The organism is Streptomyces sp. DSM 15324, assembly GCF_001514285.1.
GTDB lineage: Bacteria > Actinomycetota > Actinomycetes > Streptomycetales > Streptomycetaceae > Streptomyces.
The window spans coordinates 57,672-102,176 of record NZ_KQ949042.1 but is presented as its reverse complement, the minus strand read 5'-3'; the positions used below and the strand labels follow the sequence as shown (position 1 = coordinate 102,176).

Annotated in this window: 38 protein-coding genes and 3 pseudogenes (1 of these 41 cut by a window edge); 36 read left to right on the top strand and 5 right to left on the bottom strand. The window is 71.8% G+C overall.

Features of this window, described 5'->3' with window-relative positions; genetic code table 11:
• From AQJ58_RS39250 to AQJ58_RS39215, 9 genes and pseudogenes are all read left to right on the top strand, one after another.
• Positions 1–6,133 (top strand): annotated as a pseudogene (locus AQJ58_RS39250) (type I polyketide synthase); the annotation flags it as partial.
• A gap of 36 nt (positions 6,134–6,169) precedes the next feature.
• The gene (locus AQJ58_RS46100; RefSeq protein ID WP_420712210.1) at positions 6,170–7,447 is read left to right on the top strand and encodes a thioesterase domain-containing protein; all 1,278 of its coding nucleotides are present in this window, start codon (positions 6,170–6,172) and stop codon (positions 7,445–7,447) included.
• 56 nt (positions 7,448–7,503) lie between these two features.
• Positions 7,504–8,703, top strand: a complete 1,200-nt coding sequence (locus AQJ58_RS39245; RefSeq protein ID WP_067259310.1) for a macrolide family glycosyltransferase — start codon at positions 7,504–7,506, stop codon at positions 8,701–8,703.
• 1 nt (position 8,704) lies between these two features.
• The gene (locus AQJ58_RS39240; RefSeq protein ID WP_067259308.1) at positions 8,705–9,694 is read left to right on the top strand and encodes an NAD-dependent epimerase/dehydratase family protein; all 990 of its coding nucleotides are present in this window, start codon (positions 8,705–8,707) and stop codon (positions 9,692–9,694) included.
• A gap of 8 nt (positions 9,695–9,702) precedes the next feature.
• Positions 9,703–10,926, top strand: a complete 1,224-nt coding sequence (locus AQJ58_RS39235) for a glycosyltransferase (RefSeq protein WP_234360456.1) — start codon at positions 9,703–9,705, stop codon at positions 10,924–10,926.
• Between the two features lie 42 nt (positions 10,927–10,968).
• Positions 10,969–12,093, top strand: a complete 1,125-nt coding sequence (locus AQJ58_RS39230) for a DegT/DnrJ/EryC1/StrS family aminotransferase (RefSeq protein WP_067259305.1) — start codon at positions 10,969–10,971, stop codon at positions 12,091–12,093.
• Between the two features lie 26 nt (positions 12,094–12,119).
• Positions 12,120–13,184: a glucose-1-phosphate thymidylyltransferase gene (locus tag AQJ58_RS39225; protein WP_067259303.1), complete on the top strand. Its 1,065-nt coding sequence runs from the start codon at positions 12,120–12,122 to the stop codon at positions 13,182–13,184.
• A complete protein-coding gene (gene rfbB, locus AQJ58_RS39220; RefSeq protein ID WP_067259300.1) occupies positions 13,181–14,164 on the top strand; it encodes a dTDP-glucose 4,6-dehydratase in 984 nt (327 codons plus the stop codon). Before AQJ58_RS39225 ends, rfbB begins: the two co-directional genes overlap by 4 nt.
• On the top strand, positions 14,161–15,621 hold the full coding sequence (locus AQJ58_RS39215; protein WP_234360455.1) for an NDP-hexose 2,3-dehydratase family protein: 1,461 nt from the start codon (positions 14,161–14,163) through the stop codon (positions 15,619–15,621). The genes rfbB and AQJ58_RS39215 overlap by 4 nt, the downstream gene beginning before the upstream one ends.
• A gap of 31 nt (positions 15,622–15,652) precedes the next feature.
• On the opposite strand, the gene AQJ58_RS39210 is transcribed toward AQJ58_RS39215, so the two are convergent.
• The gene (locus tag AQJ58_RS39210; RefSeq protein WP_067259331.1) at positions 15,653–16,282 is read right to left on the bottom strand and encodes an acyltransferase; all 630 of its coding nucleotides are present in this window, start codon (positions 16,280–16,282) and stop codon (positions 15,653–15,655) included.
• Between the two features lie 214 nt (positions 16,283–16,496).
• On the opposite strand from AQJ58_RS39210, the gene AQJ58_RS39205 reads away from it, so the two are divergent.
• From AQJ58_RS39205 to AQJ58_RS39090, 24 genes are all read left to right on the top strand, one after another.
• Positions 16,497–17,498 (top strand): 3-oxoacyl-ACP synthase III family protein, encoded by a 1,002-nt coding sequence (locus AQJ58_RS39205; RefSeq protein ID WP_234360454.1) that lies wholly within the window; start codon positions 16,497–16,499, stop codon positions 17,496–17,498.
• Entirely contained in the window at positions 17,486–18,256 is a 771-nt protein-coding gene (locus AQJ58_RS39200; RefSeq protein WP_067259297.1) for a thioesterase II family protein, read from the top strand. Before AQJ58_RS39205 ends, AQJ58_RS39200 begins: the two co-directional genes overlap by 13 nt.
• A 47-nt stretch (positions 18,257–18,303) precedes the next feature.
• Complete coding sequence (locus AQJ58_RS39195; protein WP_067259296.1) at positions 18,304–18,582, top strand: acyl carrier protein; 279 nt, start codon at positions 18,304–18,306, stop codon at positions 18,580–18,582.
• A complete protein-coding gene (locus tag AQJ58_RS39190; RefSeq protein WP_067259294.1) occupies positions 18,579–19,673 on the top strand; it encodes an acyl carrier protein in 1,095 nt (364 codons plus the stop codon). Before AQJ58_RS39195 ends, AQJ58_RS39190 begins: the two co-directional genes overlap by 4 nt.
• A 31-nt stretch (positions 19,674–19,704) precedes the next feature.
• The gene (locus AQJ58_RS39185) at positions 19,705–19,959 is read left to right on the top strand and encodes an acyl carrier protein (RefSeq protein WP_067259292.1); all 255 of its coding nucleotides are present in this window, start codon (positions 19,705–19,707) and stop codon (positions 19,957–19,959) included.
• Entirely contained in the window at positions 19,956–21,149 is a 1,194-nt protein-coding gene (locus tag AQJ58_RS39180) for an acyl-CoA dehydrogenase family protein (protein WP_067259291.1), read from the top strand. The genes AQJ58_RS39185 and AQJ58_RS39180 overlap by 4 nt, the downstream gene beginning before the upstream one ends.
• A complete protein-coding gene (locus AQJ58_RS39175) occupies positions 21,142–22,227 on the top strand; it encodes an acyl-CoA dehydrogenase family protein (RefSeq protein WP_079079506.1) in 1,086 nt (361 codons plus the stop codon). Before AQJ58_RS39180 ends, AQJ58_RS39175 begins: the two co-directional genes overlap by 8 nt.
• On the top strand, positions 22,224–22,922 hold the full coding sequence (locus tag AQJ58_RS39170) for a 4'-phosphopantetheinyl transferase family protein (RefSeq protein ID WP_079079505.1): 699 nt from the start codon (positions 22,224–22,226) through the stop codon (positions 22,920–22,922). The genes AQJ58_RS39175 and AQJ58_RS39170 overlap by 4 nt, the downstream gene beginning before the upstream one ends.
• On the top strand, positions 22,915–23,832 hold the full coding sequence (locus AQJ58_RS43660; protein ID WP_067259289.1) for a hypothetical protein: 918 nt from the start codon (positions 22,915–22,917) through the stop codon (positions 23,830–23,832). Before AQJ58_RS39170 ends, AQJ58_RS43660 begins: the two co-directional genes overlap by 8 nt.
• Positions 23,829–25,370 carry an amino acid adenylation domain-containing protein gene (locus AQJ58_RS39160; RefSeq protein ID WP_067259287.1) on the top strand — a complete coding sequence of 514 codons (1,542 nt, stop codon included), beginning with the start codon at positions 23,829–23,831 and terminating at the stop codon, positions 25,368–25,370. Before AQJ58_RS43660 ends, AQJ58_RS39160 begins: the two co-directional genes overlap by 4 nt.
• Positions 25,371–25,387: 17 nt before the next feature.
• The gene (locus tag AQJ58_RS39155) at positions 25,388–26,881 is read left to right on the top strand and encodes an AMP-binding protein (RefSeq protein WP_234360453.1); all 1,494 of its coding nucleotides are present in this window, start codon (positions 25,388–25,390) and stop codon (positions 26,879–26,881) included.
• Positions 26,878–28,149, top strand: a complete 1,272-nt coding sequence (locus AQJ58_RS39150; RefSeq protein WP_067259286.1) for a type III PLP-dependent enzyme domain-containing protein — start codon at positions 26,878–26,880, stop codon at positions 28,147–28,149. The genes AQJ58_RS39155 and AQJ58_RS39150 overlap by 4 nt, the downstream gene beginning before the upstream one ends.
• Positions 28,136–28,615, top strand: a complete 480-nt coding sequence (locus AQJ58_RS45215; protein WP_067259284.1) for a cobalamin B12-binding domain-containing protein — start codon at positions 28,136–28,138, stop codon at positions 28,613–28,615. The genes AQJ58_RS39150 and AQJ58_RS45215 overlap by 14 nt, the downstream gene beginning before the upstream one ends.
• Positions 28,612–29,895, top strand: coding sequence for a methylaspartate mutase (locus tag AQJ58_RS39140; RefSeq protein WP_067259282.1), 1,284 nt, complete (start codon positions 28,612–28,614; stop codon positions 29,893–29,895). Before AQJ58_RS45215 ends, AQJ58_RS39140 begins: the two co-directional genes overlap by 4 nt.
• 310 nt (positions 29,896–30,205) lie before the next feature.
• The gene (locus tag AQJ58_RS39135; protein WP_067259280.1) at positions 30,206–30,619 is read left to right on the top strand and encodes a Cg1360 family ATP-synthase-associated protein; all 414 of its coding nucleotides are present in this window, start codon (positions 30,206–30,208) and stop codon (positions 30,617–30,619) included.
• 204 nt (positions 30,620–30,823) lie between these two features.
• Positions 30,824–31,651 (top strand): F0F1 ATP synthase subunit A, encoded by an 828-nt coding sequence (gene atpB, locus AQJ58_RS39130; protein WP_067259279.1) that lies wholly within the window; start codon positions 30,824–30,826, stop codon positions 31,649–31,651.
• 83 nt (positions 31,652–31,734) lie between these two features.
• Complete coding sequence (gene atpE / locus AQJ58_RS39125; protein ID WP_067259277.1) at positions 31,735–31,980, top strand: ATP synthase F0 subunit C; 246 nt, start codon at positions 31,735–31,737, stop codon at positions 31,978–31,980.
• A 43-nt stretch (positions 31,981–32,023) separates the two neighbouring features.
• Positions 32,024–32,572 carry a F0F1 ATP synthase subunit B gene (locus AQJ58_RS39120; protein ID WP_107122269.1) on the top strand — a complete coding sequence of 183 codons (549 nt, stop codon included), beginning with the start codon at positions 32,024–32,026 and terminating at the stop codon, positions 32,570–32,572.
• The gene (locus AQJ58_RS39115; protein ID WP_067259274.1) at positions 32,569–33,384 is read left to right on the top strand and encodes a F0F1 ATP synthase subunit delta; all 816 of its coding nucleotides are present in this window, start codon (positions 32,569–32,571) and stop codon (positions 33,382–33,384) included. Before AQJ58_RS39120 ends, AQJ58_RS39115 begins: the two co-directional genes overlap by 4 nt.
• Before the next feature lie 146 nt (positions 33,385–33,530).
• A complete protein-coding gene (gene atpA, locus AQJ58_RS39110) occupies positions 33,531–35,120 on the top strand; it encodes a F0F1 ATP synthase subunit alpha (protein WP_067259272.1) in 1,590 nt (529 codons plus the stop codon).
• Between the two features lie 21 nt (positions 35,121–35,141).
• A complete protein-coding gene (locus AQJ58_RS39105) occupies positions 35,142–36,083 on the top strand; it encodes a F0F1 ATP synthase subunit gamma (RefSeq protein WP_067259270.1) in 942 nt (313 codons plus the stop codon).
• A complete protein-coding gene (gene atpD / locus AQJ58_RS39100; protein WP_067259268.1) occupies positions 36,083–37,519 on the top strand; it encodes a F0F1 ATP synthase subunit beta in 1,437 nt (478 codons plus the stop codon). The genes AQJ58_RS39105 and atpD overlap by 1 nt, the downstream gene beginning before the upstream one ends.
• 118 nt (positions 37,520–37,637) lie before the next feature.
• The gene (locus tag AQJ58_RS39095; protein ID WP_067259266.1) at positions 37,638–38,012 is read left to right on the top strand and encodes a F0F1 ATP synthase subunit epsilon; all 375 of its coding nucleotides are present in this window, start codon (positions 37,638–37,640) and stop codon (positions 38,010–38,012) included.
• A gap of 144 nt (positions 38,013–38,156) precedes the next feature.
• On the top strand, positions 38,157–38,603 hold the full coding sequence (locus AQJ58_RS39090) for a DUF2550 domain-containing protein (protein ID WP_067259265.1): 447 nt from the start codon (positions 38,157–38,159) through the stop codon (positions 38,601–38,603).
• Positions 38,604–38,625: 22 nt separating this feature from the next.
• Here the strand turns inward: AQJ58_RS39090 and AQJ58_RS39085 are convergent, their stop codons facing one another.
• The 3 genes and pseudogenes from AQJ58_RS39085 to AQJ58_RS39075 form a co-directional block, all read right to left on the bottom strand.
• Positions 38,626–40,446, bottom strand: coding sequence for a glycoside hydrolase family 18 chitinase (locus AQJ58_RS39085; protein WP_067259263.1), 1,821 nt, complete (start codon positions 40,444–40,446; stop codon positions 38,626–38,628).
• A gap of 117 nt (positions 40,447–40,563) precedes the next feature.
• Positions 40,564–41,225: pseudogene (locus AQJ58_RS39080) on the bottom strand (response regulator).
• Positions 41,222–41,699: pseudogene (locus tag AQJ58_RS39075) on the bottom strand (sensor histidine kinase); the annotation flags it as partial. The pseudogenes AQJ58_RS39080 and AQJ58_RS39075, both read right to left, overlap by 4 nt.
• Before the next feature lie 61 nt (positions 41,700–41,760).
• Here AQJ58_RS39075 and AQJ58_RS39070 point away from each other — a divergent pair.
• On the top strand, positions 41,761–42,030 hold the full coding sequence (locus AQJ58_RS39070) for a type II toxin-antitoxin system RelE family toxin (protein ID WP_067259261.1): 270 nt from the start codon (positions 41,761–41,763) through the stop codon (positions 42,028–42,030).
• Between the two features lie 6 nt (positions 42,031–42,036).
• Here the strand turns inward: AQJ58_RS39070 and AQJ58_RS39065 are convergent, their stop codons facing one another.
• Positions 42,037–42,609 (bottom strand): cob(I)yrinic acid a,c-diamide adenosyltransferase, encoded by a 573-nt coding sequence (locus AQJ58_RS39065; protein ID WP_067259260.1) that lies wholly within the window; start codon positions 42,607–42,609, stop codon positions 42,037–42,039.
• Positions 42,610–43,043: 434 nt separating this feature from the next.
• Here AQJ58_RS39065 and AQJ58_RS39060 point away from each other — a divergent pair, with 434 nt between their 5' ends.
• Positions 43,044–43,367 (top strand): STAS domain-containing protein, encoded by a 324-nt coding sequence (locus AQJ58_RS39060; protein WP_067259258.1) that lies wholly within the window; start codon positions 43,044–43,046, stop codon positions 43,365–43,367.
• Between the two features lie 250 nt (positions 43,368–43,617).
• On the top strand, positions 43,618–44,505 hold the 5' portion of the coding sequence (locus AQJ58_RS39055; RefSeq protein ID WP_067259256.1) for an ATP-binding protein. The gene runs 1,626 nt beyond the window's last position; 888 of the gene's 2,514 nt are visible here — the first part of the coding sequence; its start codon is at positions 43,618–43,620; the stop codon falls past the right edge of the window.

The window sequence follows — 44,505 nt, the reverse complement described above, 5'->3', positions numbered from 1 at the left end:
CGACGTGGACTGGAAGGCGGTGTTCACCGGCACCGGCGCCACCCGCGTCGACCTGCCGACCTACGCCTTCCAACGCCACCGCTACTGGCTGGAGGACGGCCCCGACGCAGGCCGCGGCGACCTGAGTGCCGTAGGCCTGGTCATGGCCGAACACCCTTTGCTTGGCGCGGAGTTGGAGGTCGCAGGGGAGGGCAGCCTTCTCTGGACTGCTCGCCTTTCGCAGCAGGGGCAGCCCTGGCTGAGGTACCACCGTGTCGGTGAGGCCGCGGTGCTTCCGACGGCGGCCCTGGTCGATCTGCTGACCCACGTCGGTGAGCAGATACAGGCGCCGGTGATCAGGGAACTGACCGTGTCCGCGCCGATCGTCGTACCCGAAGCCGGAGGCACGCTCCTCCAGCTCACCCTTGCGGCGCCGGACGCCGAGGGACGCCGTTCGCTGGGCGTCCACGCGCGCGCCGATGCGAGCGCCACTGGCCAGGACGGCTGGCGTGAGCACGCCGTCGGCACGCTGGCCCCCTGGGACGAGGCCACCGCACTGCCGGAGTCCGACCTCAGCTCCTGGCCCCCGATGGGCGCCGTAGAGGTGGCCGGGCCAGTGCGCGACGGCGTGGGGGCGGTCTGGGAGGCCCAGGGAAGGCTGTACGCGGAGGTCCACCTCCCGGAGAGCGCGGAGGACGACGCGGACGCCGACCGGTACGGGGTACACCCCACCGTGCTGGACGCGGCTCTGCAACTCGCCGGTCGCCTCGACGGCGTCACCTCCGCCGCACAGCTCCTCGCCCACTCGGTCCGCGGGGTGCGCGCTCACGCGACCGGCGCCCGGTCCCTGCGCGTGTGTCTGACACGGGCGGGTACGAACACCGTGGAGGTGAGCGCCGCCGACGACGACGGGGCGGCCGTGCTGGCCGTCGAGGCGGTGACGCTGCGGCCGCTCGCGGCCGACGAACTGCCGGTCCCTGTGGCCCCCGTCGGGCGGGACTCGCTGTTCGAGGTGGAGTGGGTCCCGGCGCAGGGCCGCCCGCTGGACGCTCCGGTGGAGTGGAGCCCGTACGAAGCCGTGGCCGGTCTGCCGAGCGGCCGGGCGCTGCCGCCGGTCGTCGTCCACGAGCCGGGCAGCGGTGATCCGCGGCGCCCGCTGCCCGAGCGGGTGCACGCCGTCACGCAGCGCCTGCTGGAGGTGCTCCAGGGCTGGCTGGCCGACCCGCGGACGCTGGACTCCCGGCTGGTCGTGGTGACCCGGTCGGAGTCGGCAGGGACGGACGCCGAGCTGGTGGCCGAGCCGGTGCGCGGACTCATGCGCTCCGCCCAGTCGGAGAACCCGGGCCGGTTCGCCCTGCTCGAAGCCGAGGCGACGGGGACGGGGACGGGGACGGGGACGGCGACGGGGACGGGGACGGGGACAGGCACCGTGCCTCTCGACACCGAGACGCTCCGCGCAGGCCTCGCCGCCTCCGACGAGCCGTGGGTCGCGGTCCGTGACGGCCGCGCCCACGTCGCCCGTCTCAAGCCCGTCGAACTCGCCGCCCCGGCATCCACCGCCCCGGCATCCACCGGCTCTCTCTCTGACGGCGTGGTCCTCGTCACCGGTGCGACCGGCGGCCTGGGCCGGCTGGTTGCCCGCCACCTCGCCGAAGCCCACGGCGTACGGGAACTGGTGCTGGTCTCCCGCTCCGGGCGCGACCCGCGCTGGACGGACTGGCTCGGAGAACTGGCCGCGCTCGGCCTGAACGTGCGGATGGTGGCCGCCGATGCCGCCGACCGCGAGGCCATGACCGAGCTGGTGGGCTCGATCGGCGACCGGCTGACCGCGGTCGTGCACACGGCCGGCGTCGTCGCGGACGGCCTCGTGAGCACACTCACCCCGGACGACCTGCACGCCGTACTGCGTCCGAAGGTCGACGCGGCCTGGCACCTGCACGAGCTGACCGCCGAGCTGCCGTTGCGCGCCTTTGTGCTCTTCTCCTCGGCGGCGTCCCCCTTCGGCGGCGCCGGACAGGGCAACTACGTCGCCGCCAACGCCTTCCTCGACGCCCTGGCCGCCCATCGACACGCTCGCGGCCTGCCCGCCGTCTCCCTGGCCTGGGGCCTGTGGGGGCCGGAACTCGGCGGCATGGGCGGTGACCTCGGCGAGGTCGACCTGGCCCGCATCGCCCGCGAGGGCATCCTGCCGCTCTCCGCCGAGCAGGGCCTCGCGCTGTTCGACGCGGCCCTGACCGCCGGACGGCCCGCGCTCGTGCCGGTACGACTGGACCGCGCGGCCCTGCGCGCGAGCAGCCACCTCCCCGCCGTCCTGCGCGCGCTGGCGCCGCGCACGACCCGCCGCGCAGTCACCCGACAGCCCACGGCGACCGCCCAGGACGGCACGGCCCTGCCCCGGCGGCTGGCCGGCGTCGCCCCGGCCGACCGGCACAAGGCGATGCTCGACCTGGTGCGCGAGACCGCCGCCCAGGTGCTGGGCCACGCCTCCGCCGATGTCATAGGCGCCGGGCGCCCCTTCAAAGAGACCGGCTTCGACTCGTTGACCGGCGTGGAACTGCGCAACCGGCTCGCCGCCGAGACCGGACTGACCCTCCCGGCCACCCTGGTCTTCGACTACGCCACGCCCACCGCGCTCGCCCGGTACCTGCTGGCCGAACTCCTCGGTGCGGCAGACCAGGCACCCGAGGCGGACCCGGCTCCCGCCGCCGCCCCCGCCGCCGGTGACGACCCCATCGCCGTCGTCGGCATGGGCTGCCGCTTCCCCGGAGGGGCGGACTCCCCCGAGGGACTGTGGCGGCTGCTGGCCTCCGGAGGCGAGGCGATCGTGGAGTTCCCGGCCGACCGCGGCTGGGACATCGACAGCCTCTACGACCCCGACCCGCACCACATCGGCACGACCTACGTGCGCACCGGCTCCTTCCTGGAGAGCGCCGCCGACTTCGACCCCACCTTCTTCGGCATCGCCCCTCGCGAGGCCGTCGCCATGGATCCGCAGCAGCGGCTGCTGCTGGAGACGTCCTGGGAGGCCATCGAACGCGCCGGCATCGACCCCACCAGCCTGCGCGGCAGCAGGACCGGCGTCTTCGCGGGCACCAACGGCCAGGACTACAGCACACTGATGCAGCGTTCGCCCAAGGAGTCCGAGGGCTACCTGGCCACGGGCATCGCGGCCAGCGTCGTCTCCGGCCGGCTGTCCTACACCCTCGGCCTCGAAGGCCCCGCTCTGTCCGTGGACACCGCGTGCTCGTCGTCACTGGTGGCGCTGCATCTGGCGGTGCAGGCCCTGCGGGCGGGCGAGTGCACCCTGGCCCTGGCCGGCGGCGTGAGCGTCATGACGAGCCCCGGCCTCTTGGTGGAGTTCAGCCGGCAGCGGGGCCTGTCCGCGGACGGCCGCTGCCGGTCGTTCTCCGACGACGCCGACGGCACGGGCTGGGGCGAGGGTGCGGGCATGCTGCTGCTGGAGCGGCTGTCGGACGCCCGGCGCAACGGCCACAAGGTGCTGGCGGTCGTGAGCGGTTCGGCCGTCAACCAGGACGGCGCGAGCAACGGTCTTACGGCACCCAACGGCCCTTCCCAGCAGCGGGTGATCCGGGCGGCGCTGGCGAACGCAGGGCTGTCGGCCGGTGATGTGGACGCGGTCGAGGCGCACGGGACGGGGACGACGCTCGGGGATCCGATCGAGGCGCAGGCGCTGATCGCGACGTACGGGCGGGACCGGGAGCGGCCGCTGTGGCTGGGGTCGTTGAAGTCGAACATCGGGCACACCCAGGCGGCTGCGGGTGTCGCGGGTGTGATCAAGATGGTCGAGGCGATGCGGCGCGGTGTGCTGCCTCGGACGCTGCACGTCACCGAGCCGACGCGTGAGGTGGACTGGTCGGCGGGGGCGGTGGAGCTGCTGACGGAGGCGCGGGAGTGGCCGCAGGCGGGGGAGCGTCCGCGTCGGGCGGGTGTCTCGTCCTTCGGCGTCAGCGGGACCAACGCGCATGTGATTGTGGAGCAGGCGCCGGAGATCGAGCGGTCGGCTGTGGTGGAGCCGGTGGCGGTGCCGTGGCTGCTGTCGGCGCGTAGTGCGGGGGCGCTGCGGGAGCAGGCCGGGAGGCTGCTCGCTCGCCTGGGGGAGGAGCCGGAGTTCTCTCCGGTGAATGTCAGTTTCACGCTGGCGGGCCGGGCGCGGTTCGAGCACCGCGCGGTTGTGGTCGGCCGTGACCGCAGTGGACTCCTCGCGGGGCTGTCTGCCGTGAACGTCTCGTCGGGTTCTGGTGGCCGGGTGGTGTTCGTGTTCCCGGGTCAGGGTGCGCAGTGGGCCGGGATGGGTGTGGAGTTGCTGGACTCCGCTCCGGTGTTCGCCGAGCGGTTCGCCGAGTGCGCCCAGGCGTTGGCTGAGTTCGTGGACTGGGACGTGGAGGCGGTCCTTCGCGGTGCCTCGGGTGCGCCGTCGCTGGAGCGCGTCGACGTGGTGCAGCCCTTGTCCTGGGCGGTGATGGTGTCGTTGGCTGCGCTGTGGCGTTCCTATGGCGTCGAACCCGCCGCGGTGGTGGGGCATTCGCAGGGTGAGATCGCTGCCGCGTGCGTCGCTGGTGGGCTGACCCTGCGCGATGGTGCCCGGGTGGTGGCCTTGCGGTCGAAGGCGATCGCGGCCGGGCTGGCCGGTGACGGCGGCATGCTCTCCCTGGCGCTCAGCGCGGAGCAGGCTGCCGGGCGGATCGCCGCCTGGGACGGTCGTATCGAGATCGCGGCGCTCAACGGCCCGGCCTCGGTCGTCGTCGCGGGTGAGCCCGCAGCCCTGGACGAGCTGATCGCCGCCTGCGAGGCCGAGGGCGTGCGTGCTCGTCGTATCCCGGTGGATTACGCCTCCCACACGTCCCACGTGGAGCGGATCGAGGAGGAGCTGGCCCGGGTCCTGGCCGAGGTCCGCCCGCGGACCTCCACGGTGCCGTTCTTCTCCACGGTCGAGGCCGACTGGCTCGACACCCAGGCCCTGGATGGCGGGTACTGGTATCGCAACCTGCGCCGGACGGTCCGCTTCGAGGAGGCCGTACGCGCCCTCGCCGAACAGGACCATACGGTGTTCGTGGAGGTGTCGGCGCACCCGGTCCTCGCCATGGGTATCCAGGACACCGCCGACGAGGCGGTCGTCACCGGCAGTCTGCGCCGCGACGACGGTGGCCTGGACCGTTTCCTGGCCTCCCTGGGTGAGCTGTGGGTCCACGGCATCGACGTCGACTGGACGCAGGCCTTCACCGGCACCGGGGCGCACCACGTCGACCTGCCCACCTACGCCTTCCAGCACCGCCACTACTGGCTGACCATCGACCCCTCGACTGCGGGTGACGTCGGAGCCGTCGGGCTGCTGCCGGCCGGGCATCCGCTGCTCGGGGCGGCGGTCGAACTGCCGGAGGCAGAGGGGATCGTGCTGACCGGTCGACTGTCGGCGCAGGCCCATTCCTGGCTCGCGGGCGAGGGCGAGGGCGAGGTCGAGGGCGCGGGCGTGCTGCTGCCCGCGACGGCGTACGTGGAGCTGGCCGTTCACGCGGGGGACCAGGTCGGCTGTGACACGGTGGCGGAGCTGACGCTGCGGGAGCCGCTGGTGCTGCCCGCACGGCGCGCCGTGCAGCTGCGGGTGCGGGTGACCGAGGCCGACGCGGAGGGACGGCGGGTTGTCGGCGTCCACTCGCGCGCCGAGGACGCCCTCCCGGGCACGCCGTGGGCCTGCCACGCCACCGGGCTGCTGGCGGGGGCCGGTGCGCCGGTGTCGCAGTGGGAGCCGGCCGCCTGGCCTCCGGCGGGTGCGGCCCGGGTGGAGACGGACCGGGTGGACGCCCTGTGGCGGGGCGCCGACGGCGAGGTGTTCGCCGAGGTGAGCCTGCCCGAGGGGCAGCGGGCGGAAGCGGCCCGCTACGGCCTGCATCCGGCACTGCTCGACGCCGCCCTGGAGGCCGCGCGGTGCGCGGCGGACGGCGGCGGGGACACGGACCGGACGCTGGTGCCCACGGCCTGGCGGGACGTCGTCCTGCACGCGGTGGGGGCGGAGCGGCTGCGGGTGCGGATCGGTGGCCGGCGGCCGGAGGGCGTGTCCGTAGAGCTGGCCGACCCGAGCGGCGCGCCGGTCGCGTCGGTACGGCTGGTGACGTTGACCGCGCTGGATCCGGCGGAGTTCGACCGGACGAACGAGCCGGACGGCTCAGCCCCGGTGCGTACCGTGATCCGGCGTCCTGTTCCGGCTCGCCGCACCGCGTCCACCGGCGACGCGGGCGAGCCGGGGCTCGCGGCCCGGCTGGCCGGGCTGGCGGAGGCCGAGCAGCTGCGGGTGCTCACCGAGCTGGTGCACGCCGAGACGGCCGCGGTCCTCGGGCTGCCCGGGCCGGACGCGGTGGAGGCGCAGCGCGGCTTCTTCGAGCTGGGTTTCAACTCGCTGATGGCGATGGAGCTGCGTAACCGGCTCAACGCGGCCACCGGGCTGCGGCTGCCGGCGTCACTCCTCTTCGAGCACACCCGGCTTGCCGCCGTGGCCGCTCATCTGCGCGGGGAGCTGACGCGTGCGTCGGCCGCGGGCGGGCAGGCGCCGGGCGGGATCGAGGCGATGTTCCGGCAGTCGTTCGCCGAGGGGCGGCATGTCGCCGGCAACGAGCTGATCATGGCGGCCTCCCGGCTGCGGGACGCCTTCGACGTCGCGTCGGCCGCGGGCCACGCGCCGGAGCCGGTGCCGCTGGCCACCGGCGGGGAACGGCCTCGGCTGTTCTGCCTGCCGGCCGTGGTGGCGACCGCCGGGCCCCAGCAGTACGCCCGTTTCGCCGAGCGCTTCCGCGGCCGACGGGACGTCACCGTGCTGCCCCAGCCGGGCTATCTGCCCGGCGAGCGGATCCCCGCCGACATGGCGGCGCTGGCCGAACTGCACGCGCAGACGCTGCGCCGCATCGCCGGTGAGGAGCCGTTCGTGCTGGTGGGGCACTCCGCGGGCGGGCAGATCGCGCACGCCGTGACCGCGCATCTGGAGACCCTCGGCATCCGGCCCGCGGCCCTGGTGCTGCTGGACGTGCCGTGGCCCGAGGACGACGCGGAGAACGCGGAGGTCGGCGCGGCGATGCTCGGCGTGGCCTTCGACCGGGAGCGGAAGCTGGGCGGCGGCATCATGAACGACGTCCGGCTGACCGCCATGGGCGGCTACCACCGTCTCCTTGCCGACTGGCGCCCGGAGCCCGTCAAGACGCCGACGCTGCTGGTCCGCGCCACCGAAGCGATGCCGTCGGCGTCCGGAGCGGTGGAGGACGACCCGGTGATGCTGCGCGTCGACTGGAAGCTCGGCCACACCGCGCGGGACGTGCCCGGGAACCACTTCAGCATCGTCGAGGACCACGCCCGGGACACCGCCGGCGTCGTCGAGGAATGGCTCACCGGCATCACCGACATCACCGACATCACCGGCATCACTGGCATCACCGGCATCACCGCGGACGGCGCGACGGGCTGAGCGCCCGTCGAGCGTCCGTAGCGAGTGAAGCAGACACCCAACGAAAGACAGGACTTGTGACCAAGCACATCGCCGTTCTCGGAGCCCCGTACCACGGGCATGTGAACCACACCCTGCCCGTCGTCGCCGATCTCGTCGGCCGCGGACACCGGGTCACCTACGTCACCACCGAGCACTTCGCGCCCTCCGTGTCGGCGGCAGGCGCCCGCGTGGTGACGTACGCGTCCGTGTGGCCCGCCGACCGCAGTGTGCCGCCTGAGATGTCGGCGGACGAGATGGCGGAGGGGCCGCTCACGATGCTCCGGGAGAACGTGGCGGTGACGGCAGCCGCCGAGCGGGAACTCGCCGTGGACCGGCCGGACGTGGTGGTCTACGACACCCTCATGAACTTCTCCGGCCGGGTGCTGGCGGAGAAATGGGAGAGGCCGGCCGCGCAGCTGATTCCGATGCTCGCCTCCAATGAGCACTTCTCGGTGCTCGCGGCGCTGGCGCAGGAATTCCCCGCGATGGACCCGCAGCATCCGGCGCTGCTCGAATTCGGTGTGAAGCTGGCCGAGTTCCGCATCGGCCACGGTCTGTCCGTGCCGGGGCCCGGTGACATCCTGGGTGTGCCGGAGGAGCTCAACGTCGTGTTCGTGGCCAAGGAGTTCCAGCCCGCCGCGGACACCTTCGACGAGCGGTACGTCTTCGTCGGCCCCGCGGCGACCGCGGGCGGCGGCGAGGCCGCCTCGTGGCAGCCGCCGCAGGGTGCCGGGCCTGTGCTGCTGATCGCCCTCGGCACACTGTTCAACGAGCGGCCCGACTTCTACCGGGCCTGCCTGAAGGCCTTCGCCGACCTGCCCTTCCACGTGGTGATGGCGACCGGCGCGCATGTCGACCCCGCCGGCCTGGGCGCCGTACCGGACAGCTGGGAGGTGCACCGGCAGGTGCCGCAGCGTGCGGTGCTGGAACACGCCACGGTCTTCGTCACGCACGCGGGCATCCGCTCCACGATGGAGTCGCTCGCGGCCGGCGTCCCGCTGGTGGCCGTGCCGCAGTCGGTGGAGCTGGACTTCACCGCGCGACGCATCGCCGAGCTGGGCCTCGGCGTGCGCGTCGCACGCCAGGAGGCCTCGCCCGAGGCGCTGCGCGAGGCGGTGCTGACGGCGGCCGAGGACGCCGGCGTCCGGCAGCGGGTGACCGCCATGGCCGGGCAGGCCGGCGGCGGAGCGGCCGCGGCGGCGGACGCGATCGAGGCGTATGCGGAGCGGGCCTGAGATGGCGGCGGGACACTGGGCCGGCCGCACGGTCCTGGTCACCGGGGGACTGGGGTTCATCGGCTCCCACTTCGTGGAGGAGCTGCTGGGCCTGGGCGCGCGGGTGCTGTGCCTGTACCGCCGGGACCACCCGGAGGTACGGGCCGAGCTGCCCGTCACCGAGGCGCTGACGGCCCTGCGGGTCGACGTCCTGGACGAGCGGGCGCTGCGGGCGGCCGCGGACACGGTCCCGGGAATCGACATGGTCGTCAACTGCGCCACCCTGGACGGGAACATGCAGTTCCTGCTCCAGGAGCCGGGCCGCATGCTGGACGAGAACATGCGCATCGTCTCCCACGTGCTCAACCTCGCCCGGGACCGGGCCGTGCCCGACGTGGTGCTGATCAGTTCGGCCGAGATCTACGCGTACGACGAGACGCGGCCGGCGCGCGAGGAGGACGACCACCGGCGGCACATGGAGTTCTCGCCGAACGGCTACCGCATGTCGAAGATGTTCACCGAGGTGCTCGCGGACCTCTACCGCACGCAGTTCGGCATGAACATCTACACGCCGCGCCCCACCAACGTGTACGGGCCGCGCGACGACTTCGCCACGACGACGAACCACGTCATCCCCAACATGCTGATGCGGCTCGCCGCCGGACAGGACGTCGAGGTCTGGGGCGACGGAAGCCAGCTGCGGACCTTCATCCACGTGCACGACCTGGTGCGCGCGGTGCTGTGCATGGCGCGTTCCGGGGAGTATCCGGCGCTCAACATCGGGACGCCGGAGGCGGTCTCCATCCGGGATCTGGCGTTCCTCGTCGCCCAGGCCGCCGGCCAGGACCAGGACCGGATCCGATTCGCCCCGGACAAGCCCGTCGGGGCGGCCCGGCGGGCGCTCGATCTCGAGAGATTCCACAAGGTCGTCGATTTCACGCCGCGCCCGCTGAAGGACGGCCTGCGGGACACCGCGCGGTGGTACCGGAAAAACGTGCTGGAGGTCCAGTGAAGGTTTCGTTGCAGACATTCGGAACGCGCGGCGACGTTCATCCGTTCCTGGCGCTGGGCATCGGCCTGCGCCGGCGCGGACACGAGGTCAGCGTCGCCACGTCGATCGACTTCAAGGCAATGGTCGAGCTGGCCGGCCTGGAGTTCCGCGAGATACCCGGAAAGGCGGCCGACCACTTCGCCGACCCCGACGTCATCCGGTCGATCCGCAAGAGCGCCTCGTCGCTGCGCACCGCGCTGGTCATGAAGCGGCCCACCACGGAGGAGTTCGCCCACTCCGTGGAGCGGATGCAGGAGGCCGCCGAGGGCGCCGACTTCGCGCTCACCTCGATGATCTGCCGCGGCTACGGGTTCGCGGGCGCGACCGCGCCCTGGGGCACCGTCAACTGGTGGCCGATGACCCCGACCCGGGAGTTCCGCGCGTACAAGACCCCCGACCTGCCGCTCGGGGCCGCCTACACCCGGTTCACCCACGCCATGTCCGCCCAGTTGGAGTGGGCCGTGCACCGTCCGGCAGTCAACAAGGTCCGCACCCGTCAGGGGCTGCCGCCGCTGAAGAAGTCGCCCATGGGCACGCTCGCCGTCGAGCACCCCGTCCTCTACCCCTACAGCCCCGCCTTCCTGCCGCCCCCGGCCGACTGGCCGGCCCGCGCCCACGTCACGGGCTACTGGGTCTGGGAACGCCCCGACCAGGAGCCGCCGGCGGAGCTGTCGGACTTCCTCGACAGCGGCTCCCGGCCGCTGGTGCTCGCCCTGGGCAGCGCCTGGCCGGTGTACGGCGAGCAGACCTTCCACGCCGTGCGGGACGCGGTACGTCACGCCGGGCGGCGCCTGGTCGTGGTGGGCGGGCCCGAGGGCACCGCCTCCGACGACGTGTTCCGGGTCCAGGAAGTGGACTACGGCTGGCTCTTCCCGAGGGCGGCCGCGGTGATCCACGGGGCGGCCTTCGGCACCACCGCCGACACACTGCGCGCCGGCGTGCCGCACGTGACCGTGCCGTGCTGGGCCGACGGCCCGTACTGGGCGGCCCGGCTGGCCGAGATCGGCGTCGCGCCGGCCCCGGTGCCGTTCCAGCGGATGACCGGCGAGCGGCTGCGGCAGGCCGTGGCGGCGGTCCTGGACGACCCCCGGCCCGCCGAACGGGCCGCCCTCCTCGGCGGGCGGGTCCGCGCCGAGCGGGGCGTGGACACGGCCTGCGACCTCATCGAGACCGCGGTGGCCGCGGCCGCCTGACCCTCACCCCCCACCTCTCAAGGCTTTTGGAGGCACATCGTCATGAGCACGTATGTTTGGGACTACCTTCCGGAGTACAAGGACGAGCGCGCCGACATCCTCGACGCCGTGGAGAAGGTCTTCTCCTCGGGAAGCCTGATGCTCGGCGACAGCGTCAGCGGCTTCGAGGCCGACTTCGCCGCCTATCACGGCATGCGTCACTGCACGGGCGTCGACAACGGCACCAACGCCGTCAAGCTCGCCCTCGAAGCGGTCGGCATCGGGCCCGGCGACGAGGTGATCACCGTGTCCAACACGGCCGCCCCCACCGTCGTGGCCATCGCCGGCGCCGGCGCCACACCCGTCTTCGTGGACATCCGTGCCGAGGACTTCCTGATGGACACCGACCAGGTCGCCGCCGCGATCACCCCGCGCACCAAGGCCCTGCTGCCGGTGCACCTGTACGGGCAGTGCGTGGACATGGCACCCCTGGAGTCCCTCGCCGCCGAGCACGGTCTTGCCCTGGTCGAGGACTGCGCGCAGGCCCATGGCGCCCGCCACCACGGCCGGCTCGCCGGCACGATGGGCGACGCGGCCGCGTTCAGCTTCTACCCGACCAAGGTCCTGGGCGCCTACGGAGACGGCGGCGCGGTCCTCACCGACGACGCCGGCACCGACGCCGCCCTGCGGCGCCTGCGCTACTACGGCATGGAGAAGGTCTACTACGTCGTCCAGACCCCCGGTCACAACAGCCGCCTGGACGAGGTGCAGGCCGAGATCCTGCGCCGGAAGCTGACCCGCCTCGACGCCTACATCGCCGGCCGCCGTGCCGTCGCCCGCCGCTACGAGGAGGGCCTGGCCGACCTCACCGGCCCCGGCGGCCTGCTGCTGCCCGGTACCAACCCCGGCAACGAGCACGTGTACTACGTGTATGTCGTCCGCCACCCACAGCGCGACCTGATCATCGAGCGCCTGAAGAGCGAGTACGACATCTCCCTGAACATCAGCTACCCGTGGCCGGTGCACACCATGACCGGCTTCGAGCACCTCGGCTACCGCAAGGGCGCCCTGCCGGTCACCGAGGCGCTGGCCGACGAGATCTTCTCGCTGCCCATGTACCCCTCCCTGCCCGTGGACCTCCAGAACACCGTGATCGGTGCCCTGCGCGACGTCCTCAAGACGCTGTGAGCCCACGCCTCGAGAAGGAGTCCCCGGTGAAAGCACTGGTGTTGTCCGGCGGCATGGGGCTGCGGCTGCGGCCGTTCAGCCACTCGATGCCCAAGCAGCTGATGCCGCTCGCCAACAAGCCCGTCCTGCTGCACGTCATCGAGCAGCTGCGCGGCCTGGGCGTGACCGAGATCGGTGTCGTGGTCGGCGAGCGGGCGGAGAAGTTCAGCCAGTACCTCGGCGACGGCGCTGAGTTCGGCGTACGGCTGACGTACATCCCGCAGGACGCCCCGCGCGGTCTCGCGCACTGTGTCGCCATCTCCCGCGAGTTCCTCGGCGACGACGACTTCGTCATGTATCTCGGGGACAATCTGCTCCCCGAGGGCGTGAACGACATCGCCGCCGAGTTCCGCGCCCGGCGCCCCGCGGCCCAGCTCGTGGTGCACAAGGTGGCCGACCCCCGCGCCTTCGGCGTCGCCGAGGTCGACGCCACCGGGCGGGTGCTGCGCCTGGTGGAGAAGCCCGAGCGGCCGGTCAGTGACCTCGCGGTGGTCGGCGTGTACTTCTTCACCGCGGCCATCCACGAGGCCGTGGCGGCCGTGGAGAGCAGCGCCCGCGGCGAGCTGGAGATCACCGACGCCGTCCAGTGGCTGGTCACCCGGGGCGTGGAGGTGCGGGCCAGTGCCTACCGCGGCTACTGGAAGGACGCCGGGCAGATCGACGACGTCCTGGCGTGCAACCGTGAACTCCTGGACCGGCTCAAGCCGTCCGTCGACGGCGAGGTCGACGCGCACAGCGAGCTGATCGGGGCCGTCGTGGTGGAGGAGGGCGCCCGGGTCGTCCGCTCCCGGATCACCGGGCCGGCGGTCGTCGGCGCCGGCGCGGTCGTGGAGGGCAGCTCGATCGGCCCGCACACATCCATCGGGGAGGGCTGCCGGCTGCTCGGCGTGCAGGTCAGCGACACCATCGTGCTGGAACGGGCCAGCATGCGCGGCGTCACGTCGGTGCGCGGCTCCATCATCGGCCGCGAGGCCAGCGTCAGCGCCGTCGACGCGGACGGCTCCCACCGGCTGATCGTCGGCGACCACGCGCGCGTGGAAGTGGCCGCATGAGGCTGCTGGTGACCGGCGGTGCCGGGTTCATCGGGTCCGCCTACGTCCGCACGCTCCTGGCGGGCGGCTACGCCGGCTACGAGGACGCGTCGGTGACCGTCCTGGACAAGCTGACCTACGCCGGCAACCGGGCCAACCTCCCCGAGCGGCACGACCGGCTGGACTTCGTGCAGGGCGACGTCTGCGACACCGACCTGCTGCGGCACCTGCTGCCCGGCCACGACGCGGTGGTGCACTTCGCCGCCGAGTCCCACGTGGACCGCTCCATAGCCGACCCCTCCGTGTTCGTACGCACCAACGTCGTCGGCACCCAGACCCTGCTGGAGGCTTGTCTGCACACCGGCGTCGAACGGGTCGTGCACATCTCCACCGACGAGGTCTACGGCTCCCTCGCGTCCGGCGCGTGGACGGAGGACTGGCCGCTGGCCCCCAACTCGCCCTACGCGGCGTCCAAGGCGGGCAGCGACCTGCTGGCCCGTGCCTACGCACGCACCCACGGCCTCGACGTGTCCGTCACCCGCTGCTCCAACAACTACGGCACCCACCAGCACTCCGAGAAGCTGATCCCGCTGTTCGTCACCCGCCTGCTGCGCGGGGAGACCGTCCCGCTGTACGGCGACGGCTCCCACGTGCGCGAGTGGCTGCATGTGAGCGACCACTGCGCGGCCGTCCAGCTGGTCCTCACCCGCGGCCGGGCCGGCGAGGTCTACCACGTCGGCGGCGGCACCGAGCGCACCAACCGGCAGATCACCGACCTGCTGCTGCGGCTGTGCGGGGCCTCGCCCGACCGGGTGCGGCACGTCACCGACCGCAAGGGCCACGACCTGCGCTACGCGCTGGACGACACCAAGATCCGCGAGGAGCTGGGCTACGCCCCGCGCGTGCCCTTCGAGGAGGGCCTGGCCGAGGTGGTCGACTGGTACCGCGCGAACCCGGACTGGTGGCAGACGTCCGCCGCCGACCGCAGGGTGGCCGCGTGAGCGCCCCGGTGCGTCCGGCGGAGCTGGGCCGCTGCGAGGACCCCGGCCTGCCCGCCCGGCTCGCGCGGTCGGCGCGGGAGCGGGACGGGACGGTGCTGCCGACGGAGCAGGCCGACTCCTGGCTGGAGGAGCGCCGGCGGGCCCACCCCTTCCGGGTGGAGCGGGTGCCCTTCGCCGAGGCGGACGGATGGAGCTTCGAAGAGGCCACCGGCAACCTCGTTCACCGCAGCGGGCGGTTCTTCACCGTCGAGGGACTGCGGGTGAGCACGGAGACCGGCCGGTGGAGCCAGCCCATCATCAGGCAGCCCGAGATCGGCATCCTCGGCATCCTCATGCGGGACTTCGGCGGGGTGCCGCACTTCCTGATGCAGGCCAAGATGGAGCCCGGAAACCCGAACCTGCTCCAGCTGTCGCCGACCGTCCAGGCCACCCGCAGCAACTTCACCGGCGTGCACAAGGGCGCGCCCGTGCGCTACCTGGAGTACTTCGCCGGTCCGCTGCGCGGGCGGGTGGTGGTGGACGTCCTGCAGTCCGAGCACGGCAGCTGGTTCTACCGCAAGCGCAACCGCAACATGGTGGTCGAGGTGGACGTCGGCGCCGAGGTGCCTCTCGCGGACGACTTCCGCTGGCTGACACTGGGTCAGATACACGAGTTGCTCGCCCGGGACAACGTGGTCAACATGGACGCGCGGACGGTGCTGTCCTGCCTGGCCCCCTTCCTCTGGCCGTCGGCACCGGGGGACGAGGCACTCACCCCGACCGCCGAGCTGCTGGGCTGGCTGACCGGGCAGCGCGCCACGCGCGACATCGAGGCGAGCCGGATTCCGCTGCGGGAGACGGAGGCCGGGGGGTGGCTGCGCGGGCCGGACGGGATCGCCCGCCTGGACGGCCGGTACTTCAGCGTCGTCGCGGTGTCCGTGCGGGCCGGCAGCCGTGAGGTGAGCAGCTGGCACCAGCCGCTGTTCGCGCCGCGCGGACCGGGCGTGGTCGCCCTGGTGCTGCGGGAGTTCGGCGGCGTTCCGCACGTGCTGCTGCGGGCCCGTGCCGAGCCCGGCTTCCACGGCGTGGTGGAGCTGGGCCCCACCGTGCAGTGCGTGCCGGACAACTACGGCCCGGCCGACCGGCCGCCGCTGCTGGACTGGGTGCTGTCGGCCGACCCGGGGCGGGTGCGGTACGACACCGTGCACTCGGAGGAGGGCGGACGGTTCCTGGACGCGGTGGCCCACTACATGATCGTGGAGGCCGACACGACGCTGCCCGCCGAACTCCCCCCGGACTTCGCCTGGTTCAGCGTGCCGCAGCTGAGCGGTCTGCTGCGGCACGAGCACTATGTCAGCGTGCAGGCCCGCACCCTGCTGGCCTGCCTGCACGCCCTGCCCCGGACCCGGGCGCCGATGCGCCCGTCACCCCCGCTCCGGCGTCCGTCGCAGCCGCTGCGCTCGCAGTGGGCGTCGTAGCGGGGTGGCCGTCGCATGGCGTGGTGCGTCGTCAGTCGCCGGGGAGGCCCTCGTGGAGTGCTTCCTCCCCCTCGGGGACCAGGGTGTCGCTGTCGAGCTCGGTGTACCGCTCACCGGTGCTGGGGCAGCGGAAGCGGCCGTCCCCCTCGTCCTCCAGGGGCACACCGGCCCGCCCGACCCACTTCACGCGGCGGGCCGGCACCCCGGCCACCAGCGCGAAGTCGGGCACGTCCCGGGTGACGACGGCGCCGGCGGCGACCAGCGCCCAGCGCCCGACCGTCACCGGCGCCACGCACACCGCACGGGCGCCGATCGAGGCGCCGTGCCGGAGGGTCACCCCGACCGGGGTCCAGTCCTGCGGCCCCTTCGGGACGTCGGCGGGGGTCACGGCACGGGGGTGCGGGTCGTTGGTGAGCACGGCGGAGGGACCGATGAACACGCCCTCCTCCACCACGGCGGGCTCGTAGACCAGGGCGTGGTTCTGCACCTTGCAGTTGTCCCCGACCGTGACGCCGGGCCCGATGTACACGCCCCGCCCGATGCTGCAGTCGCGGCCCACGACCGCGTCCTCCCGTATATGAGCCGTGCCCCAGACGGACGTGCCGTCGCCCACGGTCGCCTTTTCGTCGACCTCGGCACCGGGCGCAATGCGAGCTTTCATCATTCCTCCGTGGGTGAAAAAAACCGTGCAGATATATGAGCACCGTACTGCCAAAATTCGGGTGTGATGCACATCACGTATGTGAGGGGCGTTGTTCAGCCGACCCGGCTTGACATGGCGATTGCCACTGTAATTGGCTAGTGATCAGTAAGGGTGAGGGCGTGAAGGGATTTCCGCGATGCAGGTAAACGGGGTATACATTGATTCGCTCGGCGTGCACCTCTCGAAATGGGTGTCCGTCGCCGACGCGGAGGGTCCGGGGGATTACGAACGCGGCGAGTTCACCGCGGCCGGCCTGACCGGCACGCACGTGGCCGGGGACACTCCGGCCGTCGACATGGCCGTCCTGGCCGCCCGCAGCGCCGTCGAGCGTTCCGGCGTGGACCTGTCGGCGATCGACTCCCACATCCACGGCAGCGTCTACTACCAGGTGCCAGAGGGGGCCTACGCACCCGGCTACATCCTGCGTGAACTGGGCGCCGGCCCCATCCCCTCGCTGGACGTCCAGCAGGGCTGCGACGGTGTGCTGGGCGCGCTGGAGACGGCCGCCGGGCAGATCACGGGCGCCGCCCGCCGACAGAACGTCCTGCTGACCACGGCCACGAACTTCAGCTCCCCCCTCATCAACCGCTGGCGTGATTTCGGCACCTCCTCCCTTTACTCGGACGGCGCCCTTGCGGCCGTGGTGAACGGTCGCGGCGGATTCGCCGAGGTCCGGTCCATGAATTCCGGGACGCTGCACAGTCTGGAGCAGTGGCACCGCGGTCAGGAATCCCTGCTGCCGCCCGACGGAAACCCCCGGAAGTATTTCAATGTGGGGGAGCGGTCACAGTATTTCGTGGACAATGTCATGGGCTTCGCCGAGCTCTTCGAGACGTTCACGAAATTCGACCTCGGCGTCATCAACGATTCCATCATCGACGCCGGAATGACCGCCGCGGATATTTCCAAGGTCATCACGATCAACGTGGACAGGCGGATGATCGAGCACGCCCTGCTGCGCCCGCTGGGCATTCCCGAGGACCGGCTGATCTGGGAGTACGGAGCCTCCGTCGGACACGCCGGCGGCGCCGACATCCTCATCTCCCTGGAGCACGCGGTGCGCACCGGCGAGGTCGAGGTCGGCGACCACGTCCTGGTGACCTCGCAGGGCCCCGGCTGGGTCTGCTCCGCCGCCGTCCTCACCATCCGGGAGCTGCCCGCGTGGGCGAAGTAGACACGGGCAAGTGGATCCACCGGTACGAGCCGGCGCCGGACGCCCCCCGGCGGCTGGTGTGCTTCCCGCACGCCGGCGGCGCCGCCTCGTACTTCGTGCCGGTGGCCCGGGCCATGGCGGGCGACACCGACGTCCTCGCCGTGCAGTACCCCGGGCGCCAGGAACGCCGTGACGAACCCTGTCTCGACTCCATCGACACGCTGGCCCGCGCCGCCGTGGACACGCTGGCGCCCTGGCTCGACCGGCCGGTCACCCTCTTCGGGCACAGCATGGGCGCCATGGTCGCCTTCGAGGCGGCCCGGCTGCTGGAAGCCGAGGGCAGGGCACCCCGGGGACTCGTCGTCTCCGGCCGCCGTGCCCCGACCTGCGTCCGGCCCGCCCGCGACCTGGTGCACCTGCGGGACGACGAGGGGCTGATGGCCGAGATCCGGCGGCTGGACGGCACCGACGAACGGATCCTCGCCGACGAGGAACTGCTGCGCATGATCCTGCCCGTCATCCGCAGCGACTACCGGGCCGTGGAGGGCTACCGTTACCGCCCCGGCCCGCTCCTGAGCTGCCCGGTCCTCGCCCTCATCGGCGACACCGACCCCCAGGTCACCCGGGAAGAGGCGCGGTCCTGGGCCGAGCACACCACCGGACCGTTCGACATGACCGTGTTCCCCGGCGGCCACTTCTACCTCAACTCCCAAGCGGGTGCGGTGATCCGGGCCATCGCGGAGCACATGTCGGCCAAAGGCTCCAGGGCGGCGTGCTGAGCGGCCCGCCGCCGTACCGTGAACACAGGACGGAAGGTCAACCAAAAGTGAATCCCGACCGGGACAGCATCGCCGAGGCCGTCAAGCGCGTGATCGTCGCCGAGAGCGGGCCCGGCCTGCACCCCTCCGCGCTGACCGAGGACGAGCCGCTCGGTGGCGAGCTGTTACGGATCTCCTCCATGCGCCTGCTGGGCATCCTCACCCGGCTGGAGGACGAACTGGACACCGGCCTGCCCGACGACCTGTTCGCCGGCCGCTCCTACGACACCGTCCGCGACCTCGTGGACCTGGCCGTCGAGGGCGCCGAAGGGAGCCCGGCCCGATGACCGCCTTCCCCGCCCACGCCCAGGACCTGGACTGCCTACAGGCCAACCTCGCCCTGCTCGCCGACCGGCACCACGGCACGGGCACGCACACCCGCCTGGGCGCCGTACTGCGCTGCGCGCCGCGCCCGCTGACCGACGGGCCCCTGGCCGGTCTGCTCACCGTCGAGCCGACCCTCGACGAACAGCTCGCCGACGCCGCCGCCCTGCTCGGCCTGGACGCCGCCGACCGCCGCCGGCCCGGCCCGGGCGAGGTGCCGGACACCGCCGGCGGCCCGCTGTACGTCGTCGCCGACGCCTACCACCTGCCCTGGGTGCCCTACCACGGGACCAAGCACGTGGAGCACAGCTTCCTCGTGGACGACGACGGCGGCGACACCCTTCTGATCAGCGACGCCTACCACAACGACACCCAGTGGGGCCGCGCCCGCCCGGTCCAACTGCCCTACATTCGCGAGGACTTCGCCGCTCTGCTCAAGGCGCTGCCGGACGGCACCGAGACCGTGCGGTTCACCCCCCGCCCGCTCGGCGCACCCCCCGAGCCCGCTCACGTGTCCGGCCCGCCGCCGGAGTACCTGCGTGGCTACGCCGAACACCCCGACCGGCGGGCGGCGCTGGAGGCCTTCACTCTGGAGACCTGGCTGCTCGCCCGCGCCCGCCGACTGCACGCCGCCCACCTGGAGGAGCGGAGGGGGGCCGGGCTGCCGGAGCCGGTGCGGGAGCACCTCCAGCGCTGGGACGGCCTGGTCGAGCACGCCTACCTCGCCTTCCGGCGCGTGGACCGCGGCCGGGCCGAACCGCCGGGCCTGTTCGAGCGGGCGGCCGAGGCGCTCGCCCGGGACGCCGTGGCCTTCGGGGCCGGTGCCGCCGTGCGCGGGGTCGTCGCCTCCGTCCTCCAGATCGATGAAACCGCCCTGGGGGACGGCAATTTGACGGTCCATCCGGAATTCAATTCGATCCGGATGGTGGAGGTCGTGGAGATCCTCGAAGAACGGTTCGCCGTGGAGTTCGACCCGGCCGACCTGGTGCCCGAGAACCTGCAGAGCGTCGCGGGCCTGTGCGCCCTGCTGAACCGCGCACTCGACCATGAATAGAAGCCAGTTACATCGAAGGGACAGCTCTTCCGTGGACGCCCGCTTTATCGAGATGCTCAAGCCTTTTCTGCCCTTCCTCGGCGAGGAGCCCATCACGGCCGACACCCCGCTGCGCGAACTCGGACTGGACTCCATGCAGGCCATCGAGCTGATGTTCACGCTGGAGGACACCTTCGGCGTGCAACTGCCCGACGAGGCCCTCACCGAGGCCACCTTCGCCACTGCGGGCAGCCTGTGGAACGCGGCCGTCGCCGCGATGCCCGCCGGCACGGCGGACGCGATATGAGGGGCTTCGACCGCACCGGCTTCGACGCACAGGCCACCGCGGACGCCGTCCGCCAGGTGTGCGAGACGGCCCAGCAGCACGCCGCGTCCTGCGACGAGGCCGCCGCGTTCCCGCTCGCGGCCCTGGAGGAGATGCGCCGGACCGGACTGCTCGGCCTGATGGTGCCCACGGCCCACGGCGGGATGGGCGGCGGGGTGGACGACGTCCTGGACGCCGGCATCGCCCTCGGCCGCGTGGACATGTCCGTCGCCATGATCTTCACCATGCACTGCCAGCAGGTCGCCGGCATCGTCCGGCACGCCTCCCCCCGGCTCGCCGCCGAACTCCTCCCGGAGATCGCCGCGGGACGCCTGTACCTGGCCTCCGTCACCACCGAGGCCGGCAAGGGCGGCCACCTGCTCACCTCCGCCGCCGAACTCGCCACGGAGGACGACCGGCTGGTCATCGACCGGGTCGCACCGATCGTCACCGGCGGCGCCCACGCCGACGGCTTCCTGATCACCATGCTCAGCCCCACGGCCCGCTCCCCGCACGAGGTCTCCCTCGTCTACGCCCACCGCGACCAGCTCGACATCAGTGTCTCCGGCGACTGGGACCCGCTCGGCATGCGCGCCAGCCACAGTGTGGCCCTGAAGCTCACCGGCCAGGTGCCCGGGCATCAGGTCGTGGGCGAGCACGGCCAGTTCCGCAAGGTCGTCCTGGACACCTTCGGCCCGCTGGCCCACCTCGGCTGGGCCGCGACCTGGCTGGGCACCGCCGCGGGCGCCCTGTCCCGGGTGCTCCACACCCTGCGCAGCCCGGCCGGCCGCAAGAGCGCCAACCTCGACTCCGAGCTGCTGCTGACCCGGCTCTCCCGCGCCAGGCAGCGCCTGGACACCGTGCACGCCCTGCTGCGGCACACCGCGGCCACCCTCTCCCGGGCCGCCGACGACGGCGACGACCTCTCCCGGCCCACGTACCAGTTGCTGGTCAACGCCCTCAAGATCACCGCGTCCGAGGAGTGCCACCGCACCGTCGAGGACCTGATCGACGCCGTCGGCCTGCGCCACGGCTACCTCAAGAGCTCGCCCACCGCGCTCGAACGCGCCCTGCGCGACCTCAGGTCCGCCGCGCTCAACTACAGCAACGACCGTCTCCACCTCGCCGACGGCAGGCTCGCCCTGCTCGATACGGAGGTGTCCCTTGCCTGACCGGCCCCTCGGGCTGCCCGCCGGCGACGCGGCCGGGATCCTCTCGGCTCTCGCCGTCTCCGGTACGCTCACCGAGCTCTACGGCAAGGAACCGACCGGCCGCCTCGACCCGCTGCTGCTGCGCCGCATCCTCACCGAGGCCGACGCACAGAGCCCGACGGGCACGGTCCTCGCGCTGCTCGTCCAGCTCGCCAGCGCTACACCGCTGCTCACCGAGATGGCCGACAGCCCGGCCGCGTCGCACACCCTGCGCGCGGTCCTCGACGGTGACGAACTGCTCGCCCTCGCCGCCACCGACGCGGCCGCCCCGGGCTCCGACCTCGTCGCACTCGGCACCACCGTCGACCTCTCCGGCACCGACGGCGACATCGTCCTCGACGGGGGCAAGCGCTGGGTCACCTCCGCCCTGACCGCCGGCCACGCCCTGGTCCTGGCCCGGCACCGCCCCGGCCGCCACTTCACCAGCTTCACCTGGGTCCTCGTCCCGCTGAACGCCCCCGGCGTGACCGCGGAAGCGGCCGACACCGACCTCTTCGACGGCGCGGGACTCGGCCACCTCCACTTCGCCTCCGTACGCCTGCCCCGCGAGCACGTCCTCGGCCGCCCCGGCCGGGGCCTGGCCCTGTTCGCCCGTCACCTGAGCGTGGAACGCCTGGCCTCCGCGGCCTGGGCGGTGGCGCTGTGCCGCAGGGCCGTCGCCGACACGGCCCACCGGCTCGCGGACCGGTCCGTCGACGGCACGCCCCTGCACCGGTCGTCGTCCGTACGCCAGCGGCTCGCGGACTGCGCCGTACGCCTCAGCGCCCTCGACGCGCTGTGGACCCGGTCCGCCGACCGCATCGCGCACGACCACGACGCCACCGCCGCCGCCACGCTCAAGGCGCTGTCCGGCATGACCGTCGAACACGTCCTCACCGCGTGCGGCCAACTCCAGGGAGCCGACGGCTTCCAAGGGGGCGGAGTGCAGCGGCTGCGCGCCGAGGCGGCCGTGTTCGGCATCGGCGGCGGCGCCACCGAAGTCGTCCTCGACACCGTCGCCGAACGCCTCGACCAGGTCCTGAACGGGCTGACGCCATGATCCCCGCCCCCGCCTCCGGCGCCGCCGTGACCCGCCTGCACACCGAGGCGGCCCCCGGCGTCTGGGTCGTTGTGGAACCGGTCAGCACCCCCGCCGACGACTCGGCCGGGCTCACCCCGCACGACCTGGCCGCCGCCGAGCACCTGCCCGAGTGGCGCGCCCGTGAACTCCTCGCCGCGCGCCGGGCCCTGCGCAGGCTGCTGGCCGCCCACTTCCCCCAGGCCCGGCACGCCCCCGTCGCCTACACCGACCGCGGTGCCCCGCGCCTCGAGGACCTGCCCCGCCTCGGCATCAGCGTCAGCCACGACGGCGGGACCGTCGCCGCCTGCGCCGCCCTGGACCACGCCGTCGGCGTCGACCTCCAGCACCCGCCGGACACCGTGTCCGACGGCATGCTGCGCCGCTGCGCCAAGACCCACACCGAGCGGCTCGCCCACCTGCCCATGGCAGCCCGGACCAGGGAGTTCGCCTGGCTGTGGACCGTACGCGAGGCCATCGTCAAGGCCGACGGCACCGGCCTCGCGGGCGGGCTGTGGACCGCGGACATCACCCCGTACAGCCGGCACGGCGCCTCGGGCCGGCACCGGTGGGTGAGCCTGCGCGAGCAGTCGCCGATCCCGCTCAGCTGCGCCTACGCACCGCTTTCCGCACCGACCCCGTCCGTCGAACGCCCCCTGGAGAACGACAGTGAGTGAGCCCCCGGCCGAGCTGAGCTGCTACACGGCGGGTCTGGTGGCCTATCTGGAACCGCGGCTCCCCGACATCCGGGACCGGCTCGCGGCCGCCGTCCGCCTGCGGGTGCGCACCGATCCGCCCGACGGCGGACTGGCGTTCTCCCACCACGCCCGCGTCGACATCGACGGCCGGGGCCGCGGCCTCGTCCACCGCGGTGCCGACGACTGGTCCGCCGCCCGCGGCGCGCTCGACGCCGAACTGTCCCGGCACGGCACCGTGCTCGCCGTCGGCAACACCCGCCACATCCCCTGGTCCCCGTCGTACGGCGGCGCCGAGACCGCGCACTGGGTGGTGCTCCGCCGGCACGGCGACAAGTGGCAGGTGCGCGACGACTTCGACGCCCTCACCCCGCACGGCACCCAGACCGCGTACGAAGGCCTGGTGGACGAGGCCGAACTCCAGGCCCTGCTCACGCCGTTGTCCCGTACGACCGCCCAGGCCGTCAGCCGCGACCGCCACGCCCTCGGCGAGGCCGTCGAGCCGGCGCCGTACACCGGCTGGCGCTGGCTCGAACTCAGCGACACACCGGACACACCTGCCCCCGAAGGCACCTGGGTGGACGGGCTGCTGCCCGTGCTGCGGCTCGTGGCCGACACGGTGTGCGCCGACCCCGACGCCCTCGCCCGCCACGCCGACGACATCTGGACCGCCGCCCGCCACCAGCGCTTCCGGCTGGCCTCCCGCCCCGGGGCGGCGGGCGTCGCCGAGACGGCGGCAGCGTGGGGATCCCTCCCGCAGGCCGTCCGCTTCGGCATCGCCTCGGCCGAGCGCGGCCGGTACCGGGAGGGGGTCGTGCGGCAGGCCTTCGAGCAGCTGATCGCCACCGTGGAGCGCCTGGAGAGCGAGCGGCGGGAGGACACCGGCCGATGACCCACCAGGACACCCTCTACGGGCGGTTCGCCGCGTCGGTCCGCCGGCACCCGGACGCCGTGGCCCTCGAACTCGACGGCACCGCCCACACCTACGCCGAACTGGACGCCCTCGCCGCACACCTGGCCGCCGCCCTGGTCGCCGGCACGGACGGCCCCGGCCCCCGCCGGGTCGGCCTGCTCGCCCTGCGCACCCTGACCGCCTACGCCGGCTATCTCGCCGTACAGCGCCTCGGCGCCACCGTGGTCCCGCTGCACCCCGACTTCCCGGTCCCGCGCACGGCGGCGACGACCCAGGCCGCCGCACTGGACTGCGTGCTGACCGACCCCGGCCGTGCGGGCGTCGAACTGCCGGTACCGGTGCTGGCACCCGTCGTCACGGCGCCCGCCCCGGCCCCCCTGGGCGAGACGCGGTCCGCCGGGCCGGACGACCTCTGCTACATCCTCTTCACCTCCGGCTCCACCGGCACCCCGAAGGGCGTCCCGATCCGGCACCGCAACGTCACGGCCCACCTGGACCACGTGACCGACCGCTACGGCATCGGCGTCGGCGACCGGCTCTCCCAGACCTTCGACCTCACCTTCGACCTCTCCGTCTTCGACCTGTTCGCGGCCTGGAGCAGCGGCGCCACGGTCGTCGTGCCGGGCCGCGGCGACCTCCTCGCCCCCGCCCGGTTCGTCGCCAGGGAACGCATCACCCACTGGTTCTCCGTGCCCTCGGTGATCTCCCTCGCCCGACGGCTGCGCGGCCTGACCCCCGGCTGCATGCCCACGCTGCGCTGGAGCCTGTTCTGCGGCGAACCCCTGACCACCGCCCAGGCCGAGGCCTGGCGGGCGGCCGCCCCCGGCAGCGTCCTGGAGAACCTCTACGGCCCCACCGAACTGACCCTGAGCTGCACCCAGCACCGGCTGGCGGACACCCCGGCCGAGCAGCCGCCCGCGCACGGCACCGTGCCGATCGGGCGCCTCTACCCCGGCCTGGAACAGCTCGTCGTGGACGACGACGGCCGCCCCGCGGCCGAGGGCGAGCTGTGCGTCCGGGGGGTCCAGCGCTTCCCCGGCTACCTCGACCCGGCCGACAACGCCGGCCGTTTCCTGCGGTACGAAGGCGGCGACGACCGCGCCACGGCGGTGGATGCCGCAGCGGACCCGGACGACCGGCTCTGGTACCGCACCGGCGACCGCGTGCGCCTCGGCGAGGACGGCCTCACCCACCTCGGCCGCCTGGACGACCAGGTCAAGGTGCGCGGCTACCGCCTGGAGCTCGGGGAGGTGGCGAGTGAACTGCGCGCCCACCCGCACGTCCGCGACGCCGTCGCGCTCACCCTGCCCGGTCCGGGCGGCGAGACGCGCCTCGCGGCCGTGTGCACGGGAGACGACGTCGACCCCGCCGGCCTCCTCGCCTCCCTGCGCACCCGCCTGCCCGAATACATGATCCCCAGCACCCTCACCGTGCTGGCGGACCTGCCGCTGAACGCCAACGGAAAGATCGACCGCCGCGCCCTGCGGGACATGCTCACGACGGCCCGCGCACGCTGAAACCGGGGGAAACACGCTTGAACGGCCAGACCATCCACTCCCTGCTCGACGCCGCAGCCCAGGAGGCTCCCGACGCCCCGGCGATCCGGGACGCCACCGGCCGCTGGACCTACCGCGAACTGGCCGCCGCCGCCCGGGCGTTCGCCCGCTGGCTGCGCAGGCAGGGCATCGGCCGCGGTGACCGCGTCGTCGTCCAGCTGCCGACCAGCCGGGAACTGGCCGCGATGTTCTACGGCACGTCCCGCGTCGGCGCCGTCTTCGTCCCGCTCAACCCGGCGATGAAGGAGTTCCACCTGCGGTCCGTCGTGGGCAACGCGGAACCCGAGCTCGTCCTCACCGACGCCGCGGGCGCTCCGGTGCTGCGCCGCGTCAGCACCGTGCCGGTGCACGACATCGCCGACGTACGGCCGGACCTCGTTCCGGCCGGCGAGGACCCCGGCGAGGCGGAGGCGGTCGCCCCCGACGACCTGGCCGTGCTCATCTACACCTCCGGCAGCACCGCCGCGCCCAAGGCGGTCATGTGCCCCCACGCCCAGGTGACGTTCGCCTGCCGCGCCCTGACCGAGGTGCTCGGCTACCGCCCGGACGACGTCGTCCTCTGCCGCTTCCCCATGTCCTGGGACTACGGCCTGTGCAAGGTCCTGATGACCTGCGTCGCCCGCTGCGAGATCGTCCTCGCCGACGGCGAGTCCGACGTCCGCCTGCTGCGGCGCATGCGGGAGACCGGAGTGACGGTCGTACCGATCGTGCCGTCCCTCGCCACGATGATCGTCCGCCTGGCCGGCCGGGACACCCGGCCCGTGCCGCCCGTGCGCATGTTCACCAACACCGGTGCCGCGCTGCCCCAGAGCACCATCGACGCGCTGCGCACCCATTTCCCGGGCGCCCGCGTGGTGCGGCAGTACGGCCAGACCGAGGCCAAACGCATCACGGTCATGCCGCCCGGGGCCGACCGGGAACGTCCCGACTCCGTCGGCCTGCCGCTGCCCGGCACCCGCGTGCTGATCCTGGACGACGACGGCAGCCCGCTGCCCGCCGGCGAGGTGGGGGAGATCGTCGCCACCGGCCCCCACGTGATGGCCGGCTACTGGCGCAACCCCGAGGACACCGCCCGCTCCTTCCGCCGCGACCCGCGCACCGGGGAGCCCCTGCTGCACACCGGCGACTACGGCTGGCTCGACGACGACGGCCACCTCTACTTCCAGGGCCGTCGCGACGACATGTTCAAGCACAAGGGCTTCCGCATGAGCACTCTGGAGATCGAGAGCGCGGCCATGGACGTCCCCGGCGTGCGGGCCGCCGCCGCGCTGCCGCCCGGCGACGGACACGGGCTCGCCCTGTTCGTGGAGAGCGACCTCGACGCCCACCAGGTCATCACCGAACTCACCAAGCGCCTCGAACCGCCGAAGGTGCCCACCGTCTGCCGGGTCCTGAAGGAGTTCCCGCTCACCCTGCACGGCAAGAACGCCCGCCGTGAGCTCGCGGCCCTGATCGAGGGGAACGGCGCATGACCGACCGCACCCGACTGCGCGAACTGGCCGACGCGTACGGCACCCCGCTGTACGTCTACGACCTCGACCGCCTCGACGCCGCCCGGCGCGACCTGTTCGGCTGGCTGCCCGAGGAGTTCGACGTCTTCTACGCCCTCAAGGCCAACCCGCACGTCGATCTTGTCCAGGCGCTGCGCGAGGGCGACGGCCCCGGCTGCCGCGCCGAGATCAGCTCCACCGGCGAACTCGCCGCGGCCCTCCAGGCCGGCCACGACCCCGCGGACATCCTCTACACCGGGCCGGGCAAGACCCCCGGCGAACTGAACGAGGCGATCGGACAGGGCGTCCGGCTCTTTTCCGCCGAATCCCTCACCGACCTCGAACACATCGGCGCGGCCGCGCTGGCCCACGACACGGTCGCCGACTGCCTGCTGCGCATCAACGACGAGACCGCCCGGGCGGCCACCGGCGTCCGGATGACCGGCCGCCCGACCCAGTTCGGCTTCGACAGCGAGACCATCGCCGGCCTCGCGCCCCGGCTGCGCGCGGTGCCGGGCACCTCACTGGCCGGGCTGCACCTGTTCACCCAGAGCAACGCCTCCGACGAGGACGCCCTGATCGCCGAGTTCCGGCACACCATCGACACCGCCGCCCGCATCGAGCGGGAACTCGGCGTGCCCCTGCGCCTGCTCGACATCGGCGGCGGCTTCGCGTCGCCGTACGGACAGCACGGCGAGCGCACGGCCTACCCCGTCCTGCGCGCCGCGCTCGAAGCCGCCCTCGACGCGCACTTCCCGCGCTGGCGGCAGGGCACCCCCCGGCTCGCCGTCGAGTCGGGCCGCTACCTGGTGGGCGACAGCGGAACCCTGCTGGCGTCCGTCAGCAACGTCAAGACCGGCCGCGGCCGGACCTTCGTCGTCCTCGACTCCGGCATCAACACCTTCGGCGGGCTGTCCGGCCTCGGCCGCATCCTCCCGGTGTCCGTCCGCATCGAGTCCGGCTCCGGCGCCGGCGCCGGGCAGACGCAGCGGGTGACCCTCGCCGGGCCGCTGTGCACCCCCGGGGACACCCTCGGCCGGGACGTCGAGGTCCCTGCCGGCCTCGGCCCCGGCGACCTCGTCGCCATCCCGAACACCGGAGCCTACGGCCCCACCGCCAGTCTCCTGATGTTCCTGGGCAGGCCCGCCCCGGCCGAGGCGGTGGTCCGCGACGGAGACGTGGTCTCCGTCTCCCGGATCGAGCACGTACGGACCTATCGGAAGGTGGAACGGGCACATGACCCTCACTGACCCGCGCACGGAGAGCAGGCGGACCGTCGTCGTGACGTCGATGGCCTCCGACTCCCACACCTGGAACCTGGTCTTCCTGCAGATGCTCCTGGAGGAACTCGGCCATGACGTGGTGAACCTCGGCCCCTGCGTCCCCGACGACCTGCTGATCGCCCGCTGCGCCGAGATCCGCCCCGCGTTCGTCGTCATCAGCAGCGTCAACGGCCACGGTCACCAGGACGGTCTGCGGGTCATCCGCGCGCTCCGCGCCCACCCGGCGCTCTTCGCCCTGCCCGTGGTGATCGGCGGCAAGCTCGGCGTCGACGACCGGGACGACGCCCGCGCCCAGGAGCTGCGGGCGGCCGGATTCGACGAGGTCGTCGTGGAGGGCACGGATCCCGCCACTGCCCTGGCGCACTTCGCGGCCTCGCTGCCCGCGGCGCCGTCCCGGGGCAGTGTGCCGGTCCCGCTGCGCACCGCCCGGTGAGCGACCGGCAGACCGCGGACTTCGGCGCCTGCGTCCGGGCAGGCGCCGAGGCCGACCGGCTCGTCGTGCAGCCGCGCATGGGCTTCTCCGACCCCGCCGCCATGCGGGCCGGCCTGCTGGCGACCCGTGGGGCCGCCGCCCGCACGGTGGGGACCATCACCGTCGACGCCCACACCCGGGTCGGCCACCTCGCCGCCGTCGAGGGGGCCCTGCGCGACGGGGTCGCCCTCAACGGCTACCCGGTGGTAACCCATCCCCTCACCACCACGGAGCAGGTGCTGACGGGGATTCACGGCCCCGGCTTCCCGGTCCAGGTGCGCCACGGCTCGGCCGATCCCGCGGCCATCTTCCGCGCCCTGCTCGCCGCAGGACTGAGCGCCACCGAGGGCGGGCCGGTGTCCTACTGCCTGCCCTACGGCCGCACCCCCCTGGCCGAATCCGTCCGCAACTGGGCCCGCGCCTGCGAGGTGCTGGCCCAGGCCGCCGGCACCGGAGCGGAGCCGCACCTGGAGACCTTCGGCGGCTGCATGCTGGGGCAGCTCTGCCCGCCCAGCCAACTGGTGGCCGTCAGCTTGCTGGAGGCGCTGTTCTTCGTCCGCCACGGCATCCGCAGCGTCTCCGTCAGCTACGCCCAGCAGACCCACCCGGGGCAGGACCGGGAGGCCGTCGCGGCGCTGCACCGGCTGTGCCGGCAACTGCTGCCGGACATCGACTGGCACATCGTGGTGTACGCGTACATGGGGCTGTACCCGCAGACGCAGGACGGCGCCTTCCGGCTGCTGGACCAGGCCGTCGACCTTGCCGTCACGGGCGGCGCGCAGCGGCTGATCGTCAAGACCGCCGCGGAGTCACGTCGCATCCCGACGGTCGAGGAGAACGTCCGCGCCCTGGAGTACGCCGCCCGGGCGGCCCGCCGGGTGTCACGAGCCCCGGTCGACGCCGGGGCCGACTCCGCGACCTACGAGGAGGCGCGGGCGCTCGTCGACGCGGTGCTCCACCTCCATCCGGACGTGGACAGCGCCCTGCTGCTGGCGTTCCGCAAGGGGTATCTGGACATTCCGTACTGTCTGCACCCGGACAACAGGGGCCGGACCCGCAGCTATCTCGACGCCGACGGGCGGCTGCGCTGGGAGTCGACGGGCGGCCTGCCGATCACCGCACCCCGTCGGCTGTGCAGTCGTCGGTCCACGTCGGCGGATCTGCTGCGGGACCTGTCCTACATGCGACAGAAGTTCGACGAGGGGCAAGAATCCGACGGGTCCGGCGGGCGGCCAAGGTAAGAATCTGACTAGAGCATTGCCAAGTCGTGGGGGAATACGGGGCGGGCAAAGGACCCTTACCAGACAACTCGCCTCGGTTTTTGCGCAGACGCGCACGGTCACTCTCATGTGTGACGGCAAGCACCCGACCTAGGTAAAGACCTCATCAAATAGTTTGTGATACGGTTCACGAGAACCCCCGGATGGAGCCAACGGGACGGAGTGCGAGACGGTCCGTTGGTGCGAGGGGGCGTGAGAACCCGCGCCCCTCCGCCGGGGCTACGCTCGTCCATGACGACACCCTGCCCCCCTTGATTGCGGAGTTGCCGCCATGCAGTCCAACGACGTACGAACGCTCCTGCACTGCGCCTTGCCCACCGCCGTCGCGGGTGTGGCGGGAGCCGCGGTGAGTGCCGCCGTTGCCGGTGGCAAGGGTGCGCTCGGCGCCGTCCTGGGCGCGGCGCTCGTCCTGCTGTTCATGGGCAGCGGGCTGGTGGTGCTGCTGCGCACCGCGCGCCAGTACCCGCATCTGTTCCAGTCGATGGGCCTGTTGCTCTACACGACACAGATCCTGCTGCTGATGGTCGTGCTGATCACGTTCAAGGGGACCTCGGTCTTCAACCCCAGGTGCTTCGCCTTCACACTGCTCGCGGCCACCCTGGTGTGGATCGCCGCACAAGTGCTCTCGCACATGAAGGCCAAGATCCCCTACGTCGAGCCGGAACCCGCCCGGACGACATCGTGATCTGTAGGGCCGGTGTAAAGGGACTTCCGCCCTTTTGCTAAGGTCTCGCCACAACTGCGGCAGAGCTGGCGCGGGCGGCAGCCGTGCCTCTGACCACTCACGGCTCGGAGCCCAGTCGCCGCCCCCACATCCGCAAGTCCAGTCCAGTGCCGTCCCGCGGTCGCAGGCCGCGCCGACACATCGAGGTTGCCGTACCCATGCGCCATGCTGAAGGAGCTCGCGGTGAGTAACGCCAAGACGCTCGCCTTCGAGACCGACTGTCATATCTTCGACGGGTGCGGATTCCCGACCCCCGGCCTGCACTCGTTCCTGTTCGAGCCGATCTTCACCGTCGGCGGCGTCGAGTTCAACAAGCCGATGCTGCTGTCCCTCGTCAGCACCGTCCTCGTCATCGGGTTCTTCTGGGCCGCTTTCAACAAGCCGAAGCTGGTCCCCAACAAGCTGCAGATGATCGGCGAGGCCGGCTACGACTTCGTCCGCCGCGGGGTCGTCTACGAGACGATCGGCAAGCGCGAGGGCGAGAAGTACGTCCCCCTCATGTTCTCGCTGTTCTTCTTCATCTGGATCATGAACCTCTGGTCGATCATCCCGGTCGCCCAGTTCCCGGCCACCGCGGTCATCGCCTTCCCGGCCGGTCTCGCCGCCATCGTCTACATCCTGTGGATGAGCCTGACGTTCAAGCGCCACGGCTTCATCGGCGGCTGGAAGAACATCACCGGCTACGACCCGTCGCTCGGCCCGGTGTTCCCGATGGTCATGTTCTTCGAGTTCCTGTCGAACGTGTTCATCCGGCCCTTCACGCACGCCGTCCGGCTCTTCGCCAACATGTTCGCCGGGCACGTGCTGATCCTGATCTTCACCATCGGAACCTGGTACCTGCTCAACGGCATCGGCATCGCCTACTCCGCGGTCTCGTTCCTGATGGTTCTGGTGATGACGGTCTTCGAGCTGTTCATCCAGGCCCTCCAGGCCTACGTCTTCATCCTCCTGTCCTGCAGCTACATCCAGGGCGCGCTCGCCGAGCACCACTGAGCACCTGATCCACCCCCGAAACACCCCCTGAACTTCCGGTGGCCAACCCCCACCGGCCTGTGTAAAGAGAAGGAAGATACGGCATGTCCGCTCTCGACACCCTCGCCGCAGTCGAAATCAAGGGCAACCTCGCTGCCATCGGCTACGGTCTCGCGGCCATCGGCCCCGGCGTCGGCGTTGGCATCATCTTCGGTAACGGCACCCAGGCGCTGGCCCGCCAGCCCGAGGCCGCCGGCCTGATCCGCCAGAACCAGATCCTGGGCTTCGTGCTCTGTGAGGCGCTCGCCCTCATCGGCCTGGTCATGGGCTTCGTCTACCCGTCTGCCTGACGGGCTCGGCCGACGACAGAATTCCACGGAAGGAACTGATGTGATCTCGCCCTTGCTGCAAATCGCGGCTGAGGAGGAGGCCCAGAATCCTCTGATCCCGGAGATCCCCGAGCTCGTCATCGGTCTGATCGCCTTCGCGATCGTGTTCTTCGTCCTGGGCAAGAAGCTCCTTCCGAACATCAACAAGGTTCTGGAAGAGCGGCGCGACGCCATCGAGGGCGGGATCGAAGAGGCCGAGGCGGCGCGGACCGAGGCACAGAGCGTGCTCGAGCAGTACAAGGCTCAGCTCGCCGAGGCCCGCCACGAGGCCGCGCGCCTGCGCCAGGAGGCTCAGGAGCAGGGCGCCACGCTCATCGCCGAGATGCGCGCGGAAGGCCAGCGGCAGCGTGAGGAGATCGTCGCCGCCGGTCACGCCCAGATCGAGGCCGACCGCAAGGCCGCCGCGTCCGCGCTGCGTCAGGACGTCGGCAAGCTCGCCACCGACCTGGCCGGCAAGCTCGTCGGCGAGTCCCTCGAGGACCACGCCCGCCAGAGCCGCGTCATCGACCGCTTCCTCGACGAACTCGAGGAGAAGGCCGAGGCGTCGCGATGAACGGAGCGAGCCGCGAGGCCCTGGCAGCCGCACGTGAGCGTCTCGACGCGCTGACGGACTCCACGTCTGTGGACGCGGCGCGGCTCGCCGACGAACTGGCCGCCGTCACCGCGCTGCTCGACCGCGAGGTGTCGCTGCGTCGGGTCCTCACCGACCCGGCGCAGGCCGGTGAGGCCAAGGCCGAGCTGGCCCAGCGCCTGCTCGGCTCCCAGGTCAGCGGCACCACCGCCGACCTGGTCTCCGGCCTGGTGCGGTCCCGCTGGTCGCAGTCCCGCGACCTGGTGGACGCGCTGGAGGAGCTGGCGAACATCGCCGACCTCACCGCCGCGCAGAAGGCCGGCGCGCTCGACGACGTCGAGGACGAGCTGTTCCGCTTCGGGCGGATCGTCTCCTCCAACACCGAGCTGCGCGCCGCACTGACCGACCGGAAGGCCACCGCCGCGGCCAAGGGCGAGCTGCTGCGCAGCCTGCTCGGCAGCCGTGCGGACGCGGCCACCGTTCGTCTGGTGACGCGCCTGGTGACCGCCCCGCGGGGACGTAGCCTGGAAGCGGGACTCGAGTCCCTGTCCAAGCTCGCCGCCGAGCGCCGGGAGCGTCTGGTCGCCGTCGTCACCTCGGCGGTGCCGCTGAGCGACACACAGAAGCGACGCCTGGGCGCCGCCCTGGCCAAGCTGTACGGCCACCAGATGCACCTCAACATCGACGTGGACCCCGCGGTCCTCGGCGGCATCCGGGTGCAGGTCGGCGACGAGGTCATCAACGGCTCCCTCGCGGACCGTATCGATGAAGCCGCCCGCCGCCTGGCGAGCTAGCAGCAACGCAACAACGCAGCAGTACGTACGCAAGCGGCCCGGGTTGGGCCGTGCAGAGGATTCACCTCTTTCAGGGGGGAGTCCGGGAGTTTAGGCATCCCCCCAAAGTGAAACTTCGGGCCCAACAAGGAGAGCAGGGAACCCAGATGGCGGAGCTCACGATCCGGCCGGAGGAGATCCGGGACGCGCTGGAGAACTTCGTCCAGTCGTACAAGCCGGACGCGGCCTCGCGCGAGGAGGTCGGTACGGTCACCCTTGCCGGCGACGGCATCGCGAAGGTCGAGGGTCTCCCCTCGGCCATGGCCAACGAACTGCTGAAGTTCGAGGACGGCACCCTCGGCCTCGCGCTCAACCTCGAAGAGCGCGAGATCGGTGCCGTCGTCCTCGGCGAGTTCAGCGGCATCGAGGAGGGGCAGCCGGTCACCCGTACCGGCGAGGTCCTCTCCGTCGCGGTGGGCGAGGGCTACCTCGGCCGCGTCGTCGACCCGCTCGGCAACCCGATCGACGGCCTCGGCGAGATCGAGACGTCCGGCCGCCGCGCCCTGGAGCTTCAGGCTCCCGGCGTCATGGCCCGTAAGTCGGTGCACGAGCCGATGGAGACCGGCTACAAGGCCGTCGACGCGATGACCCCGATCGGCCGTGGCCAGCGCCAGCTGATCATCGGTGACCGCCAGACCGGCAAGACCGCCCTGGCCGTCGACACGATCATCAACCAGCGCGACAACTGGCGCTCCGGTGACGTGAACAAGCAGGTCCGCTGCGTCTACGTCGCCATCGGCCAGAAGGGCTCGACCATCGCCTCCGTGCGTGGCGCCCTCCAGGAGGCCGGCGCGCTGGAGTACACGACCATCGTCGCCGCCCCGGCGTCCGACCCGGCCGGCTTCAAGTACCTGGCGCCCTACACCGGCTCGGCCATCGGCCAGCACTGGATGTACGAGGGCAAGCACGTCCTGATCATCTTCGACGACCTGTCGAAGCAGGCCGACGCCTACCGCGCCGTGTCGCTGCTGCTGCGCCGCCCGCCGGGCCGCGAGGCCTACCCGGGCGACGTCTTCTACCTGCACTCCCGTCTGCTGGAGCGCTGCGCGAAGCTCTCCGACGAGCTGGGCAAGGGCTCGATGACCGGTCTGCCGATCGTCGAGACCAAGGCCAACGACGTCTCGGCGTTCATCCCGACCAACGTCATCTCCATCACCGACGGCCAGTGCTTCCTGGAGTCGGACCTGTTCAACGCCGGTCAGCGCCCCGCGCTGAACGTCGGTATCTCCGTCTCCCGAGTCGGTGGTTCCGCGCAGCACAAGGCGATGCGCCAGGTCTCCGGCCGTCTCCGCCTCGACCTCGCCCAGTACCGCGAGCTGGAGGCGTTCGCCGCCTTCGGTTCCGACCTGGACGCCGCGTCGAAGGCGCAGCTGGAGCGCGGTCAGCGCCTGGTCGAGTTGCTCAAGCAGCCTCAGTACCAGCCCATGCCGACCGAGGACCAGGTCGTCTCCGTGTGGGCCGGTACCACCGGCAAGATGGACGACGTCCCGGTCGCCGACATCCGCCGCTTCGAGAAGGAGCTGCTGGAGTACCTGCACCGTCAGGAGCAGGGCCTCATGACCTCCATCAAGGAGGGCGCCAAGATGTCGGACGACACCCTCACCGCGGTCGCCGACGCCATCGCCGACTTCAAGAAGCAGTTCGAGACCTCGGACGGCAAGCTTCTCGGCGAGGACGCCCCGGCCGCCGCCAAGTGACGTAAGGAAGGGACCTGACTCATGGGAGCTCAGCTCCGGGTCTACAAGCGTCGCATCCGATCCGTCACCGCGACCAAGAAGATCACCAAGGCGATGGAGATGATCGCCGCCTCGCGCGTCGTCAAGGCGCAGCGCAAGGTGGCGGCCTCCACGCCGTACGCGACCGAGCTCACCCGCGCGGTCACGGCGGTGGGCACCGGCTCGAACACGAAGCACCCGCTCACCACGCAGGCCGAGACGGTCGTGCGGTCCGCGGTGCTGCTCCTGACGAGCGACCGTGGTCTCGCCGGCGCCTTCAACTCCAACGCCATCAAGGCCGCGGAGCAGCTGACGGCGCGCCTCGAGGCCGAGGGCAAGCAGGTCGACACGTACATCGTCGGCCGGCGTGGTCTCGCGCACTACAACTTCCGCGAGCGCAAGGTCGCGGCGTCGTGGTCGGGTTTCACGGACGAGCCGACGTACGCGGACGCCAAGACGGTCGCGGCCCCCCTCATCGAGGCCATCGAGAAGGACACGGCGGACGGCGGTGTGGACGAGATCCACATCGTGTTCACCGAGTTCGTGTCGATGATGACGCAGACGGCGCTGGACGACCGTCTGCTGCCGCTCAGCCTCGACGAGGTCGCCAAGCCTGAGACATCAGCGGCTGCCGCCGCGGGGAAGCCGCAGGGCGAGATCCTTCCGCTCTACGACTTCGAGCCCTCGGCGGAGGACGTCCTCGACGCCCTTCTGCCGCGCTACGTGGAGAGCCGCGTCTACAACGCTCTCCTCCAGTCGGCAGCCTCGAAGCACGCCGCCACGCGGCGCGCGATGAAGTCGGCGACCGACAACGCAGGAGAGCTCATCGAGACGCTCTCCCGCCTTGCCAACGCGGCCCGCCAGGCCGAAATCACCCAGGAAATCAGCGAGATCGTCGGTGGCTCCGCAGCCCTGGCCGACGCGACCGCGGGGAGTGACAGGTAATGACGACGACAGTTGAGACGGCCGTTGCCACGGGCCGCGTCGCCCGGGTCATCGGCCCGGTCGTCGACGTGGAATTCCCCGTCGACGCCATGCCGGAGATCTACAACGCCCTTCACGTCGAGGTCGCCGACCCGGCGAACGAGGGCGAGAAGAAGACGCTGACCCTCGAGGTCGCCCAGCACCTGGGTGACGGCCTGGTCCGCACGATCTCGATGCAGCCCACCGACGGTCTGGTCCGCCAGGCCGCCGTCACCGACACGGGCACGGGCATCACCGTCCCGGTCGGCGACTTCACCAAGGGCAAGGTGTTCAACACCCTCGGTGAGGTGCTGAACGTCGACGAGAAGTACGAGGGCGAGCGCTGGTCCATCCACCGCAAGGCCCCGAACTTCGACGAGCTCGAGTCGAAGACCGAGATGTTCGAGACCGGCGTCAAGGTCATCGACCTTCTCACCCCGTACGTCAAGGGTGGAAAGATCGGTCTGTTCGGTGGTGCCGGCGTCGGCAAGACGGTGCTCATCCAGGAGATGATCTACCGCGTCGCCAACAACCACGACGGTGTCTCCGTGTTCGCCGGTGTCGGTGAGCGCACCCGTGAGGGCAACGACCTCATCGAGGAGATGGCCGACTCGGGCGTCATCGACAAGACCGCGCTGGTCTTCGGCCAGATGGACGAGCCCCCGGGCACCCGTCTGCGCGTGGCCCTCGCGGGTCTGACCATGGCGGAGTACTTCCGCGATGTGCAGAAGCAGGACGTGCTGTTCTTCATCGACAACATCTTCCGCTTCACGCAGGCCGGTTCCGAGGTGTCGACCCTGCTCGGCCGTATGCCCTCCGCGGTGGGCTACCAGCCGAACCTGGCCGACGAGATGGGTCTCCTCCAGGAGCGCATCACCTCGACCCGCGGTCACTCGATCACCTCGATGCAGGCGATCTACGTCCCCGCGGACGACCTGACCGACCCGGCCCCGGCCACCACCTTCGCCCACCTCGACGCGACGACGGTGCTGTCCCGTCCGATCTCGGAGAAGGGCATCTACCCGGCCGTGGACCCGCTGGACTCCACGTCCCGGATCCTGGACCCCCGCTACATCGCGGCGGACCACTACGCCACGGCGATGCGTGTCAAGACGGTCCTGCAGAAGTACAAGGACCTCCAGGACATCATCGCGATCCTCGGCATCGACGAGCTCGGCGAGGAGGACAAGCTCACCGTCCACCGCGCCCGTCGTGTGGAGCGCTTCCTGTCCCAGAACACCCACGTCGCCAAGCAGTTCACCGGCGTCGACGGGTCGGACGTGCCGCTGGACGAGTCGATCACCGCGTTCAACGCGATCATCGACGGTGAGTACGACCACTTCCCGGAGCAGGCGTTCTTCCTCTGCGGTGGCATCGAGGACCTCAAGGCCAACGCCAAGGAGCTGGGCGTCTCCTGATCTCGGACTGCCCGAGAACGTGTGAGGGGGCGGGCGCGTCCCGCCCCCTCATCCACGCCCACTAGACTTAGTAACCAACACCCGGCAGATCCGCCGGGTGGTGACCCGAGGAGCCACCTTGGCTGCTGAGCTGCACGTCGCGCTGGTCGCGGCCGACCGAGAGGTCTGGTCCGGCGAGGCCACCCTGGTCGTCGCGCGCACCACGTCCGGCGACATCGGCGTCATGCCCGGTCACCAGCCGCTGCTCGGTGTGCTGGAGTCGGGCCCGGTGACCATCCGTACGAGTGAGGGCGGGACGGTCGTCGCCGCGGTGCACGGCGGTTTCATCTCGTTCGCGGACAACAAGCTGTCGCTGCTGGCCGAGACCGCCGAGCTGTCGGACGAGATCGACGTCCAGCGCGAGGAGCGCGAGCTCGAGCGCGCGAAGGCGGAGGGCGACGCGATCGCCGAACGCCGTGCGGACGTACGCCTGCGTGCGGCGGCATCGCGCTGACAACCCGGCGCGGAGCTGTATGACGTCACTCAGCCGCGGTCGGCACCGGAGGAATCCGGAGCCGACCGCGGCTGAGGCAGATATGGATGTTTTTTCCGTTCCGTTACCTATTTCGGTACCTAGGAGACGAGGAGGTCGGTGTCGATGGTCCTCGCTCTGACTGTGTGCGGAATCGTCGTGGCCCTGGTGGTGCTGGGGCTGTTCGTCTTCGGCCTGCGCCGCAGGCTCATCCAGCGCTCCGGCGGCACCTTCGACTGTTCCCTGCGCTGGGACGTCCCCGAGAAACCGGACACCAGCGGCAAGGGCTGGAGCTACGGCGTCGCCCGCTACAACGGCGACCGCATCGAGTGGTACCGCGTCTTCTCGTACGCCTACCGGCCGCGCCGGGTCCTGGAGCGCGCCTCGATCGAGGTGGCCGGGCGCCGGCTCCCCGAGGGCGAGGAGGAGCTGGCCCTGCTGTCCGACGCGGTGATCCTCGCCTGCTCCCACCAGGGCGTCCGCCTCGAACTCGCGATGAGCGAGGACGCGCTGACCGGTTTCCTCGCGTGGCTGGAGGCAGCCCCGCCCGGACAGCGCGTCAACGTCGCCTAGTCGCTCACTCGCTTCACTCGCTCTACAGGTTGTTGCTGATCGCGCTCACCAGCTCTCCGTTGCCGGTGTCCCCGCTGAACTCCCAGAAGAAGGCGCCACCGAGGCCCTGGTTCCTGGCCCACGTCATCTTGGTGGCGATGGTGGCCGGGGTGTCGTAGGACCACCAGTTGCTGCCGCAGTGCGCGTAGGCCGTGCCGGCGATCGTGCCGGTGGCCGGACAGGACGTCTTGAGGACCTTGTAGTCCTCGATGCCCTGCTCGTAGGTGCCCGCCGCGGCGCCCGTGGCGGTGCCGCCCGGGGCGTCCTGGGTGACCCCGGTCCAGCCGCGGCCGTAGAAGCCGATGCCGATGAGCAGCTTGCTCGCGGGGACCCCCTTCGCCTTGAACTTGGCCATCGCGTCGGCGGTGGTGAACCCGGCCGTCGGGATGCCGCTGTACGAGGTGAGCGGGGAGTGCGGGGCGGTCGGACCCTGGGCGGCCCAGGCGCCGAAGAAGTCGTACGTCATCACGTTGTACCAGTCCACGGAGGCCGCCGCGCCCGCGTAGTCGGCGGCGTCGATCTTGCCGCCGGAGGAGCCGTCGGCCGTGGTGGCGGCGGTGACCAGGTTGCGTGCGCCGAACTTGGCGCGCAGCGCCGACATCAGGTTCCTGAAGGCCGCCGCTCCGCTGCTGTCGCAGGACAGACCGCAGGCGTTCGGGTACTCCCAGTCGATGTCGATCCCGTCGAAGACGTCGGCCCAGCGCGGGTCCTCGACCAGGTTGTAGCAGGACTGGGCGAAGGCCGCGGGGTTGGCCGCCGCCTGGGCGAAGCCGCCGGACCAGGTCCAGCCGCCGAAGGACCACAGCACCTTGATGTTCGGGTACTTCGCCTTGAGCTGCCGCAGCTGGTTGAAGTTGCCGCGCAGCGGCTGGTCCCAGGTGTCGGCGACGCCGCTGACGGACTGGTCGGCGGTGAAGGCCTTGTCGTAGTCGGCGTAGGAGTCGCCGATCGCGCACTGTCCGTTGGTGACGTTGCCGAACGCGTAGTTGATGTGGGTGATCTTCGCGGCGGAGCCCGAGGTCACCAGGTTCTTGACGTGGTAGTTGCGGCCGTAGATGCCCCACTCGGTGAAGTAGCCGAGCTTGACCTTGGAGCCGGTGGTCGGGGGAGGGGTGGTGCCGCCCGTGGTGTGCACGGCGACCGCGCCGCTGACCGGTCCGCTCTGGTCGGCGGTGTCGCGGGCCTGGACGGTGTAGGAGTAGTCGGTGCCCGCGGTGAGGCCCGTGTCGGTGTACGACGTGGTCGTCACCGTGGCGACCTTGGCGCCGTCGCGCAGGACGTCGTAGTTCTTGACGCCCTTGTCGTCGGTGGCGGCGGACCAGGCCAGCTTCACCGAGGTGTCCGTGACGCCGGAGGCGGTGGGGGTGCCGGGCGCCGAGGGGGCCGCGTCGCCGGGGACCGTCGTACCGTCACAACTGTCGTTGTTGAGCGTGCAGTGGGACGGGGAGCCGGAGCCCGCGCCGTTGAAGCCGAAGGAGACGGAGGCGCCGGGGGCCAGGGAGCCGTTGTACGACTTGTTCCTGGCGGTCCAGTGGGTGCCGGAGGAGGTGACGTCGGCGTCCCAGGCGGAGGTGACGGACGTGCCGGAGGGGAAGTCCCACTCCACGGTCCAGGAGCTGATGGCGGTGGTGCCGGTGTTCTTCACCGTCCACTTGCCCTCGAAGCCGGTGCCCCAGTCCTGGGTCTTGGCGTAGGTGGCGGTGGCCGTGGCGGCGGCCTGGGCGGGGCTCGCCAGGCCGACCAGCCCGGCCAGCGGCAGCAGCAGGGTCGCGAACCCTGCCGCGGCTCGGTGTCTGAAGCGCATGCTGCGCCTCCTAGGGGGAGTTGGGGGGCGTGACTGAGCCTTCACGCCCACGGTGCCGCGAGAATAGAAAGGTCTGGACCATGGGTCAATAGGTCTGGACCACTCTCGTATACGGCTTCACGCGGCTTCCGGATGCGGCCGCTGGATCCCCAACTCCTGCGCCAGCACGGCGGCTTGGACCCGGCTGCGCAGTTCCAGCTTCCCCAGCAGACGGCTGACGTGCGTCTTGACCGTGGCCTCCGCCCTGTCGAGCCGCTCGGCGATCCCCGCGTTCGACAGCCCCTCCCCGAGGCAGCCCAGCACCTCGCCCATGCGCCGGAGGGTGCCGAGGACGGCGGGGTCGGCCGTCGGCTGCCGCGCCGGTCCGGCGGCGAACTCGGCGATGAGCCGACGCGTCACGGCGGGGCGATGAGCCCCTCGCCGCCGGCCACCGTGCGGACCGCCGTCAACAGGTCCCCCGCCTCCGTGTTCTTCAGCAGAAACCCGGCCGCCCCCGCCCGCAACGCCCCGAACACCTACGCGTCGAGGTCGAAGGTGGTCAGCACCAGGACGTCCGCCAGCCCCTCCGCGACCACCTGACGGGTCGCCGCCACCCCGTCCAGCCGCGGCATCTGCACATCCATCAGCACCCCGTCCGGCCGCAGCTCCCGGGCCGGCGCCACCGCCCGCTCCCCGTCCTCCGCCTCGGCGACCACCTCGATGTCGGGCGCGCTGCGCAGGATGAGGACCGGCCCCGCGCGGACGGCGGACTGGTCCTCGGCGACGAGTACACGGATCACGGAGGGTCTCCTTCGGTGAGGGGGAGTGCGGCGCGTACGGTCCACAGGGCGCTCGGGCCCGGCCTCGAAGGTGCCGCCGAGCAGCGCAGCCCGCTCCCGCATCCCCACGAGCCCCGCCCCGGATCCGGGGGCGCGCGGACCACCGTCCCGGTGGCCGTACGGGCTGCCCACGCGCACGTCGAGGACACCGTCCCGGCGGCCCAGGGACACGGCCACCCGGCCCGGGCAGGCGTGCTTGAGGGCGTTGGTCGGCGACTCCTGGACGATCCGGTAGGCGGCGAGCTCGACCGGCACCGGAACCCGGCCGGGAGCGGAGTCCAGGCGGACGTCGAGGCCGTTGGCGCGGGCGCCCTCGACGAGCGCGGCCAGGCCGTCGAGGGTGGGTGTCGCGGCGGGCTCCCGCTCCCCGCCGCCGTCGCGCAGGATGCCGATCAGCCGCCGCGTCTCCGCGAGCCCGTCGACGCTGTGCCACCTTGGCGGACGTGCTCGCCGACATCTTCGGTCCGCCATCGGACGGCTCAGCGGCCGGTGTCGCGTGAAGTACGCCTTCGAGTTCACCACTGAGGCGCGCCGACAGTGGCAGGCGGTCGACCAGACGACGGCGTTGCGCATCCTGCACGCCCTCAGCCGCCTGGGCGACGACCCCTGTCGCGACGATGCCGACGTGAAGAAGCTGTCGGGCCATGACGACCTGTACCGCCTGGGCGTCGGGGCCTACCGGATCGCCTACGTCATCGACGACGGCAAACTCGTCATCCGGGTAGTCGAGGTGGGGCGCCGCAGGGAGATCTATCGACGCCTGTGAGGGGTGTCAGCGCTCCCCGCCCGGTACCCAGAGCACGTCCCCGGCGTCCTTGTTGGCCGTGCGGGCGAGGATGAACAGCAGGTCGGACAGGCGGTTGAGGTAGGTCGCCGTCAGCGGGTTCATGCTCTCGCCGTGGGCCTCCAGGGCGGCCCACGTGGAGCGTTCGGCGCGGCGGACGACCGTGCAGGCCTGGTGGAGGAGGGCGGCGCCCGGGGTGCCGCCGGGGAGGATGAACGAGCGGAGCTTCTCCAGCCGCTCGTTGAAGAGGTCGCAGTCGGCCTCCAGCCGGTCGACGTAGAACTGCTCGACCCGCAGCGGCGGGAACGGCGGGTTCTCCACCACCGGCGTCGACAGGTCCGCGCCCACGTCGAACAGGTCGTTCTGGACCCGGGTGAGGACCGCGACGACCTCCTCCGGCAGGCCGCCCAGCGCGATCGCCGTGCCGATGACGGCGTTCGCCTCGTTGACGTCGGCGTACGCCGCGATCCTGAGGTCGGTCTTGGCGACCCGGCTCATGTCGCCGAGGTTGGTCGTGCCCTGGTCCCCGGTCCTGGTGTAGATGCGCGTCAGATTGACCATGCCGCCAATCTAGACCGTCCCGGCCGGTCCGCCTCCGTTCGCTCGGTCACGTCGACCCACGAAGATCCAAACGGTGCGAATAGGCTTGAATCGGACAGGAATTGACGACGTGACCGGTGTCTCACGCCGTGAGACGTGAGACGCGTTACTAACCGGTCGCACAGCGCCCCACGAGCGCTAATCTCCGGCCGAGAGCCATACGTGAGCCCTACGGCGAATGCGCCGGATGGTTGACGCCGGTGACATCCGAGGCGAGAGCGGGCAGGGCTTACTCCAAGCGCCGAAACCGCACAGGCCCCAGGGGTCTCACCCCTGCGGGTGAATTCGGTATCGGTTCGCTCACAGACGGCAACCTCCGACCGCTTCGCGCAGTCAGAGCATGCAACACCGGACATCACACCGCGGAGCACGAGACGCACGCTTAGGGGAGCGCTATGCACATCAGGGGCGACCACATCGAGCTGGTCGTCGGGGGCCGCCTCGACGTGCGCAGCGCGGCGGACGCCCGCACGGCCCTGCACACGGCCGTGGACGACGGCGTCGGCGACCTGGTGCTCGACCTGTCCGAACTGGACTCCTGGGACGCCACCGGACTCGGCGTCATCATGGGCGTCCACCGACGGGCCGGCCGCTGCGGCCGCCGCCTGGTGCTGCGCGGCGTACCCCCGCAGATGCAGCGCCTGCTGGTGGCCACCCGGCTGCACCGCATCCTCGCCATCGAGGGCGGCATCGGCGTGGAGTCCCTGCCCCGGGTCTGACCGCGACCGCCCCGGACCGGGGGCCCACCTGCGGCGAAACGTACGGCGGGCACCAATCCTCACCGGACCGTGACGTCTCGGGCCGGGCGGCACCCCGGACTGTCGTGGATACTGGGCCAAGGTTTACGGTTCGTCTGCCCGCCGCCCTCGGCCCTCTACCGAGCGGGCACCGGACCAGAAGCGACAGCGCAGTGTGCAGCGAGGCCGGGAGGGGCTACCGCCACACGACGCTCTTGGGGGGCTATAACCCATGGACCCGACGAACCAGGGGCCCGAGGAGTACGGTCACGAGGACGACGGCCGCGCGCCGCGCCCCCGCCCGCCCAGGGACCCCCTCACGCCCGACTTCGGCGCGCACGCCCCCGGACCCGCCCGCACGGTCCGGGTGGTCGCCGGCGACCACCTGCTCACGGTCAACCCGGTGGACGGCAGCGAGATCGAGCTCTGCCCGCCCACCGAGCGCCCCGGCCGCCCCGCCAAGCGGTCCGCCGAGGAACGCGCCGAGTACGACGAGCTGGCCGCCCGGCCGCCCGCCCCGGCCGGACCCGCCCGGCCGGAACAGCCCCTGCTGGGCCGCCAGGACGAACGCGAACAGCTCGTGCGCCTGCTCGCCCGCGGCCGTTCCGTCCGCCTCACCGGGCCCTCCGGCTCCGGCCGCACCAGCCTCCTCGACCTGGTCGCCGAGGACTGCGAGGACCTCGCCCCCGACGGCGTCGTCCGGCTCTCCGGCTACGGCCGCACCCCGGCCGAACTCCTCCACGACCTCTTCCACACCGTCCACGACGCCGACCGGCACCGCCCCGACCCCGAGGAACTGCGCACCCTCGTCCGCGAGATCGGCGCGGTCGTGGTCGTCGACGACCTCGCCTTCGGCGGCGCGCTCCTCGACGACCTCCTGGACGCCACCCCCGAGTGCGCCTTCCTGCTCGGCGCCACCCCCGACACCCCGCTGCCCTCCGCCGACTCCGCCGTCGAGGAGGTCGTCCTCAGCGGCCTCGACCGCGCCGCCGGCGTGGACGTCATCGAGCGGGCCGTGGGCCGCGCCCTCACCGAGGAGGAGGCCAACTGGGCCGGTGACCTCTGGTTCGAGTCCGAGGGCCTGCCGCTGCGTTTCGTCCAGGCCGGCGCCCTGCTGCGG

Coding starts and splice junctions, on each gene's coding strand:
- AQJ58_RS39240 (WP_067259308.1), top strand. CDS start 8,705: ATGGCGGCGGGACACTGGGCCGGCCGCACGGTCCTGGTCACCGGGGGA.
- AQJ58_RS39230 (WP_067259305.1), top strand. CDS start 10,969: ATGAGCACGTATGTTTGGGACTACCTTCCGGAGTACAAGGACGAGCGC.
- rfbB (WP_067259300.1), top strand. CDS start 13,181: ATGAGGCTGCTGGTGACCGGCGGTGCCGGGTTCATCGGGTCCGCCTAC.
- AQJ58_RS39210 (WP_067259331.1), bottom strand. CDS start 16,282: ATGAAAGCTCGCATTGCGCCCGGTGCCGAGGTCGACGAAAAGGCGACC.
- AQJ58_RS39190 (WP_067259294.1), top strand. CDS start 18,579: ATGACCGCCTTCCCCGCCCACGCCCAGGACCTGGACTGCCTACAGGCC.
- AQJ58_RS39180 (WP_067259291.1), top strand. CDS start 19,956: ATGAGGGGCTTCGACCGCACCGGCTTCGACGCACAGGCCACCGCGGAC.
- AQJ58_RS39170 (WP_079079505.1), top strand. CDS start 22,224: ATGATCCCCGCCCCCGCCTCCGGCGCCGCCGTGACCCGCCTGCACACC.
- AQJ58_RS39160 (WP_067259287.1), top strand. CDS start 23,829: ATGACCCACCAGGACACCCTCTACGGGCGGTTCGCCGCGTCGGTCCGC.
- AQJ58_RS39150 (WP_067259286.1), top strand. CDS start 26,878: ATGACCGACCGCACCCGACTGCGCGAACTGGCCGACGCGTACGGCACC.
- AQJ58_RS45215 (WP_067259284.1), top strand. CDS start 28,136: ATGACCCTCACTGACCCGCGCACGGAGAGCAGGCGGACCGTCGTCGTG.
- AQJ58_RS39135 (WP_067259280.1), top strand. CDS start 30,206: ATGCAGTCCAACGACGTACGAACGCTCCTGCACTGCGCCTTGCCCACC.
- atpB (WP_067259279.1), top strand. CDS start 30,824: ATGCTGAAGGAGCTCGCGGTGAGTAACGCCAAGACGCTCGCCTTCGAG.
- atpE (WP_067259277.1), top strand. CDS start 31,735: ATGTCCGCTCTCGACACCCTCGCCGCAGTCGAAATCAAGGGCAACCTC.
- AQJ58_RS39115 (WP_067259274.1), top strand. CDS start 32,569: ATGAACGGAGCGAGCCGCGAGGCCCTGGCAGCCGCACGTGAGCGTCTC.
- atpA (WP_067259272.1), top strand. CDS start 33,531: ATGGCGGAGCTCACGATCCGGCCGGAGGAGATCCGGGACGCGCTGGAG.
- AQJ58_RS39105 (WP_067259270.1), top strand. CDS start 35,142: ATGGGAGCTCAGCTCCGGGTCTACAAGCGTCGCATCCGATCCGTCACC.
- atpD (WP_067259268.1), top strand. CDS start 36,083: ATGACGACGACAGTTGAGACGGCCGTTGCCACGGGCCGCGTCGCCCGG.
- AQJ58_RS39090 (WP_067259265.1), top strand. CDS start 38,157: ATGGTCCTCGCTCTGACTGTGTGCGGAATCGTCGTGGCCCTGGTGGTG.
- AQJ58_RS39085 (WP_067259263.1), bottom strand. CDS start 40,446: ATGCGCTTCAGACACCGAGCCGCGGCAGGGTTCGCGACCCTGCTGCTG.
- AQJ58_RS39065 (WP_067259260.1), bottom strand. CDS start 42,609: ATGGTCAATCTGACGCGCATCTACACCAGGACCGGGGACCAGGGCACG.
- AQJ58_RS39060 (WP_067259258.1), top strand. CDS start 43,044: ATGCACATCAGGGGCGACCACATCGAGCTGGTCGTCGGGGGCCGCCTC.